Source organism: Streptomyces sp. SAI-127, assembly GCF_029894425.1.
Taxonomy (GTDB): domain Bacteria; phylum Actinomycetota; class Actinomycetes; order Streptomycetales; family Streptomycetaceae; genus Streptomyces.
This window is the reverse complement of the sequence record NZ_JARXYJ010000001.1, coordinates 339250-394760: the sequence shown is the minus strand read 5'-3', so window position 1 is coordinate 394760 and position 55511 is coordinate 339250. Positions and strand designations below refer to the sequence as shown.

54 protein-coding genes and 1 pseudogene (1 of these 55 running past the window's edge) are annotated in these 55511 nt (G+C 69.7%); 41 read left to right on the top strand and 14 right to left on the bottom strand.

What is annotated here, in order from left to right; genetic code table 11:
• Window positions 1–25 precede the first annotated feature (25 nt).
• Window positions 26–1204: an Lrp/AsnC family transcriptional regulator gene (locus M2157_RS01980; protein WP_280860049.1), complete on the bottom strand. Its 1179-nt coding sequence runs from the start codon at window positions 1202–1204 to the stop codon at window positions 26–28.
• 50 nt (window positions 1205–1254) lie between these two features.
• Here M2157_RS01980 and M2157_RS01975 point away from each other — a divergent pair, with 50 nt between their 5' ends.
• From M2157_RS01975 to M2157_RS01965, 3 genes are all read left to right on the top strand, one after another.
• Window positions 1255–2556, top strand: coding sequence for an amidohydrolase family protein (locus M2157_RS01975; RefSeq protein WP_280860048.1), 1302 nt, complete (start codon window positions 1255–1257; stop codon window positions 2554–2556).
• Window positions 2556–4133, top strand: coding sequence for an AbgT family transporter (locus M2157_RS01970; protein ID WP_280864188.1), 1578 nt, complete (start codon window positions 2556–2558; stop codon window positions 4131–4133). Before M2157_RS01975 ends, M2157_RS01970 begins: the two co-directional genes overlap by 1 nt.
• A gap of 573 nt (window positions 4134–4706) precedes the next feature.
• Entirely contained in the window at window positions 4707–5048 is a 342-nt protein-coding gene (locus M2157_RS01965) for a hypothetical protein (protein WP_280864187.1), read from the top strand.
• A gap of 223 nt (window positions 5049–5271) precedes the next feature.
• On the opposite strand, the gene M2157_RS01960 is transcribed toward M2157_RS01965, so the two are convergent.
• A complete protein-coding gene (locus M2157_RS01960) occupies window positions 5272–6495 on the bottom strand; it encodes an acetyl-CoA C-acetyltransferase (RefSeq protein ID WP_280864186.1) in 1224 nt (407 codons plus the stop codon).
• 263 nt (window positions 6496–6758) lie between these two features.
• On the opposite strand from M2157_RS01960, the gene M2157_RS01955 reads away from it, so the two are divergent.
• The 4 genes from M2157_RS01955 (at window position 6759) to M2157_RS01940 (ending at window position 10839) form a co-directional block, all read left to right on the top strand.
• Window positions 6759–7628 (top strand): ABC transporter substrate-binding protein, encoded by an 870-nt coding sequence (locus tag M2157_RS01955; RefSeq protein ID WP_280864185.1) that lies wholly within the window; start codon window positions 6759–6761, stop codon window positions 7626–7628.
• Window positions 7625–8227 (top strand): hotdog fold thioesterase, encoded by a 603-nt coding sequence (locus tag M2157_RS01950; protein WP_280864184.1) that lies wholly within the window; start codon window positions 7625–7627, stop codon window positions 8225–8227. The genes M2157_RS01955 and M2157_RS01950 overlap by 4 nt, the downstream gene beginning before the upstream one ends.
• 95 nt (window positions 8228–8322) lie before the next feature.
• Window positions 8323–9858: a bifunctional 3-(3-hydroxy-phenyl)propionate/3-hydroxycinnamic acid hydroxylase gene (locus tag M2157_RS01945; protein WP_280864183.1), complete on the top strand. Its 1536-nt coding sequence runs from the start codon at window positions 8323–8325 to the stop codon at window positions 9856–9858.
• A 42-nt stretch (window positions 9859–9900) separates the two neighbouring features.
• Window positions 9901–10839 carry a VOC family protein gene (locus M2157_RS01940; RefSeq protein ID WP_280860042.1) on the top strand — a complete coding sequence of 313 codons (939 nt, stop codon included), beginning with the start codon at window positions 9901–9903 and terminating at the stop codon, window positions 10837–10839.
• 45 nt (window positions 10840–10884) lie between these two features.
• Here the strand turns inward: M2157_RS01940 and M2157_RS01935 are convergent, their stop codons facing one another.
• On the bottom strand, window positions 10885–11484 hold the full coding sequence (locus M2157_RS01935; protein ID WP_280860041.1) for a TetR/AcrR family transcriptional regulator: 600 nt from the start codon (window positions 11482–11484) through the stop codon (window positions 10885–10887).
• Window positions 11485–11598: 114 nt separating this feature from the next.
• Between M2157_RS01935 and M2157_RS01930 the strand changes: the two genes are divergently transcribed.
• The 5 genes and pseudogenes from M2157_RS01930 (at window position 11599) to M2157_RS49060 (ending at window position 16116) form a co-directional block, all read left to right on the top strand.
• The gene (locus M2157_RS01930) at window positions 11599–12618 is read left to right on the top strand and encodes a fumarylacetoacetate hydrolase family protein (protein ID WP_280864182.1); all 1020 of its coding nucleotides are present in this window, start codon (window positions 11599–11601) and stop codon (window positions 12616–12618) included.
• Between the two features lie 17 nt (window positions 12619–12635).
• Window positions 12636–13214 carry a cupin domain-containing protein gene (locus M2157_RS01925; protein ID WP_280860038.1) on the top strand — a complete coding sequence of 193 codons (579 nt, stop codon included), beginning with the start codon at window positions 12636–12638 and terminating at the stop codon, window positions 13212–13214.
• Complete coding sequence (locus M2157_RS01920) at window positions 13211–15154, top strand: acetoacetate--CoA ligase (RefSeq protein ID WP_280864181.1); 1944 nt, start codon at window positions 13211–13213, stop codon at window positions 15152–15154. Before M2157_RS01925 ends, M2157_RS01920 begins: the two co-directional genes overlap by 4 nt.
• 7 nt (window positions 15155–15161) lie before the next feature.
• Window positions 15162–15695: pseudogene (locus M2157_RS49065) on the top strand (fumarylacetoacetate hydrolase family protein); the annotation flags it as partial.
• Window positions 15696–15774: 79 nt separating this feature from the next.
• Window positions 15775–16116 carry a fumarylacetoacetate hydrolase family protein gene (locus M2157_RS49060; protein WP_348541772.1) on the top strand — a complete coding sequence of 114 codons (342 nt, stop codon included), beginning with the start codon at window positions 15775–15777 and terminating at the stop codon, window positions 16114–16116.
• Window positions 16117–16122: 6 nt separating this feature from the next.
• Here the strand turns inward: M2157_RS49060 and M2157_RS01910 are convergent, their stop codons facing one another.
• On the bottom strand, window positions 16123–16662 hold the full coding sequence (locus tag M2157_RS01910; RefSeq protein ID WP_280864180.1) for a MarR family transcriptional regulator: 540 nt from the start codon (window positions 16660–16662) through the stop codon (window positions 16123–16125).
• Between the two features lie 122 nt (window positions 16663–16784).
• Here M2157_RS01910 and M2157_RS01905 point away from each other — a divergent pair, with 122 nt between their 5' ends.
• Together M2157_RS01905 and M2157_RS01900 are read left to right on the top strand one after the other, a co-directional pair.
• A complete protein-coding gene (locus tag M2157_RS01905; RefSeq protein ID WP_280864179.1) occupies window positions 16785–18269 on the top strand; it encodes an NAD-dependent succinate-semialdehyde dehydrogenase in 1485 nt (494 codons plus the stop codon).
• A 43-nt stretch (window positions 18270–18312) separates the two neighbouring features.
• Window positions 18313–19332 (top strand): dihydrodipicolinate synthase family protein, encoded by a 1020-nt coding sequence (locus M2157_RS01900; RefSeq protein WP_280864178.1) that lies wholly within the window; start codon window positions 18313–18315, stop codon window positions 19330–19332.
• A gap of 641 nt (window positions 19333–19973) precedes the next feature.
• Here the strand turns inward: M2157_RS01900 and M2157_RS01895 are convergent.
• From M2157_RS01895 to M2157_RS01870, 6 genes are all read right to left on the bottom strand, one after another.
• Window positions 19974–20669, bottom strand: coding sequence for a GntR family transcriptional regulator (locus M2157_RS01895; protein WP_280864177.1), 696 nt, complete (start codon window positions 20667–20669; stop codon window positions 19974–19976).
• A 74-nt stretch (window positions 20670–20743) separates the two neighbouring features.
• Entirely contained in the window at window positions 20744–22231 is a 1488-nt protein-coding gene (locus M2157_RS01890) for an aldehyde dehydrogenase (protein WP_280864176.1), read from the bottom strand.
• An 80-nt stretch (window positions 22232–22311) separates the two neighbouring features.
• The gene (locus M2157_RS01885) at window positions 22312–23097 is read right to left on the bottom strand and encodes an alpha/beta fold hydrolase (protein ID WP_280864175.1); all 786 of its coding nucleotides are present in this window, start codon (window positions 23095–23097) and stop codon (window positions 22312–22314) included.
• Window positions 23094–23645: an amino acid synthesis family protein gene (locus M2157_RS01880; protein WP_280864174.1), complete on the bottom strand. Its 552-nt coding sequence runs from the start codon at window positions 23643–23645 to the stop codon at window positions 23094–23096. Before M2157_RS01880 ends, M2157_RS01885 begins: the two co-directional genes overlap by 4 nt.
• Entirely contained in the window at window positions 23642–24247 is a 606-nt protein-coding gene (locus M2157_RS01875; RefSeq protein WP_280864173.1) for an amino acid synthesis family protein, read from the bottom strand. Before M2157_RS01875 ends, M2157_RS01880 begins: the two co-directional genes overlap by 4 nt.
• The gene (locus M2157_RS01870) at window positions 24244–25368 is read right to left on the bottom strand and encodes an LLM class flavin-dependent oxidoreductase (RefSeq protein WP_280860028.1); all 1125 of its coding nucleotides are present in this window, start codon (window positions 25366–25368) and stop codon (window positions 24244–24246) included. Before M2157_RS01870 ends, M2157_RS01875 begins: the two co-directional genes overlap by 4 nt.
• 211 nt (window positions 25369–25579) lie before the next feature.
• Between M2157_RS01870 and M2157_RS01865 the strand changes: the two genes are divergently transcribed.
• The 11 genes from M2157_RS01865 to M2157_RS01815 all read left to right on the top strand — a co-directional run bounded on the left by M2157_RS01865 (window position 25580) and on the right by M2157_RS01815 (window position 35732).
• Window positions 25580–26515, top strand: a complete 936-nt coding sequence (locus M2157_RS01865; protein ID WP_280864172.1) for a flavin reductase — start codon at window positions 25580–25582, stop codon at window positions 26513–26515.
• A gap of 28 nt (window positions 26516–26543) precedes the next feature.
• Window positions 26544–27971, top strand: coding sequence for a cytosine permease (locus M2157_RS01860; protein WP_280864171.1), 1428 nt, complete (start codon window positions 26544–26546; stop codon window positions 27969–27971).
• 150 nt (window positions 27972–28121) lie between these two features.
• Entirely contained in the window at window positions 28122–29450 is a 1329-nt protein-coding gene (gene glnT, locus M2157_RS01855; RefSeq protein ID WP_280864170.1) for a type III glutamate--ammonia ligase, read from the top strand.
• Between the two features lie 57 nt (window positions 29451–29507).
• On the top strand, window positions 29508–30365 hold the full coding sequence (locus M2157_RS01850) for a glutamine amidotransferase family protein (protein WP_280864169.1): 858 nt from the start codon (window positions 29508–29510) through the stop codon (window positions 30363–30365).
• The gene (locus M2157_RS01845; protein WP_280864168.1) at window positions 30353–31027 is read left to right on the top strand and encodes a glutamate synthase; all 675 of its coding nucleotides are present in this window, start codon (window positions 30353–30355) and stop codon (window positions 31025–31027) included. The genes M2157_RS01850 and M2157_RS01845 overlap by 13 nt, the downstream gene beginning before the upstream one ends.
• A gap of 167 nt (window positions 31028–31194) precedes the next feature.
• On the top strand, window positions 31195–32514 hold the full coding sequence (locus tag M2157_RS01840; protein WP_280864167.1) for an FMN-binding glutamate synthase family protein: 1320 nt from the start codon (window positions 31195–31197) through the stop codon (window positions 32512–32514).
• Window positions 32511–33599, top strand: coding sequence for an FAD-dependent oxidoreductase (locus M2157_RS01835; protein ID WP_280864166.1), 1089 nt, complete (start codon window positions 32511–32513; stop codon window positions 33597–33599). Before M2157_RS01840 ends, M2157_RS01835 begins: the two co-directional genes overlap by 4 nt.
• A 9-nt stretch (window positions 33600–33608) precedes the next feature.
• Window positions 33609–34241, top strand: a complete 633-nt coding sequence (locus tag M2157_RS01830; RefSeq protein WP_280864165.1) for an XRE family transcriptional regulator — start codon at window positions 33609–33611, stop codon at window positions 34239–34241.
• A gap of 209 nt (window positions 34242–34450) precedes the next feature.
• On the top strand, window positions 34451–34645 hold the full coding sequence (locus M2157_RS01825; protein WP_280860019.1) for a hypothetical protein: 195 nt from the start codon (window positions 34451–34453) through the stop codon (window positions 34643–34645).
• Complete coding sequence (locus M2157_RS01820) at window positions 34642–35193, top strand: cysteine hydrolase (protein ID WP_280860018.1); 552 nt, start codon at window positions 34642–34644, stop codon at window positions 35191–35193. Before M2157_RS01825 ends, M2157_RS01820 begins: the two co-directional genes overlap by 4 nt.
• A 299-nt stretch (window positions 35194–35492) precedes the next feature.
• The gene (locus M2157_RS01815) at window positions 35493–35732 is read left to right on the top strand and encodes a hypothetical protein (RefSeq protein ID WP_280864164.1); all 240 of its coding nucleotides are present in this window, start codon (window positions 35493–35495) and stop codon (window positions 35730–35732) included.
• 305 nt (window positions 35733–36037) lie between these two features.
• On the opposite strand, the gene M2157_RS01810 is transcribed toward M2157_RS01815, so the two are convergent.
• A complete protein-coding gene (locus M2157_RS01810; protein WP_280864163.1) occupies window positions 36038–37024 on the bottom strand; it encodes an ornithine cyclodeaminase family protein in 987 nt (328 codons plus the stop codon).
• 275 nt (window positions 37025–37299) lie between these two features.
• A complete protein-coding gene (locus M2157_RS01805) occupies window positions 37300–38229 on the bottom strand; it encodes a LysR family transcriptional regulator (protein WP_280864162.1) in 930 nt (309 codons plus the stop codon).
• A 148-nt stretch (window positions 38230–38377) separates the two neighbouring features.
• Between M2157_RS01805 and M2157_RS01800 the strand changes: the two genes are divergently transcribed.
• The 11 genes from M2157_RS01800 (at window position 38378) to M2157_RS01750 (ending at window position 50214) form a co-directional block, all read left to right on the top strand.
• Window positions 38378–39571: a cytochrome P450 gene (locus M2157_RS01800; protein ID WP_280864161.1), complete on the top strand. Its 1194-nt coding sequence runs from the start codon at window positions 38378–38380 to the stop codon at window positions 39569–39571.
• Window positions 39568–39906, top strand: a complete 339-nt coding sequence (locus M2157_RS01795) for a bifunctional 3-phenylpropionate/cinnamic acid dioxygenase ferredoxin subunit (protein WP_280864160.1) — start codon at window positions 39568–39570, stop codon at window positions 39904–39906. The genes M2157_RS01800 and M2157_RS01795 overlap by 4 nt, the downstream gene beginning before the upstream one ends.
• Complete coding sequence (locus M2157_RS01790; RefSeq protein ID WP_280864159.1) at window positions 39903–41084, top strand: FAD-dependent oxidoreductase; 1182 nt, start codon at window positions 39903–39905, stop codon at window positions 41082–41084. Before M2157_RS01795 ends, M2157_RS01790 begins: the two co-directional genes overlap by 4 nt.
• A gap of 63 nt (window positions 41085–41147) precedes the next feature.
• The gene (locus M2157_RS01785; RefSeq protein WP_280864158.1) at window positions 41148–42230 is read left to right on the top strand and encodes an S-(hydroxymethyl)mycothiol dehydrogenase; all 1083 of its coding nucleotides are present in this window, start codon (window positions 41148–41150) and stop codon (window positions 42228–42230) included.
• A gap of 247 nt (window positions 42231–42477) precedes the next feature.
• Window positions 42478–42981, top strand: coding sequence for a flavin reductase family protein (locus M2157_RS01780; protein WP_280864157.1), 504 nt, complete (start codon window positions 42478–42480; stop codon window positions 42979–42981).
• Window positions 42982–43018: 37 nt separating this feature from the next.
• Window positions 43019–44470 (top strand): 4-hydroxyphenylacetate 3-monooxygenase, oxygenase component, encoded by a 1452-nt coding sequence (hpaB, locus tag M2157_RS01775; protein WP_280864156.1) that lies wholly within the window; start codon window positions 43019–43021, stop codon window positions 44468–44470.
• A gap of 15 nt (window positions 44471–44485) precedes the next feature.
• Entirely contained in the window at window positions 44486–45943 is a 1458-nt protein-coding gene (locus M2157_RS01770) for a fumarylacetoacetate hydrolase family protein (RefSeq protein ID WP_280864155.1), read from the top strand.
• A complete protein-coding gene (gene dapA, locus M2157_RS01765; protein ID WP_280864154.1) occupies window positions 45940–46887 on the top strand; it encodes a 4-hydroxy-tetrahydrodipicolinate synthase in 948 nt (315 codons plus the stop codon). The genes M2157_RS01770 and dapA overlap by 4 nt, the downstream gene beginning before the upstream one ends.
• Entirely contained in the window at window positions 46884–48368 is a 1485-nt protein-coding gene (hpaE, locus tag M2157_RS01760; protein WP_280864152.1) for a 5-carboxymethyl-2-hydroxymuconate semialdehyde dehydrogenase, read from the top strand. The genes dapA and hpaE overlap by 4 nt, the downstream gene beginning before the upstream one ends.
• Window positions 48368–49372: a 3,4-dihydroxyphenylacetate 2,3-dioxygenase gene (gene hpaD / locus M2157_RS01755; protein WP_280860004.1), complete on the top strand. Its 1005-nt coding sequence runs from the start codon at window positions 48368–48370 to the stop codon at window positions 49370–49372. Before hpaE ends, hpaD begins: the two co-directional genes overlap by 1 nt.
• A 233-nt stretch (window positions 49373–49605) precedes the next feature.
• A complete protein-coding gene (locus tag M2157_RS01750) occupies window positions 49606–50214 on the top strand; it encodes a TetR/AcrR family transcriptional regulator (RefSeq protein WP_280860003.1) in 609 nt (202 codons plus the stop codon).
• Between the two features lie 287 nt (window positions 50215–50501).
• Here M2157_RS01750 and M2157_RS01745 read toward each other — a convergent pair whose 3' ends face one another.
• Both M2157_RS01745 and M2157_RS01740 read right to left on the bottom strand, forming a co-directional pair.
• Window positions 50502–50627 carry a hypothetical protein gene (locus tag M2157_RS01745; RefSeq protein ID WP_280860002.1) on the bottom strand — a complete coding sequence of 42 codons (126 nt, stop codon included), beginning with the start codon at window positions 50625–50627 and terminating at the stop codon, window positions 50502–50504.
• A 141-nt stretch (window positions 50628–50768) separates the two neighbouring features.
• Entirely contained in the window at window positions 50769–51407 is a 639-nt protein-coding gene (locus M2157_RS01740) for a helix-turn-helix domain-containing protein (RefSeq protein WP_280860001.1), read from the bottom strand.
• A gap of 193 nt (window positions 51408–51600) precedes the next feature.
• On the opposite strand from M2157_RS01740, the gene M2157_RS01735 reads away from it, so the two are divergent.
• From M2157_RS01735 to M2157_RS01715, 5 genes are all read left to right on the top strand, one after another.
• Window positions 51601–52122, top strand: a complete 522-nt coding sequence (locus tag M2157_RS01735; protein WP_280864151.1) for a flavin reductase family protein — start codon at window positions 51601–51603, stop codon at window positions 52120–52122.
• Window positions 52119–53003 carry an MBL fold metallo-hydrolase gene (locus M2157_RS01730; protein WP_280864150.1) on the top strand — a complete coding sequence of 295 codons (885 nt, stop codon included), beginning with the start codon at window positions 52119–52121 and terminating at the stop codon, window positions 53001–53003. The genes M2157_RS01735 and M2157_RS01730 overlap by 4 nt, the downstream gene beginning before the upstream one ends.
• A gap of 2 nt (window positions 53004–53005) precedes the next feature.
• Window positions 53006–54226 (top strand): amidohydrolase family protein, encoded by a 1221-nt coding sequence (locus M2157_RS01725; protein WP_280864148.1) that lies wholly within the window; start codon window positions 53006–53008, stop codon window positions 54224–54226.
• A gap of 117 nt (window positions 54227–54343) precedes the next feature.
• Window positions 54344–55102: an ABC transporter ATP-binding protein gene (locus tag M2157_RS01720; RefSeq protein ID WP_280864147.1), complete on the top strand. Its 759-nt coding sequence runs from the start codon at window positions 54344–54346 to the stop codon at window positions 55100–55102.
• Window positions 55099–55511: the start of an ABC transporter permease gene (locus M2157_RS01715; protein WP_280859996.1), read on the top strand. The gene runs 469 nt beyond the window's last position; the window shows 413 of its 882 coding nt (coding positions 1–413); its start codon is at window positions 55099–55101; its stop codon lies off the right edge, out of view. Before M2157_RS01720 ends, M2157_RS01715 begins: the two co-directional genes overlap by 4 nt.

Below are 55511 nucleotides of genomic sequence, written 5' to 3'. Positions count from 1 at the left end.
CCGCGGAGCGCCACGACGAGAACACTCACGGAAGCGCCGCGTCGGGCACTCCGGGCGAGGTGGTGCCGACCATGCGCAGTGCCCGGCGGGGCACGTCCTGGTCCTGCGGATGGCCGAGCGGGACGACGCCGACACACCGGCCGTCCCCGTCCAGCAGCCGGCCCATGTGCTTGACCGTGCGCAGCACCACCGACCGGTCGCCGATGGTCAGGCGTGGCAGCCGGCCCGACAGGTGGGCCTCGAAGGTGTGTACGTCGGCCAGGGCGCGCAGCCAGACGTCGATCACGAGGTTGTGCGGTCCCGCCGTGATCGCGCACGACCGGACCTCCCGTACGCCGGACAGCGCCCGGCTCGTCTCCTCCAGGTACTGAGCCGGAACGGACGCGAAGTACACCGCGGACAGGGGCCATCCGGACAGCGGGCGGGCCAGGTCGCAGCGCAGGCTCACCCCGGTGGCGAGCAGCGACCGCAGGCGACGACGCACAGTCGTCAGGCCTGTGTCGGTCTCCGCGGCCAACCGGCGCAGGGGCATGCGCCCGTCGGTGCTCAGCAGTTCCACGAGCCGCTCGTCCAGGTCGTCCCATCTCCCCGTGTCCTTGCTCTCGGGCGGAGCCGGCAGTGCCGCCTCGATCCGGGCGCACTGGACGGCGTCCAGGCTGCGCAACCGCCATCGGCTGCCCTCGGTGGGGACTCCCGTCGACACATGCGTACGGGTCGCCCGTACTCCCGGAGTTCCCTGGAAGAGCAGGGTGGTGAGGCGGGCCAGCTCGGTCAGGTCCCGAGCCTGTACGGAGGCCACCAGGTCCCGGCCGCCCGCCATCAGCTTGACGTTCGCCACCGCCGGGTCCGCGGCGAGGGTCCGTGCCACGTCCTCGGCGGCGCCGGGTTCCGCATCCACCTCCACGATCCCGGTGACCACGATCCTGGAGTTGGTCAGCCGCGGATAGGCCGTCACCCAGGCCAGCCCGGCGTTCTCCATCCGGTGCCACCGTCGGGCGGCGGTCACCGGGTTGACGGCAAGCACCTCTCCTACGAGCGTCCACGGGGCCCGAGGGCGGATCTGCAGCGCGTGCACGACGGCACGGTCGAGCTCGTCCAGTCCCAGCGCGGCGAAATCCTGCGCTCCTCCGGGTGGCGCGTTCCTGCGCGGCTTGGCGGAATCGGGGTCGAAAGCTGCACTGTGACCCGGAGTTTTCTCGTGCATTCCACACTCCATTCGCCTGTTCCACATATCGGAGGAGTGAATCGCCCGCCATGACGGATGCCACGACCGGTACCGCGACAGATGTCACCGCGCGAGAGACCAGCAGGACCCCTCTGCGTATCCACCATGCCCGGCTCATCGACGGCACGGGTGTCGCCCCCGTGAACGACGCCGTCCTCGTGACCGATGCCGAGGGAGCCATCACCTACGCCGGACCCGCCGCGGCAGCCCCGCCCGCTACCGAGGCCGTCCGGACCATCGACGCCGGGGGCCGTACGGTGCTGCCCGGTTTCTTCGACTGCCACGTCCACCTCGCCTACGCGCAGGGCTCGCCCCCCGGCCGCCGCGCCGAACTCGATCCCGTGCTGGTCACTCTGGACACCGCTGCCCGGCTGCGCCAGACCATCGACGCGGGCATCACCACCGCCCGCGACCTGGGCGGCCTGTCCGCGGGCTACCGCACCGCCGTCGAGACCGGCCGGATCGTGGGCCCACGACTGCACACGGCCGTACGGATCATCAGCCACACCGGCGGTCACGCCGACGTGCGCCTGCCCGACGGCACCGACCTGAGCGCCGGGATGTCCGAGATCGCCGACACCTCCGACGAGGCGCGGCTCGCCGTCCGCCGGGTGCTGCGCGAGGGCGCCGACCTGGTGAAGATCTGCGCCACGGGCGGGATGGGCAGCCCGTACGACCAGCCCGACGACGAGGGCCTGCTGGAGGAGGAGATCCGGGCCGTCGTCGACGAGGCCCGCCGGCACGGCGACAAGCCGGTCGCCGCGCACGCCCAGGGCAACGCCGGCATCCTCAACGCCCTGCGCGGCGGCGTCACCAGCATCGAGCACGGCTACGGCCTGGACGAGCGGGCCCTCGATCTGGCCGGCGAGCGCGGCGTCTTCGTCGTGCCGACCCTGTCCACCGTGTATGCCGGCATCAACAAGGACACGATGCCGCCCTACCACTACGAGAAGAAGGTCCGCTGGTCCGGGATCACCAAGGAGAACATCGCCCGGGCCATCGAGTACGGTGCCCGGATCGCGCTGGGCACGGACGCCGCCGTAGGTCCGCACGGCGTGAACCTGATGGAACTCACCTATCTGGTGGACCTGGGTATGGACCCGATGGCCGCCATCGTCGCCGGCACCCGCACCTCCGCCGAACTCCTCGGCATGGCGGACCGGTTGGGCACCCTCACCCCCGGCCGCACCGCCGACCTGCTCCTCTGCGACGGCGACCCGCTCACGGACATCGGCGTCCTCGGCGATCCCGCGAACATCGTCTGTGTCGTCCAGGACGGCGTGGTCCGCAAGGACCTGCTGCCGACCGCGCCGACTGGAAGGCGGCCCTGATGTCCTCCCCCTCGTTGACCGGCCTCCCCACCCCAGAAGGCGGGACCCCGGACAGGGAACGGCGCGGCGTCCTCGACCGCGTCCTCGCGCTCATCGAGCGGGCGGGCAACGCTCTGCCCAACCCGATCGTGCTGTTCGCCGCCCTCTTCCTCCTGCTGGGCGCCGTCTCCACCGCCCTCGCTCTCGCCCATGTCGCCGTGGACGTCCCCGGCACCGACGACACCAAGGCGATCACCGGCCTGTTCACCAGCGAGGGGCTGCGCTGGCTGGTGGAGAACCTGATCCCCAACTTCGCGACGTTCCCGCCGATCGGCGCCGTGCTCGTCCTGATCATGGTGGTCGGACTATGCGAGCGGACCGGTCTGCTGGAGGCCGCGATGCGGGCGACCCTGGCCAGGGTCCCGCGCGCCACGCTGCCGTATGCCGTTGCCCTCATCGCCAGTCAGGCGCACATGATGAGCGATGTCGCCGCCATCGTGCTCCCGCCGCTGGCGGCCCTGGTCTTCAAGAACGCCGGACGTCATCCGGCGGCAGGCCTGATCGGCGGCTTCGCCTGTGTCACCGCGGGCTACGCAGCCGGGTTCACCATCGGTTCCCTCGACGCCCTCTACGTGGGCATCACCCAGCAGGCGGCCGCGGTGCTCCCGGCGGCCGACGGGCTCGACATACATCTGCTCATCAACTACTTCTTCACCGCGTCGAGCAGCATCGCGCTCGCGCTGCTGGGCGGATTCCTCATCAGCCGCGTCCTGGAGCCGCGCCTCGGCCCGTACGAGTCGGCCGACGACGAGCCGGCCGGGCAGGACGTACGCCTCACCCCCGTCCAGCGCCGGGGCCTGCTGCTGACGGGCATCGTCGTCGTGGTCTATCTGGGTGCGGTTCTCGCCCTGTGGCTGCCGCCGGGGGCGCCCCTGCGCGGCGATGGCGGCGCCTATGTGCCTTCGCCGCTGCTCAGCGGCATCGTTCCGGTCCTCTTCGGCGCGTTCCTGCTGGCGGGGCTGACGTACGGGATCACCGTCAAGACGCTCACCAGCACCGAGGACGCGGTCACCGCTGTGACCGACTCGGTGAAGACCATGTCCGGCTACATCGTCATGATGTTCGTCGCCGCGCAGGTCATCGCGCTGTTCACCTGGTCCAATGTCGCGGTGCTGCTGGCCGTGAAGGCCGCCGCGGTGTTCAACTCGCTGGGCGTGACGGGCTTCTGGGCGATCATGGCGTTCGTCCTGCTCGTCGCCTGCCTCAACCTCTTCATCCTCTCCGGTTCCGCCCTGTGGTCGCTGGTGGGTCCGGTCTTCATTCCGGCGTTCATGCTCATGGGCATGAGCCCGGCACTCAGCCAGGCCGCCTTCCGTATCGGCGACTCCGCGACCGGCGTCCTGACACCCATGAACCCGTACGTGTTCCTAGTTCTGGCGATGCTCCGCGAGTACGAACCCGAAGCCAGGCTCGGCACCCTCATCTCCCGGCTGGCCATATTCGCCGGACCGTTTCTGGCGCTGTGGCTGGCGATCCTGGGGATCTTCTACGGGTTCGACCTGCCGCTCGGGCCCGGTGCCCACATCGGGGTCAGGTGACCGGGTTACGCGGCGGACTGCAGTGCGGAGGCCACCCATTCCAGGACTACTTTCGAGAACTCCTCGGGCAGCTGCTCGGGCTCCGGGTCGCCGCTGACCTGTGGCAGTCTCGCTTGCTGACTTCCTGACGGTGTGTCAGTACCTGTCTGAGGTTCGTCCGTGGGATCTGGTGTCGGCGCGCTCGGTGCGTCATCTTCTCGCGCGAGGAGAATGGCGCGTCTCTCCGGGCGTCAGCTGGATGGATCAATCGCTGACGGCGCCACATGTAGATGGGGTTTGCTCGCTGATTCCCAGGAGTTGGGCGACTTCAGCGACCTTGCGGCCGGACTCGACCAGGTCCAGGACCTTGCGGCGGAACTCGGGAGGACAACTACGGGGCATGGCAGGCTCCGGGTGCTGCTGGACGGTCAATTCTCCGGCGACCCGACTCCATCAAACCCGGGGCACATCAGCTGGTCGACGGGGCCCAGGCCGGCTGGATCAAACTCAGTGTCACTCCACTTTCAAGATCCACCGTTAACCGGGCCCTGTCTCACATTCGGTGGTGACGGAGGGTGTCGCTATCCGAGAGGGATGCCGTGGCGTAGAAGGGCGAAGCCTGCTCGTCCGTGCATCGGGCGCTTCTTCGACGCCCCCGGCTTCCCCGAGGAGTTCAAGCCCTACGCCATCGGGCAGATCAGCGCGCTCGACGCCTACCTCGCCCTCGACGGCGGCGTGACCTGGACCTACCTGTCCCCGCCCCCGGTCCACTTCGCCCCCGGTACGCGCGCCGGCCACTACCGCACCGGCCTCGACCACCCCGTCGTCGGCGACGACGGCCAGGCCCGCATCTCCTACGAGGACTACGAGAGCGCCCTCGTCGACGAGATCGAAAACCCCCGCCACCTCAACCAACGCTTCACCGTCGGCTACTGACCCGGCCACAACGGCCTCCGGCGGCAAACCGCAAGGCGCGCTGCCGGAGGCCGGTCCCGTCGTTCTCAGAGGCCAATCAATGGCCGGCGCGGGAAGCAGTTCGACCGGACCGCTGGGCGGCGGCGTCCGCCGGGGTACGGGGCCGAGGAAGGTGACAGCCGTGCGTCAGGCGTCTGCCCGAGGCCTTCCAGCTGGTAGGCGACCCCAGGTCTGCGAGGGGTATTCAGCTGAGGCGTTCGAGCACCATGGCCATGCCCTGTCCGCCTCCGACGCACATGGTCTCCACGCCCCACTGCGCGTCGCGCGTACGCAGACCGTTGATCAACGTGGTCATGATGCGGGCGCCGGTCGCACCGAACGGATGCCCCAGCGCGATGGCCCCACCGTGCACGTTGAGCCTTTCCAGTGGAATGCGGAGTTCGCGCTGAGAGGCGATGACCTGAACGGCGAACGCCTCGTTCATCTCGAACAGGTCGATGTCCCCGATCGACAGGCCGGCGTGCGCGAGGGCCCGCCGTGTGGCCTCGACCGGCCCCAGGCCCATGATCTCCGGGGAGAGGCCGGACACACCGGTGGCCACGATCCTGGCCAGGGGAGTGATGCCGAGCTCTCGCGCCCTGACGTCGCTCATGATGACCACGGCGGCGGCTCCGTCGTTCAGCGGGCAGGAGTTTCCTGCGGTGACCGAGCCGCCTGGCCGGAAGGCCGGCTGGAGGCCTTCCAGCGCCTCGTACGTCGTGCCGGGGCGCGGGCTGTCGTCGGTCGCGATCACCGTGCCGTCGGGCCTTCGGACAGGGGTGATCTCCCGGGCGTGGACCCCGGACTCGGCGGCCTTGGCGTACAGCTGCTGGCTGCGCAGGGCGTAGTGATCCTGCTCCTGGCGGCTGATCTTGGAAAGGCCCGCGACGTTCTCCGCGGTCTGCCCCATGCCGATGTAGACGTCGGGCAGCAGGCCGTCGGAGCGGGGATCGGTCCACAGGCCGTTGGTTCGAGCTTCCTCCGCGGTACGGTCCCTGGCCTGCTCGAATGCCGGGTTCAAGACGTCGTCGGCATCCGCTCCGGTGGGCCCGAAGTGCCGGTAGCGGGAGACGCACTCGACACCCGCGCTGACGAAGACGTGGCCTTCTCCTGCCTTGATGGCGTGGAAGGCCATCCGGGCGGTCTGCAAGGAGGACGAGCAGAAACGGTTGACCGTGGTGCCGGGCACCTCGTCGAGCCCCAGCTGTACGGCCACCCGCCGGGCGATGTTGGCACCGTGCTCGCCGCTCGGCTCGGCGCAGCCGAGATGCAGGTCATCTATCTGTGTCGGGTCCAGTCCGGGTAGCTGGCCGAGGGCCGCGCGGACCGCCGTCACCGCGAGGTCGTCGGGGCGGACATCCTTCAGGGAACCCTTGAAAGCGCGCCCGATGGGCGTGCGGGCGGCAGCGACTACGACGGCTTCAGGCATGTCATGCACCTCTCAGGATGGCGAACGGGTGCGTGGGGGCAGGCCGGCATGAAGGCGGCTCTCCAGTGCAGAAGATACTGTACGGACCGTTTCGAATGTGCGCGTAGGCGGCTTTGTTTCGCCAGGTCATCCAGGCCGGTGCCCGCGATCCCGAGCTCGCTCCCCAGCGTGCCTGCACCAGAAAATATTACCGGTTGCGATCCTAGACGTTCCGTTTCGATTGACCTACTGTGAGGCCACCTCGTGCAGAGAGGAGCACTCCAATGACGGCGTGCTTTCGACAGGCGGTGTTCGTTCCGCCACCCGTGTGTGTCGTTGCCCACGAGCTGGGTTTCTTCGCCCACGTCGGCCTTGAGGTCGAGACCGTGCTGATCGAGTCGTCGACGGACCAGCGTGACCGACTCCTGACCGACGACGTCGATGCGGGCGTCACGGCCATCGACAACCTGATCGTGTGGAACTCCGGCGGAGGCGACCTGCGAGTCGTCGCCCAGATCGAGTCGACGACGCCGCTCCGCCTGGTCGCGCAGCCCTCGGTGAGGGGGCTGGAAGACCTGCGGGGCGCAACACTCGGCGTCGACGCGCCGGACAACGGCTTCGCCGTCCTGCTTCGTCATCTCCTCGGTCACCATGGCCTCCCGCCCGGTGCGTACGAGTTCGAGCCGGTGGGCGGAGTGCGCGAGCGCTTCGAGGCCCTGCGCTCACGGTCGATCGACGCGGCGTGGCTGGGGCCGCCGCTGGACGAGCTGGCGCAACAGGAGGGGTTCGTCTCGCTGCTCGCGGTCGAGGACGAGGTGCCGGACTTCCCTGGGCAGGGCGTTGTGGCCGGTCCCGTGACGGGGCAGGCGGGGCGGGAAAAGCTCTCTCTCTACCTCACGGCCCTCGATGCGGCACGGAAGTGGCTGCACGCCACTGAGGACGAACAGATCCTGGACGTGCTGACGAGAGGCGGCTACGGGCCGGCCTCGGCGCGGGCCGCGCTGCGCACCCGCCCCGTTTCGCTGGCTCCTGCTCGTGCCGGTCTGGAGTGCGTCCTGACGATGCGCGACAAGCTCGGCATGATGCCCGACCGGGCGCCTGGTGCCGATGACCTGTACGACGGCCGCCCGCTCGGTCTGGAGCTGCGTCCATGACGCCCGACCGGTTCGCGTCCGACGGCCGTCGTGATGACGCGGAGCGCGCCACGGACGGGCAGGTGGCGAAGAGCGTGCGTCATCTGCTCAGCGAGGACCGTACCTGCGAACTCCTGGGTATACAGGTCGAGTCGGCGGCCGACGGTCGGGCGCGCGCACGGATGCGGGTCCGGCCGGACATGGTCAACGGGCACGCGATCGTGCATGGCGGGCTCGTGTTCGCTCTGGCCGACACCACCTTCGCCTGCGCCGTCAACAGCTTCGGCCCGCCGGTCGTCACGGCGAGCGCGGACATCACGTTTTGGCGCCCCGGCCACCTCGGCGACGATCTGATCGCCGAAGCGGTGACCCGCTCCTGGCAGGGGCGCTCAGTGATCTGTGAGGTCACGGTGCGGCGCGGTGACGAGGTCATCGGCGAGTTCAGCGGTCGGGGGGCGCAGATCGCCCTGGCGGACGGGGTGCCGTCGGCGGGGAGCAATCCGGTCCCGGGCAGCCTGTCCGGACGAGCCGGCCATGAGGAGCACCGCGCCCGTCCGGCGGGCGCGGAGACCGACGCGGTGGACGGACCCGCCGTGCCAGGGCGCACGCCGGGCCGCTAGAGCCGCGGACGCCGAGCGTCCAGGTCGTCCGGCGGACGCGCGGGTGCAGAGGTCAAACGGTACTTCCAAGTACCCGAGCCGCAAATGGAGTTCAGGTGTCACAGGACTGCGAAGTCATCGTTGTGGGTGGTGGACCCGTCGGGGTGATGGCCCTTGCTTTGCTGGGCCATGCCGGTGTACGGGCCGTGGGGATCGAACGCGAGTCCGAGTTGTGGGAACAGGCGCGGGCCGTGCACTTCGACGGTGAGACCGTGCGTTCCTTCCAGTCCATGGGGCTGGGCGAGGAACTCTCCGCCCGGATCAAGCCGATGTGCGACTACCGCATGGAGAACGAGGCCGGCGAAACTCTGGTGGCCCATGCCACGGGGCAGATGGGACCTCAGGCATGGCACTCGGAGGTCCTGTTCCACCAGCCTGAGATCGACGCGCTGCTGCGCGCCGAAGTCGAGCGGCTCGCCGATGTGGAACTCCGGCTCGGCACCACGCTGCTGGACATCCAGCAAGGTGACGGCTCAGTCCACTGCACCGTCCGTACACCCGACGGAACGACACAGACGCTCACCGCGCGATGGGTCATCGCCTGTGACGGTGCCACCTCGACCGTCAGGCGCACGCTCGGGATATCCGGCGAGAACCTCGGCACCGACGATCCGTGGCTCGTCGTCGACGGACACCTGCGCGGGACGGCAGGCATCAAGGGTGACATGGTCTTCCTCGGCCGGCACACCCGTCCCGCGCTCTGGATCAGGCTCCCCGGTGACCGGGTGCGCATGGAGTTCAAAGTCCTCCCCGAGGACGACCGGGAGGAGATCGCCACACCGGCGGGCATCGCCCGGTTGAGCCGAGGGGTTCTCTCACCGCAGAACTTCGAGCCCGACCGCATCGCCGTTTACACCTTCCGCGCGCGGTTGGCCACGTCGTGGCGGGTCGGCAATGTGTTCCTCGCGGGCGACGCCGCTCACCTGGCGCCTCCGCTGTTCGGCCAGGGGCTGTGCGCCGGCCTGCGTGACGTGGCCAACCTGGTGTGGAAGATCCGGCTCGTCTCGCGTGGCAGAGCCTCCGAGTCCCTGCTCGACACCTACGAGTCCGAACGCAAGGACCACGCCAGGTACTGGGTCCAGCAGGCGGCGACGATGGCCGGCCTCGTCCAGACCACCGACCCTGTGTTGGCCGCCCAGCGGGATGCGCACATCCGTGCCAACCCGGCCGACGGCTACCCGCCGGCACCCGCCCTGGGCCCGGGTGTGCACACGTGCCCGGCCGACCCCCACGCCGGACGTATTTCGATGCAGCCGATGCTGCCCGACGGGACACGGCTCGACGACCTCGTGGGACGCCGGTTCCTGCTCGCGGCCACGCCCGAACTGACGGCCGGGCTGCCCGATCCCGTACGCAAGGCGCTGGAGGAGGAGCCCGAGGTGGCCGTACTGACCTCCCCGCAGCACGTCGGCCAACTGCTCACCTCGGTCGAGGCCTCCGCCGTCCTGGTCCGTCCTGACCGCTATGTGCTCGGGACGGCACACACCCCCGAAGAGCTCGAAGCACTGCTCCGACTCCTGCCTCTCGCAGGCGCCCCGGAACCCCGGCGCGAGATGAGCCCGCCGCAGCAGGAGAACACCCTGCAGGCCTGACCCGCGCGCGTGCAAACACTGTTTCACTCACAGGAGTTCACCATGCACGACCAACCCATCACCCACCTTCGGCACGTCGACATCGCCGTTCAGGACTACGACAAGCAGGTCGCCTTCTACGAGCAGCAATGGGGGCTGACCAAGGCCGGCACCGACGGCGATGTCACGTACTTCGCCGCCGAGGGCTCGCCCGAGCAGTACGTCGTCCGGGTCCGCCGCTCCCAGGACAAGCGCCTCGACCTGGTCTCCTTCGGCGCCGCCGACCGCGCTGCCGTGGACGGCCTCGCCACCCGCCTCGCCACCGACGGCGTGAAGCTGGTCAGCGAGCCGGACACACTCCAGACGCCCGGCGGCGGCTACGGCTTCCGGTTCTTCGACGTGGAGGGGCGCACCGTCGAGATCTCCGCGGAGGTCGCCGCCCGCACCCACCGCAAGGTCGAGGAGCGCGAGGACATCCCGGTGCGGCTGTCCCACGTCGTCCTCAATTCCCCCGAGCCCGAGCGCATGATGGCCTTCTACGAGAAGTACCTGGACTTCCGGCTCACCGACACCAACGTGCACCCGCAGCTCGGCGGGATCATGTGGTTCCTGCGCTGCAACCCGCAGCACCACAGCATCGCGATCGCCCGCTGTCCCCATGTCTCGCTGCACCACGCGTCGTTCGAGATGCGCGGCCTGGAGGAGTACATGCGCGGCAGCGGCCGCCTCATGCGCGACGGAGTCCACAAGGTATGGGGGCCGGGCCGGCACCGTGCCGGCGACAACACCTTCACGTACTTCCATGACCCCAACGGCAACACCATGGAGTACACCACGGAGCTGGAGATCCTCGACGAGGACACCTGGCACCCCCACCTGTACAGCACCGATGACCCGGAGACCTCGGACGTGTGGGGGACTTCCAACCCGATGAACGAGTTCGTGTCCAAGGAGATGTTCAACGACCCGGACCGGGGATTGTTCATCCCACCGCCGGTGTGACCCCGCTGGCGCCTGAGGAGCGCTCGGGACGCGCCGGGGGAGGGCTCAGGATTCGCCGTCCGGCGAGGGATGGGCTTCCAGACCGCGGATCCCCAGTTCCACGAGCTGTTCCGCGAGCGCGTCGTCGAGCGGGCTGACGCCGAACAGGAGATGGAAGTAGATCGGTGCGTAGAACAACTGGGCTGCCGACTTCGGATCGAGGTCGGACCGGAAGACGCCTTCGTCGATTCCTCTGCGCATCAGCTTCTCGACGGCCGCGGCGCGCTCCTGCCAGAAGCGCTCGCGGAAGTTGGCCATCGTCTCGGGGTCGTACTGCCCCTCGGCGATGATCTGGGCGACCAGCTTGCCCTGCGGGCCGGCGTAGCGGGAGATCAGCGACTTGAGGTGCGCCAGGAGGGCGTCGCGCACCGGTACCCCTTCGGGGATGCGGGTGTGCGCCAGGTGGTTCTCCATGAAGGCGTCGATGACGACCGCGGCCTTGTTCGGCCACCACCGGTAGATCGTCGCCTTGCTGACCTTGGCCCGCTTGGCGATCGCCTCCATGGTCAGCTTCTGCACCGTGGTGGCGCGCCGGCCGTCGCGCACAAGGAGGTCCATGGTCGCGTCGAGGATCGCGCGACGACTCAATTCGCTTCGTACAGCCACGGAGTCAAGTTAACCCACGCACGGCCTCATTCCCCAATGTCAGCGCAGGATCGACAAGGGGATAAGCCTGTCATACGATACGAAACGTTTCGAATAGATGAAGGAGTCGCACACATGAAGCTCGGTCGGATCTCAGTACCTTCTCCCGACGGCGACCAGATCAGGATCGTCGCCGTGCTGCCCGACGAGGGCAGGGTCATCGACCTGGCCAGGGCCTACGCCCTGGGCAGGCAGGCGCAATACGCGACGCCGGACGCGGCCCGCCGACTGGCCGCGGCCCACTTCCCGTCGAGCATGGCCGCCGCCATCGCCGCCGGGTCGGCGTTCCTCGACGCCGCCCACTGGGCCGTGGACCAGGCCGCCGACGACGCCTCACTGCCGATCGACGGTCTGTCCTGGGTGGCGGCCGTCGACCCGCCGGTCATCCGCGACGGACTGACCTTCCCGGCACACATGAAGGGATTCCACGACAGGGTGGGCGGCGGACTGCCCAACCCTCAGCTGTTCAAGACGCCCGGCTACTTCAAGGGATCCACCGGAGTGGTCTACGGCCACGACGAGGAGATCCCCTACCCGAGCTACTCCGAATACGTCGACTACGAACTGGAGATGGGCCTCATCGTCGGAGCCGCGGGCAGCAACCTGACCCCCGACGCCGCCCGCGCCCACCTGTTCGGCGTCACGATCTTCAACGACTTCAGCGCGCGCGACATCCAGGGCTACGAGATGGCCATGAGCATGGGCCCGCAGAAGTGCAAGGACTACGCGTACGGCATCGGTCCGTGGATCACGACCGTCGACGAGCTGCCCTCCACCGACGGGCTCAAGGGCGTCGTCCGCGTCAACGGTGAGGTCTGGAGTGAGACCACTGCCGAGGGAATGATCTACACGCCGGAAGAAATGCTCGCCTACGTCTCCATCAACGACAGGCTTCAGCCCGGCGACCTGATCGGCTCCGGCACCCTGCCCAACGGTTCCGGCCTGGAGCTCGACCGGCGGCTGTCGCTCGGAGACGTCATCGAACTCGAACTGGAAGGCGTCGGTGTCCTGCGCAACCGACTGAGCGCCGAGCCGGACAAGGCCCCCTGGTGGCCCGAGCCCCGCCCGTACCCCTTCGGTACGCCGGCGAACTGACGACGGGACCGACAAAGATGACCAACCCGCACGCCATCAAGCCGGTACGGCGCATCGTCACAGGCCACACCGCCGACGGCCGCTCCACCGTCATCAGCGACGGCCCGGCTCCCAACGTCTTCGTGTCCGACTCCGTCAAAGGGTTCGGCGCGATCGTCCCCTGGCAGACCGAACCGGGCGACGTCAGCAACGACGGCAACCAGGACGCGGCCTCCGCCGACGTCCAGGTGCCGATGCACCCCAAGCCCGGAGGAACGGTCTTCCGGATCGCGAGCTTCCCGCCCGACAGCGCCTACACCGACGCCGCCGCCGACTCCCTCTTCGACGACATCGACGGCGAACACGCCCGCGACGCCGCCCAACACACCGTCGGCGGCCGCCACTTCTGGTTCCACCGCACCGACAGCCTGGACTACGCCCTTGTCCTCGAGGGCGAGATATGGCTGCTGACGGACGAGGGAGAGACCCTCGCCAGGGCCGGTGACGTGATCATCCAGCGAGGCACCAGCCACGCCTGGTCCAACCGCAGTGACACGACCTGTCGCGTGGCCTTCGTCCTCATCGGTGCCCTGCCCGTCGACACCGCGGTCTCATGAGCACCGCGCAGGACATCCTGTGGATGCCCAGCAGCGCCCGGCAGGACGGCAGCGAACTGGCTCGCTACCGCCGTGGGCTGAAGGACTACGACGGCGGTGCCGACTACCTTGATCTGTGGCGCTGGTCGACGCGAGACCTGGGCCGGTTCTGGGAGTCCGTCGCCGAGTTCGAGGACGTACGACTCGGTGGTACTCCGACCGGTCCGGTGGCTCCGCGGGAGATGCCCGGAGGTACGTGGTTTCCCGGCCGTACCGTGAACTATGCCGAGCACGTGCTGCGCCGCTGCCCGGGTGAGGCGCTCGTCGTCGTGGAGGACGACGGCACGTCCCACACGCTCTCGCGAGCCGAACTCCGCAGCCAGGTCGCCGCCGTCTCCGCCGCGCTGCGCCGGATGGGTGTGGCCCACGGCGACCGGGTGGCCGCCGTCCTGCCCAACCGCGCGGAGGCCGTCGTAGGGCTCCTCGCCTGCGCGGCGGTGGGGGCCGTCTGGTCGGTCTGCTCCCCGGAGTTCGGGGCGGACGGGGTGACCTCCCGGTTCGCCCAGCTGGAGCCCAAGGTGCTGCTGCTCACGGACGGCTACCACTACGGCGGACGGACGCACGAACGCACGGACGAGATGCGCACCCTGCTCGACCGGCTGCCGTCGGTGGAGCACGTGCTCTGGGTCGATCACCTCCACCCCGGAAGCCTGCCCACGGCGGACCGCCCCGTGTCGCTCTGGGGCACGGTCGCCGCGGGAGGAGGCGAGCCGGAGTTCGACGAGCTGCCCTTCGACCACCCGCTGTGGGTGCTGTTCTCATCCGGTACCACCGGGGCACCCAAGGGCATCGTGCACGGCCACGGAGGTGTCCTCCTGGAACACCTCAAGGTCCTGCGACTGCACGCGGACCTACGGGCCGGCGACCGCTATCTCACCGTCGCCAGCACCAGCTGGGTGGTGTGGAACATGCTGGTCTCCGGGCTCGCGGTCGGAGCCACCATCGTTCTGCTGGACGGGAACCCGGTCCGCCCCGACCTGGGGCGCGTCTTCCGTGTCGCGGACGAACACGACGTCGACACGCTCGGTGTCAGCGCCGGGTACCTGCACGCCTGTCTGAAGGCCGGCCTCGCCCCTGAAACCGGGGCGCTGCGGACGGTGCAGGTGACCGGATCACCGCTGTCCACCGACGGTTTCCGTTGGGTGTACGACCGGCTCGGCGACGTGTGGCTGACGTCCATGAGCGGCGGCACCGACGTGTGCTCGATCTTCGTCGGTGGAGCCCCCACGCTGCCCGTCCGCGTGGGCCGCATCCAGGCGCCCGCCCTGGGCGTTTCCGTGGAAGCGTGGGACGAGGACGGCAAGCCCGTGGTCGGCAAGCGGGGCGAGCTGGTGATCACGCAGCCGATGCCCTCGATGCCGCTCCGCTTCTGGAACGACTCCGACGGCCGGCGCTATCGGCAGAGCTACTTCTCCGTGTATGACGGAGCCTGGCGGCACGGGGACTTCATCGAGTTCGAGCCCGACGGCAGCAGTGTGATCCACGGCCGCTCGGACTCCACCCTGAACCGGCAGGGCGTACGCATGGGTCCCGCGGATATCTACCGGGTCGTCGAGGCGCTGCCCGAAGTGCGCGAAGCCCTCGTCGTGGGCGCCGAACTGGGCGAGGACGCCTACTACATGCCGCTGTTCGTCGCCCTCCAGGAGAACGCCGACGCCGAAGCGGTGACGCAGCGCATCAACCAGGTCATCCGGGAGGAGCTGTCACCGCGGCACGTGCCCGACGAGGTCGTGCCCATGCGCGGGATCCCGCACACCCGCACCGGAAAGAAGCTCGAGGTGCCGGTCAAGCGCCTGCTGCAGGGAGCTTCCCTGAACGACGTCGTGGACCTGGGCGCGGTGGACGACAGCGCACTGCTCCAGGAGTACGCGGAGTTCGCCCACACCCGCCGGAAAGCATGAGGACACCATGAGCCAGACCCCCTTCTCGCTGGGAACGTTCGCCGACGGACAGTCCGGTCCGTTCCCCGGCATCGTCGTGAACGACAGGGTGTACGACACCCGGACCGTCCTGCCCGCGGCCACGACCACATCGCTCCTGCTGGCCGACTGGGACGCGTCGCTGGACGCGCTCCAGTCCCTGGCCGACGCACCCGGGGGCGACGGGCGACCGGTCGGGGAGCTCACGGTGCTCGCCCCGGTCCAGCCACCGGGCCAGATCTTCGGCGCCGGAGCCAACTATCGCGAGCACGTCATCCAGATCACCGTGGCGCACCGCCTGGGAAAGGCGGACGCCACCGAGGAGGAACTGCGCGAGCAGGCCGCCCGGGAGATGGACGAGCGTGCCGCGCACGGCGAGCCGTATGTGTGGGTGGGCGTCCCGTCCGCGATCAGCGGCCCGTACGACGACGTGATCCTGCCCTCCCTCGGTGAGAACCATGACTGGGAACTCGAGCTGGGCGTGGTCATCGGGCGCGAGACACGCGAGGTGAGCCGTGAGGAGGCACTGGACCACGTCGCCGGGTACACCATCTGCAACGACCTGACGACGCGCAGCCTGGTGCCCCCGCCCGGAGATCCCGATGATGGGCACCGACTGGATGCGGGCGAAGAACCAGCCCACGTTCTACCCCACGGGCCCCTACCTCGTGCCGGCGCGCTTCGTGCCCGACCCGCAGGACCTGGACATCACGCTCAGGCTCAACGGCAAGGTCATGCAGAAGGGCAACACCAACGACATGATCTTCGGGATCGCGGCCCTCATCTCGTACATCTCGCATCGGGTGACGCTGCAGCCGGGCGACATGATCATCACTGGTTCTCCGCAGGGCAACGGCTCGCACTACGGCCGGTTCCTGCGGGTGGGCGACGTGATGGAGAGCGAGATCACCGGACTCGGTGCGCAGCGGAACCTCTGCAGGTAGCAGCCGTCACGTCCGTTGCTTGACCTCGGAGTGCAGCGAGTGGGTGGTCAGCTTCTCCAGCAGCGCGATCAGCGTCCGCTGCTCGTCCGCGCTGAGCGAGCCCGCCCACTCCCGTTCACGTTCGTTGTGCGCCTGGAAAGCCGAGGTGATCGCGTGCAGACCGCTCTCCGTGAGGCTGAGATTGACCGCGCGTCCGTCGTGCGGGGCACGCGCTTTGGTGACGAGACCGTCCCGCTCGAGCGTGTTCACCAGCGCCGACACGGCCGCGCGACTCATGCCGGACAGCTCCGCGACCTTCTTCGCCTCGACGGGGCTCGACAGCCAGATCGCGAACAGCACACGGAAGCCGGGCCACGACCATCCGCGGGGCCGGTGGACGGTTGATTCCAGGTCGTAGACCAGCATGTTCGCTGCCCGATGGAGGGTGAGCACCAACCGCATCGCCAGGGGATCGACGCCAGGGAGCTCACGGCTCGCGCGGCTGATCGCATGATCGATGAACGACCAGAAATGCAGGTCCTCGTTGTTCGGGTGCTCGTGGTCCACACCAGGAGTGTAGGCCGGACGGCCGATCATCCTCCGGCCCGCCTCAGCAGCCGGACTCTGCCGCGTGCCGCGCCCCGTTTCCGAAACGTATCGAATGTCCCAGGGACAAGAGGAAAGCCTTTATGAGCACCAAGACCACACCCGCAGAACTCCTCAGCGAGAAGTCGCTCTTCCAGGAGTCGGCCTACGTCGACGGACGCTGGGTCAGTCACGGGGAGTCCGGGCGGTTCTCCGTCGACAACCCTTCCACGGGCGCGACGATCGCGGATCTGCCGTCCATGAGCCGGGCCCAGGTGGCCGATGCCATCACGGCGGCCGGGCGCGCGCTCCCGGACTGGCGCGCCCGGTCCGGCAAGCAGCGGGCCCAGGTCCTGCGCCGTTGGTTCGAGCTCGTGACGGAACACACGGAGGATCTCGCTCGCCTGATCACCCTGGAGGAAGGCAAGCCGCTCGCGGAAGCACGTGGCGAGGTGGCGTACGCGGCGTCGTTCATCGAGTGGTTCGCCGAGGAAGCGAAGCGCGTGCGCGGCGACATCTTCCCGGCCCCCGACCCGTCACGCCGCGTCCTCGTACTCAAGGAGCCGGTCGGCGTGTGCGTCGCCATCACACCCTGGAACTTCCCGGCGGCCATGATCACCCGCAAGGCCGCGCCGGCCCTCGCCGCCGGATGCACCATGGTCGTCAAGCCGGCCGCCCAGACGCCGCTGACGGCGCTCGCGCTCGCTGAGCTCGCCGAACGCGCCGGCGTCCCGGCGGGCGTCCTCAACGTCGTCCTGGGCAAGGCCCGTGAGATCGGTCCGGAGCTGACCGGCAACCCAGCGGTGCGCAAGGTGAGTTTCACCGGCTCGACCGAGGTGGGACGCGTCCTGCTCACCGAGTGCGCGCAGACGGTGAAGAAGGTCTCGATGGAGCTCGGCGGCAACGCGCCGGTTCTGGTCTTCGACGACGCCGACCTGGAGGCGGCCGTCGAGGGCGTCCTCGCCAGCAAGTACCGCAACACCGGCCAGGCCTGCATCAGCGCAAACCGGGTCTACGTCCAGTCCGGCATCTACGACCGCTTCGCCGAGGAACTCGCCAAGCGAGTCAGCGAGTTGACTGTCGGCGACGGTTTCGAACCCGGCGCGGAGCAGGGGCCGCTCATCGATGGCGCCGCCGTCGACAAGGTCCAGGAACACATCACCGATGCCACCGGCCACGGCGCACGCGTCCTGTGCGGCGGATCGGGCCACGAACGTGGCGGGTTCTTCTTCCAGCCGACCGTGCTCGCCGACGTGGCCCCCGGTATGAAGATCACGCGGGAGGAGACGTTCGGACCGGTCACCCCGCTCATCCGGTTCGTCGACGAGGCGGACGCGATCCGCATGGCCAATGACACCGAGTACGGGCTCGCGGCCTACCTCTACAGCCGCGACGCCGAACGGATCTGGCGGGTCTCCGCCGCGATCGAGGCGGGCATGGTCGGCATCAACTCGGGGCTGATCTCCAACGAGGTCGCACCGTTCGGCGGCATCAAGCAGTCGGGCCTCGGGCGTGAGGGCTCGGTCCACGGCATCGACGAGTACCTGGAGATGAAGTACCTCTCCTGGGAAGGCGCGGGTGCCCGGTAGACCGCCACGGACTCAACGCACACGACGAACGAAAGGGACAGGCATGTCCGCATACACCCGTGCCGAGGCACGTGACTGGGCCCGCGAGAAGCTTGTCGGCGCGGTCAACTGCACCATCCCCTCGTTCACCGGCGACCTGCGGGCCGTCAACGAACGAGCCGTCCGCCATGACATCCGCCTCGCCAAGGAACATGGCTTCATCGGCACCCTCGGTGTCTCCGAGATCAGCATCACCCTCGACGAGTACCTGGAGTTCCTCCGCATCTCCAAGGACGAGGCCGGCGACGACTTCTACGTCGTCCACCACGCGAGCTGGAACGACCTCGAGCAGAACCTCGAAGCGGTCCGTGGTGCCGAAGCGGCGGGAGCGGACATGGTGCTGCTGGCCTACCCGCCCAACTTCTACCCGGAGTCCGAGCAGGAGATCTACGACTACACCAAGGCGGTCTGCGAGGCCACGAGCCTTGGGATCATCCTGTTCCCGATGACCATCTGGAACTTCGGCGCTCGCATCCACCCCTCCGATCTCCCGACCCGGCTGATCCGCCGTCTGATCGACGACATCCCCAACATCGCGGTCATCAAGGCCGAAGGCGGATACCCCAACATCCAGAGCGCCGTCGAGTGCAACCGGCTCTTCGGCGACGAGGTGGTCATATCGGTGCCGATCGAGGGCGATCTGATCCCTCTGTCTCAGGTGATGCCCATTCAGTTGTCGGCGACCAGCGACCACGAGTACTTCGGCCCCATGATCCCGCGCGTCATGCAACTGCTGCGCGACGGGAAGCATGACGAGGCGACGGCGATCTACTGGCAGCTGCACCCCGCCCGCAAGACCAAGGCCGCACTGTTCGGGACCCTGCACGGTGGGTCGGTCCTCAACCGCCAGGCCTGGAAGTTCCAGGGCTGGCTGCAGGGGTACAACGGCGGACCGCTCCGCCAGCCGACGATGCGCCTCCAGGACAGCCAGATGGCCGCCCTGCGCAAGGGACTCCTGGACGCCGGCCTGGAGCCGAGCATGGATCCCATCCGTGAGTTCTTCACTGGACGCAACCGGGCCTGAGCTTGATCGTCAACTGCGCCGGGGCACCTGACCTGCTGATCTTGTCGTCCTAGTGAGACAGCAGCACGGCCGTTCTTCACCCTTCGACATATCGAACAACGTCGCGTGGAGGACGGCCGCTCTGCGGAGTCTGGCTTGCGCGGGTCCCGTTGACGCCGCGCTGAGCGGTCGTTGCCGACGACGGAGTGCGCCGCCAGCGCCGCTTCCTCCTCCGGCCGTGGTCACGGCAGCGGACTCGGCCGCGGAGACTGCCAGGGCCTCGACCAGATCCTCCCGCGCGATCACCCGCCGGTCCAGATCGATCTCCGCGGCCTCCAACATTCCCAGCACCGACGCCACCGCGCACCCCTCGACCATGAAGCGGACACTGGACGTCGCGATGCCTCCCTCAACCCGAGCGAAACCATGCCTGCCCGGCAGGAATCAAGGGATCACGTGCGGTTGACATGCGGCTTCTCAGCTCAGCGGAGGCAGGCGTCCTATTCGCCCGCTGTGCGGCTGCGGGTCGGACACCGGCTGACGGTGACTGAAGTTCACGCCTGATCTTGGACAGCGGATGCGTCAGCGGCCGGCTGCTCGACTCCGCGGACCGGCTGCTCGCACCCGCCGCCAGTCCGTGCAGGGTATGCCCCGGCAGATCCTCAACTCCGCTGCTGTCGTTCGTCCATGCCCGCCATGAGGGCCTGGTGGCTGCGGCTGACGTGCTCGCGCATCACGCGTTCCGCGCCGTCGCCGTCCTTGGCGAGGATGAGGTCGAGGACGCGGTGGTGCTCGTGGTCGGACTCGCTCAGTCGGCCGGGCTGGGCGAGCGAGGTGCGGACCAGGCGCTCGTAGGCCAGCTGGTTCATGAGCGTGCGGTAATGCGCCTCCAGTTTCGAGTTGTCCGCGCCAGTGACGATCAGGTCGTGGAACTCGTGGACCAGTTGCGCGTACCGCTCGGCGTCGCCCGCGCGGACGGCCTCGTCGGCCTCCCGCATGTTCTCCTCGATGCGGGCCACTTCGGGGACGTTGCCGCGGAAGGCCAGCAGCCGGGCGGCGGCGCCCTCCAGCAGTTCCTTCATCTGGAACAGCTCGGTGATCTCGCGCCGCGACGGCACGGCGACGAACGTGCCCACCCGCGGGCGGACTTCCACGAGACCCTCGATCTGCAACTGTTTGAGTGCCTCGCGGATGGGGGTGCGGCTGACGCCGAACGTCTCCGACAGTGCCATCTCGGACAGGCTGGAACGTGGCGGCAGCTCCCCGCTGATGATCATCTGGCGCAGCTCTTCGGCGACCCTGGCCTGCATGCTGGTCTGCTGCAGCGGTTTCCGTGCCCGTCCACTGGGTTGTTGCATGGTACGTGAACGTAGTGTGGGGAGGCGCGCGGCGTCAACCTTCCTCGGCCCTGCCTTCTGCCATGCAAGGCGGCTCATGACCGCAGGACGAAGGGATCACCCACAGGTTCCTCGCTCGTGTTGACCCACACGCTCTTCAGCCGGGTGTACTCCCGGATGACCTCCGTGCCGTGTTCGACGCCCGTGCCGCTGCTCCTGAAGCCCGAGCGCGGTGACATCGGCGACATCGACCGGTACGTGTTGGCCCAGACGGTGCCCGCCTCCAGGCGCGCCGCCATGCGGTGGACGCGGTTGACGTCCCGGGTCCACACGCCCGCGGCCAGACCGTAGACCGAGTCGTTCGCTATGGCGAGGGCCTCTTCCTCGGACGCGAACGGCATGACCGTGGCGACCGGACCGAAGATCTCCTCCTGGCAGATGCGCATCGAGTTGTCCGTGCCGGTGAAGACCGTGGGGGAGTAGAACCAGCCGCCGAGACCGGTCACGGGCCGCGCTCCACCGCAGACCACCTTGCCGCCCTCCGACAGACCCAGCTCGACGTACGACTCGACCTTCGCCAGTTGGTCGGCCAGGGCCAGCGGGCCCAGCTCGGTCGTGTCCTCCAGGGGGTCGCCGATGCGGATACTGGCGGCTCGCGCCGTCACCCGCTCCAGGATCTCGTCGTAGACGTCCCGGTGCACGAGCACGCGGCTGCCCGCCACGCACGTCTGGCCGGCGGCGGCGAAGATGCCGGCGACCACACCCATGGCCGCGGAGGGGAGATCGGCGTCCGGGAAGACGATGTTCGGCGACTTGCCGCCGAGTTCGAGAGTGCAGCGTACGAAGCGGTCCGCGCAGGTTCGGGCGATACGGCGGCCGGTCTCGGTGGAGCCGGTGAAGGTCACCTTGGCCACGTCGGGGTGCTCGGTGAGCGGGGCGCCCGCCGTGGCGCCGTATCCGGTGACCACGTTGACGACGCCCGGCGGGAAGCCGGCCTGCTCGAAGAGCGGGGCGAGGGCCAGCAGGGAAGCAGAGGTGTGTTCGGACGGCTTGACGACCACGGTGTTGCCGGCGGCGAGTGCGGGGGCGAGTTTCGTGGCGGTCAGCAGGAGAGGGGAGTTCCAGGGGGTGATCGCGCCGACCACGCCCACCGGTTCGCGCAGGGTGTAGTTGAGCAGGTCGCGGCTCGCGCCCGGGATGACCTCGCCGTGGATCTTGTCGGCGAGTCCGGCGTAGTAGTGGAAGTACTCGGGGAGACCCGCGAGTTGGGCGCGCATCTCGCGCAGCAGCTTGCCGTTGTCGAGGGTCTCGGTGCGGGCCAGCTCCGCCGCGTTTTCGCCGATGAGTTCGGCGAGGTTGCGAAGAAGGCGGCCTCGCCCGGTCTGGCTGAGGTCGCGCCAGCGGGGGTCCTCGAAGGCGGTTCGGGCGGCCTTGACGGCGCGGTCGATGTCCTCGGCGGTTCCGTCGGCCGCCTCGTACCAGGGCCGGCCGGTGGTCGGGTTGACGCTCTCGAAGTACTCGCCGGAGGCGGGGGCTGTCCATTCGCCGGCGATGTAGTGCTGGTGGCGAGGGAGTGGGGTCATGCGGGCTGCTCCTCGGCTGCGGGTTGTGTGTGGTTGCTCGCGGCCACGCGGCGGAGCCGCATGCCGACGCGGCCCCGCCCCTAGTGGGGCGCTGCCATCCCCTCCGTGTGGTGAAGGATCGCCTCGATGAGGTCCTTCGGGCGTTCCAGCGGGAGCAGGTGACGTGTTCCGGGCACGATCATCGCGCGGGCACCGGGGATCCTGTCGGCGAGCAGTCGGGACATCGCCGGGGTCGAGCCGGGGTCGTCCGCGCCTGTCACAGCGAGGGTCGGTGCCGTGATGTCGGGCAGGCGGGGCCACAGCGCCGCGTCCGCGGTGGCGAACACGTCGTAGCAGGCCAGGTACGACGTGTGGTCGTTCTTCAGCAGGGTGGTGAGGACCGACCGGGCCAGCTCGGGCTCCCTGGTCCGCCACGCCGGCGAGAACCAGCGCTCCACCGCCGCGAGCGCCGACGCCTCGAAATCCGTCACGGCCCGTTCCCGGCGCCGTGCCACGGCCGTCCGCTCCTCCCGCGATCGTCCGGCGACGGAGCTGACCAGGGTGACTGAGGCTGTCAACTCGGGCCTCACAGCGGCCAGTTGCTGCGCGATCAGGGCGCCGAGAGAGAAGCCCACGAGGTGCGCGGGGCCGTCCAGCAGTGCCGCCACGTCAGCCGCCAGCTCCGGCAGGGACACCCCGGGAGCCGCCGGCGGAGACGTGCCGTGTCCGCGCAGGTCGATCATCTTCACGCGGTGCCGTTCGGCCAGTGCGGGCAGGCAGCGTTCCCACATCGACCGGTCGAGCCCTACACCGTGCAGCAGCACGAGGTCGGGACCGGTGCCGTGCACCTCGTGGCTCAGCGCCACCGACGGGCCCACCGTGGTCATCGTTCCGTCGACAGCGGCGCCAGCCGGGCCTGCGGCCGCCCCTGCGCCGCGGCCGCCAGGCCGATGACGATCTCGTCCGCGCGCGGGCCGTCCGGCACGCGGACCTCGATCGTCTGGTGATGCGAGCGGATCGTGGCGTCCGTGATGTGCTTCAGCGGGATGTCGAAGACCGTTCCGGCCGCCGCCCGCTTCTCCACGGCCGGCAGCAATGTCGTCGCCTGAGCCGCCTTGCGGAAGTGGTCGCCGAACTTCAGCGTGTGGATCAGCGCCGAGCCGTGCTCGATCTCCCCGTCCAGTCCGACGATCGCCGCCTTCCCGTACGCCTCCACCGGCACCCCGAGCGCCTCCACCACCCGTGGGGCCAGCAACTCGCCGAGTTTCGGGGCGACTTCGTCGATGCCGGGCATGAGGTCGGTGACGAAGCCCTGTCCCGCCCATGGGTTCTCGATCACGGCGAGCACCACCGCGGTACGGGCGGGCGGGTCGACGTTGCGGCCGCCCTCGGTGTGGATGTCCTCGGTGAAGGTGATGATCTTGCGGACGTTCATCGGGCGGTCTCCAGCTTCTCCAGGTCGGCGAGACGGACGGCGGGATCCGTACGACGGTCGCCGATACGGGCATTGGGGCGCGGGCCGGACGCGGCGGCGGCGACCACGACGAGTTCGTCGGGCCGGGGAGCGTCCGGGACGCGGATCTGGACGGTCTGGTAGTGCGAGCGGGTCGCGGCGGCCGTCTTGTGCCACAGCGGGACGGTGAGCGGCTCACCGGCCGGCAGCCTGTCGTCGCTGAAGACGATGATCGACGTGCCCCCGGTCAACTCCCGCAGGACGTTGCCGAAGTACGGCGTGTGGATCAGCGCGCCGCCGTGCTCGATCTCTCCGTCCAGGCCCACGACCGCCGCTTTGCCGAAGGCTTCGACGCGGTCGGCTCCGCCCAGCGCGTCGATCAGCTTCCCGGTCAGCAACTGCGCCAGCTCCGGTGCCACCTCCTCGACCGCGGGCTGCAGGTCGGCCACGAAACCGCGCCCCGCCCAGGGGTTGCGGAGCACCGCGGCCACCGCGACCCGCCGTACCGGAGTCGCCACCGGGCGGCCGAGTTCCAGCAGCACCTCCTCCACGACGGTCACGACCTTCCGGACGCCCGTGCTCATACGGCGAACTCCGGCATGACCTTCTCCGCGAACAGCTCCAGGCTGCGCATCGCCTTGCGGTGCTCGAGCCCCGGGTGCGTGGTCCACAGCAGGAGGTGCTCGAGGCCGACCTCGTCGCGCAGCTCCGCCACCTTCTCGGCGACGTACTCGGGCGTGCCGACCAGCAGGTTTCTGTCCTGGAGGAAGTCGAAGGACAGCTCGTGCGCGTCGGTGAGCTCCTCGCCGGCCTCCATGAGATTGCTCAGCCCGCGCCAGTGCATGATCCAGCGGTAGGTCGTCATCAGCGCCTCCTCGAAGTCGGCGCGTGCCTGCTCCATGGTGTCGGCGACGTAGACGTCCCGTACCAGGCCGATGCCCTCGCCGAGGGCGTACTCCCGGCCCGAGGCCTCGCTCGCCGTGGCGCGGTACAGCTCGAAGCGGTCCTTGAGGGCCGACACCGGTGGGAGCCAGAACATGCCCTGCACGCCGTCGGCAGCCGCTGCCTGGATGGAGCGGGGGCTGTCGATGACCTGCCACAGGGGCGGGTGCGGACGCTGCAGGGGGAAGGGAGTGACCTGCATCTTCGTGATGGCGCCGGCGGTCGTGTAGTCGTCCGTCGCCGGGGAGAGCGGGTGGTTCCACTTCACGCCGGGGGCCGGGAACTCGTAGAAGCGGCCCTTGTGGGAGAAGAACTCGCCGCTCCACGCCTTGCGCAGGATCTCGACCGTCTCGTCGTACAGAGCCCGGTTCTGCTCCTGGTCGCGCGGGTCGGCCAGGGCATTGAGGTTGAGTGCCTCGCGGCCGTACAGACCACGGCCGAGGCCGACCTCGACACGGCCGCCGGAGAGCTGGTCGAGCATCGCGATGTCCTCGGCCAGCCGCAGTGGATGCCAGAAGGTGGCGATGGAGGCCGCCTGGCCGATGCGGATACGTGACGTACGGGCCGCGATGTCGGCGCCCATCAGGACCGGGTTCGGCGTGATCTCGATCGCCTCGTGCCCGAAGTGGTGCTCGGTGTACCAGGTGGACCAGAAACCGGCCTGTTCCGCGGCGACTGCGAACTCCCGGGCCTCGTCCATCACTTGGGCGTACTCGCCGAGCCGCCCGGGGGCTCCGAGGTTGTGGAATATCGAGAATCGCATCCCGTGACCTTCCCTCTCTCGCTGTGCCATGGCAGTGAGGCTAGGAGTCCGGAATCAGTGCCGTCAAGGGTTAACTACTCAGAAACAAGTCTGACCTGTGCGTTTGATCGCCACTGAAGCAATCACCAGGCTTTTCCGGATGAGGTGTTGACACCGAACCATCCCCTCCCTACGGTCCTCTGCCATACAAGAGCTGACTGAGGGACCCACCATGACCCACACTCTTGACCGCCCCGCCGCCGCCGATCGCAGCTCCCGTGTCCGCTCCGCTTGGCGCGCCGCCTGGGACCAGGGACACCTCGACGCCCTGGATGAGCTGCTCAGCCCCTCCTACGTCCGCCGCCGCGGGCCCGCGTCCGTCACACAGGACCGGGACCAGCTCAAGGACTCCATCCGCGCCGTCCGTGAGGCGTTCCCCGACCTGCGGACCGAGATCGAGGACATCGTCGAGGACGGCGACCGGCTGGCGATCCGCTGGCGCAGCGCCGGCCGGCACACCGGGGACTTCCTCGGTGTGCCGCCCACCGGGAAACCGGTCGAGGTGTCCGGCGCGACCTTCGCCCGCTTCGAGGGGCCCTCGGTCGCCGAGGAGTGGGTGACCTTTGACTCCCGGCAGCTCCTGGAGGCGCTCGGGATCATTTCCACCGTCCAGCGGGCCGCCGTCGACGCCGACCTGGTGCGCGGGGTGCACCGCAAGTTCATCACCGGCGTCACCGTGGTGACCACGGACGACGACGGCACGCCCCGCGGCCTCGCGGTCAACGCCTTCTCCAGCATCTCGCTCGACCCGCCAATGGTCCTGGTCTGCGTGCAGCACAGCTCCAGCACCCATCCCGCACTGCACCGGTCGAGCCATCTCGGCATCAGCATCCTGGCCGCCGACCAGCTCGACGTGGCGAAGACCTTCGCCTCCAAGGGCGACGACAAGTTCGCCCGTATCTCCTGGACCCCCGGTGACTTCGGCGCCCCGCTGATCGACGGCTCCTGCGCCCAGCTGGAGGTCGAGATCGGACAGCGGCTCGAGGCCGGCAGCCACACCGTGTTCACCGGCCGGGTGGTCTCCGCCCGGCACGACGACCTCGCCCCGCTGGTCTACAGCGGCGGCGGTTTCTTCGACATCTCGCACACGGCGCCGTTGCCGTGGTGACCCCGACCCACCCGAGCAGGAGCACCACATGACAGACGGAACACCGGCGCCGGTCTACGGCAGCGCGGTCACCAAGATCGAGCCCTTCGGCATCGACCACATCCCCGACAACGAACGGCACGGCAAGCCCAGCTCGCAGTTCTTCGTCTGGTTCGCGGCCGGTCTCAACTTCCCGATCATCCTGCTCGGCTTCAGTGCGGCCTGGTTCGGGCTGAGCTTCGGCGCCGCCGTCACAGCCATCGTCGTCGGGGCGGCGCTCGGCTCGCTGCTGATGGCCGTCATGTCCCGGATGGGTGTACGGCTCGGCGTGGCGCAGCAGGTCCAGGCGCGCGGCCCGCTCGGATTCTTCGGCAACTTCCTGCCCGTGGCATACATCAACGTGTTCGCCGGGATCGGCTGGGCGGCGGTCACCGTCATCCTGGGCGGCAAGGCGTTCGCCGAGCTGACACATCTGCCGTTCTGGCTGTGTGGCGCGGTGCTCACGGCGGTCGAGCTGGTGGTGTCGATCTACGGCTACAACATGATCAACTACCTCCAGAGGGCGCTGACCTTCGTCCTCACCCCGCTCTTCCTCCTCATCACCGTGGTCGCGGTCGTGCGCGGCGGAAGCCTCTTCCACGCCGACCCGAAGGCGTCCGGCTACATCGGTTCCGCCGGCGGCTGGGTCACCTTCGGAGGCTGGTTCCTGTCCTTCCTGGTGGCCTGGGCGCCGTTCGCCTCGGACTATTCCCGCTATCTGCCGGACACCCCCGAGGTCGTCACCCGCACCGCCTGGTACACCGGCCTCGGCAACTTCGTCACCATCTGCTGGCTGGGCATCCTGGGCGTGGTCGTCGGCGGCAGCGCGACCAGCTCGGACTCGATCACCGCCCTGCACGAACTGGCCGGCCCCTTCGCCGTGCCCGCCCTGCTCGCCGTCGGCCTGTCCGCACTCGCGCAGAACTTCCTCAACGTCTACGGCGGCGCGATCTCCGTCCAGACGCTGAAGATCCCGGTCAGCCGCTCCCAGGCGGTCACCGTCATCTGTCTGCTGGCCTACGCGATCAGCCTGTGGGGTGCGGCGGGCACGGAGGACAAGTTCAAGGTGTTCCTCAACCTGACCGCGTACTTCATCGCCCCCTTCGCGGCCGTGCTGCTCCTCGACTTCTATCTGGGCGGCCGCTCCGACCCGGCCCGCATTTCCGAGCTCTACGACCGCCGCCGGGTGCTGGACTGGGGCTTCGTCTCCTGGGCGGGCGGGGTGGCCGCCTCGGTGCCGTTCTGGCAGTCCAGCTTCTACACCGGCCCGTTCTCGGCCGCGTATCCGGGGGCGGGCGACCTGAGCATGTTCGTCGCGGCCGGAGCGGGCGCGGTGCTGTACCTGCTGACGTACCGGCTGAAGCCGCTGTGGGTGCGGGGCTCCTCCCGAGGTTCGTCCGAGCTGGGCTCCAGCGAACCGACGGCTGTTGTGTCCTGACGGAACCTCAGGGCCGGGTCCGCCTCTTCGGAGGCGGACCCGGCCCTTCGGCTTACGGGGACCTTCCACGGCGGAAATCCGGCCGTAACACCGTAGAGGTCTACTCAGATGCAACATTGATTCACCACAGTGGACACCCTGGGAGGGGCCATGACGACCGACCCGGAAGCGGACGCCCCCGATCTCGCCGAGCTGGTCCGCGCTGACGGCATCGAGTTCGTGCTCGCCGTCTTCGTCGACCTCACCGGCAAGCCGTGCGCCAAGCTCGTCCCAGCCCAAGCTGTTGAGGAACTCCGGGACGCGGGCGTCGGTTTCGCCGGGTACGCGGCCGGCGCGCTCGGCCAGCAGCCCAGCGACCCCGATGTCATCGCCCGGCCGGACGCGTCCTCGTACACGCCGGTCCCCTTCGTGAAGCCCGGTCTCGCGCTCGTCCACTGCGACCCTTACGTGGAGGGGAAACCCTGGCCGTACGCCCCGCGTGTCATCCTGCGCAGACTGCTGGAGCGGGCCGCCGAGCAGGGGCTGTCCCTCTCCGTGGGCGCGGAGGTCGAGTACTTCCTCGTCAACCGGGACGAGCACGGAGTGCTCAGGGTCGCCGACGTCAGGGACACCGCTGCCCAACCCTGTTACGACGCACGCGGGTTGACCCGGATGTACGACCACCTCACCGCGGTCTCCAGCGCCATGAACTCCCTCGGCTGGGGCAACTACGCCAACGATCACGAAGACGGCAACGGCCAGTTCGAGCAGAACTTCCAGCACGCCGACGCCCTCACCACCGCCGACCGGGTCATCACCATGCGGTACCTGGTGTCGGTACTGGCCGAACAACGCGGCATGACGGCCACGTTCATGCCGAAGCCCTTCACCGACCGCACCGGCACCGGCATGCATATGCACATGTCGCTGTGGCGGGGCGCCCACCCCACCTTCCCCGACGCCACCGACGGACGCGGACTGGGTCTCTCCCCGCTCGCCTACTCCTTCCTTGCCGGGGTCGTCGAGCACGCGCCGGCCCTGCAGGCCGTGATCGCCCCGACGGTCAACTCGTACAAGCGCACCGGCGCGGTCTCCACCCGCTCGGGCGCGACCTGGTCACCGCGCGTGGCGGGCTACGGCGGCAACGACCGCACCCACTTCGTCCGCGTCCCCGACGGCAACCGCATCGAGCTGCGCGGCGGAGACGGCGCCGCCAACCCCTACCTCGCCGCTGCCGCCGCCCTCGCCGCCGGCCTCGACGGCATCGAGCGCGGCCTCGACCCCGGCGAGCCGGGCGCGGGCGGCAAGGGCCCCGAACTCCCGCCGACCCTGCTGCACGCGGTCGAAGCCCTCCAGACGGACGACGTGATCAGCGGTGCCCTGGACGTGGCCGGGAGCGGCGTGAGCCGGTACTTCGCGGACCTCAAGCGCCAGGAGTTCTTCGACTGGCACGCGACGGTCGGCCCCTGGGAGCTCGACCGCTATCTGACCGCCTTCTGATCGCCTCTCGCCTTTTGATCGCCTTCCGCCTTTGACCGCCTTCCGAAGGGACTTGAGATGTGCGGAATCGTGGGGCTCCATCTGCGTGACCCCTCACTCGAACCACGGCTCGGCGACTTGCTGAGCGCGATGCTCGGCCAGGTCGTCGAGCGGGGCCCGGACTCGGCGGGTGTCGCGGTGTACGGCGACCCGCGGCTGTCCCCGCCGGGACAGGCCGTCGTCTCACTGCTGGGCACCTCGAAGACCGAGGTGGAAGCCGCGCTGCCAGGGGTGGTGGCCTTCGACGCCGACGCCACCACCGTGGTGCACGCCGGTGCCGACCAGCTCGCGGCCGCGCTTCCCGAAGCCACTGTGATCGGCTCCGGCGAGGGGTTCGCCGTACTCAAGGGCACCGGGAATCCCGTCGAGTTGGCGGACGCGTTCGGGCTCGCCGGGGTGAGCGGCTGGCAGGGCGTCGGCCATACCCGCATGGCCACCGAGTCGGCGGTCACCCCCGAGGGCGCCCATCCCTTCTCCGTCGGCCCCGGACAGTGCCTGGTGCACAACGGCTCCTTCGCCAACCACGCCACCATTCGCCGCGAACTGCGCGCCCAAGGCGTCGAGTTCGACAGCGAGAACGACTCCGAGGTCGGCGCCCGCTTCGTCGCCCACCAGCTGGAGCAGGGCGCCGACCTGGAGAAGGCGCTGCGGCTGCTGTGCGAGCGGTTCGACGGTTTCTACACGTTGCTGGTATCGACCGGCGACTCCTTCGCGGTCGTCCGCGACGCCATCGCCTGCAAGCCGGCGCTGGTCGCCGAGACCGACGCGTGGGTGGCGATGGCCTCCGAGTACCGGGCGCTGGACGTCCTGCCGGGTATCGAGAACGCCCGGATCTTCGAACCCGAGCCGGAAGAGGTGTACATATGGCGACGCTGATCGACCTGGCCAGGACACCGGTGCGGGAGCTCAACCAGGCCCTGCACGCCCCCGAAGCCGCGTCCTGGCGAGTTCTCAACCCGCGCGGCGCGCACGCCGTGGCCTGCGGGGTCCGGGAGGATCTCGCCGTCGACATCGAAGGTCACGTCGGCTACTACTGCGCCGGCATGAACCAGCGCGCCACGGTGACCGTCCACGGCAACGCCGGCACCGGAGTCGCCGAGAACATGATGTCCGGCACCGTGCGGGTGCGCGGCAACGCGTCCCAGTCGGCCGGGGCCACCGCGCACGGCGGACTGCTCGTCGTCGACGGGGACGCGTCCGCCCGGTGCGGCATCTCCATGAAAGGCGTGGACATCGTCGTCGGCGGAAACGTCGGCCACATGAGCGCATTCATGGGGCAGGCCGGGCGGTTGGTCGTCTGCGGCGACGCCGGGGAAGCCCTCGGGGACTCCCTCTATGAGGCGCGGATCTACGTCCGGGGCGCGGTGAAGTCCCTCGGCGCGGACTGCGTGGAGAAGGAGATGCGGGCGGAACACTTCGTCGAACTGGCCGAGTTGCTCAAGGCGGCCGAGCGGGACGAGGACGCGGCGGATTTCCGACGGTACGGCTCCGCCAGGACGCTATACCACTTCAACGTCGGCAACTCGGCGGCGTATTAGCGGCGGCGTATCAGCCCCGCTGGGAGTCCGTATTCATCCGCCTTCCGTTTCCATCCGCATTCCGCGGGCCGGATGTCGCCGGTCGCGCCCGCGCGGTGAGCCGCACACCCGTACGGCCCCGCGCCCCTCAGGGGGCGCGACACCTCGCCCCATCAGAGGAGTTGACATTGGAACCCGCAGCCCACGGCCTGCGCGAGTCGGCCACCTTCGACCGTGCCACCATCCACGCCATCCAGCGAGCCGCCGAGACCGGCGTCTACGACATCCGTGGCTGGGGCGCCAAGCGGAAGCTTCCGCACTTCGACGACCTGTTGCTGCTCGGCGCCTCCATGTCGCGCTACCCGCTGGAGGGTTACCGCGAGCGCTGTGACACCGACGTCGTCCTCGGCACCCGGCACGCCAAGCACCCCCTGCGCCTCGCCACCCCCGTCACCATCGCCGGCATGAGCTTCGGCGCCCTGTCTGCCCAGGCCAAGGAGGCCCTCGGCCGCGGTGCCAGCGAAGTCGGCACCTCGACGACCACCGGCGACGGCGGGATGACCCCGGAGGAGCGGGGCCACTCCAAGCACCTCGTCCACCAGTACCTGCCGTCCCGCTACGGCATGAACCCCGACGATCTGCGCAAGGCCGACGCCATCGAGGTCGTCCTCGGCCAGGGCGCCAAGCCCGGCGGTGGAGGCATGCTGCTCGGCCAGAAGATCACCGAACGGGTCGCGGGTATGCGGACGCTGCCCGTCGGCATCGACCAGCGCAGCGCCTGCCGCCACCCCGACTGGACCGGCCCGGACGACCTCGCGATCAAGATCCTCGAACTGCGCGAGATCACCGACTGGGAGAAGCCGATCTATGTGAAGGTCGGCGCGACCCGGACGTACTACGACGTCAAGCTCGCCGTCCACGCGGGCGCCGACGTCGTGGTCGTCGACGGAATGCAGGGCGGCACGGCCGCCACCCAGGACGTCTTCATCGAGCACGTCGGCATCCCCACCTTGGCCGCGCTGCCCCAAGCGGTGCGGGCGCTGCAGGAGCTGGGGGTCCACCGCGAGGTCCAGCTCATCGTCTCCGGCGGCATCCGCGGCGGCGCCGACATGGCCAAGGCCCTCGCTCTGGGCGCGGACGCGGTCGCGATCGGGACGGCGGCGCTCATCGCGCTCGGCGACAACCACCCCAAGTACGATGCCGAGTACCGTCGACTGGGCTCCGCCGCAGGCTACTTCGACGACTACCAGGACGGCCGCGACCCGGCCGGCATCTCCACCCAGGACGAGGAACTCGCCGCCCGCCTCGAACCGGTCGAGGCCGGTCGCCGGCTCGCGAACTACCTGCGTGTGATGACCATGGAGGCCCAGACCCTTGCCCGCGCCTGCGGCAAGGCCCACCTCCTGCATCTGGAGCCCGAGGACCTGGTCGCGCTCACGATCGAGTCCGCCGCCATGGCCCGCGTCCCACTCGCGGGAACGAACTGGATCCCCGGGGAGGGTCTGTGATCGCCGTCGTAGGCGCCGGACTGATGGGCGCGGCCACCGCCTGGCAGCTCGCCCGTCGCGGCCACGAGGTCACGCTCGTCGAGGCGTACGACATCGGCCACAGTCACGGCAGTTCGCACGGCAGCTCGAGGATCTTCCGGCGGGCGTACGCCGACCCCTTCTACGTACGGCTGACCGGGCAGGCGCACGAGCAGTGGCGGGAACTGGAGGACGACAGCTCGACTCCCTTGCTGCGCACGACCGGTGGCCTCGACATGGGCGAGGACCGCGACACGGAGGGACTCTCCGCCCTCCTCGACGCGGCCGCGGTGCCCCACGAACTCCTCGGCCCGGAAGCCGCCTCGGAGCGCTGGCCGTACCTCCGCATCACAGGCCCTGTGCTGTACCACCCGGACGCGGGCGTCGTCGACGCCGACCAGACCGTCGCGGCCTGCGTTCGGCGGGCGATCGAGCACGGCGCGGAAGGGATCATCGGCGTGCGCGTCACGGGCATCGACGTCCAGGGCGGCGAGAAGGTGCTCCTGCACACCGACGACGGCCGCGAGATCGTCGCCGACACCGTGGTGATCGCAGTCGGTGCCTGGCTGCCGGCCCTCGAACTGCCCTTTTCCCTACCGCCGTTGGAGGTGACCCAGCAGCAGGTCTTCCACTTCCGGCAGCGGGATCCGTCCGTGCGGTGGCCGACCCTGATCTGGGACGGGGAACTGCATCTCTACGGGCTGCCGTCCGGAAGCGACGGCGGTCCGCTGCCCGCGGTCAAGGTCGCCGAGCACGATCGCGGCACCCCCACCACCGCCCGCACCCGCAGCGGGGTCGTCGACGCGTCGTCGCGCACGCGGGTGAGCGGCTTCGTACGCGACCGCCTCCCGGGCCTCGAACCCGACCCGGTGGCCGAGGCGACCTGCCTCTACACCACCACCCACGACGAGGACTTCGTCCTCGACCGGCACGGCCCGTTCGTCATCGCCTCCCCGTGCTCCGGCCACGGCGCGAAATTCGCCCCGCTCATCGGCGCGATGGCGGCCGACCTCGCCACCGGCCGGGCCGAGCCCCATCCGCGCTTCCGGCTGGACCGCGCGGGCTAGGATGCGCCGGTGACCGAGCACCCCACCCCCGCAGCGGACTCCGCGGACCCCGACGACTCCGACGACAAGGCGCTGGAGCGCATCATCGCGGTCCGCGCCCGCGAATACCGGCAGGCGGCCGGGCTGTCGGTCGGCGACATGGCGCAGCGGGTCGGCATCTCGAAGGCCATGCTGTCGAAGATCGAGAATGCCCAGACCGCGTGCAGTCTCACCACGCTCTCCCGGCTCGCCCGCGGTCTGGACGTGCCCGTCACGGCCCTGTTCCGCGGCATGGACGACGAACGCGAGGCGGTGTTCGTCCCCGCCGGTCACGGCGCCCGGATCGTCCGGCGGGGCACCAGGGTCGGTCACGAGTACGCCCAGCTCGGCTCGCTCCGGGGCGCCCACAAGCGGATGGACGCCCTGCTGGTCACCCTGACCGAGGAGAGCGAGGTCTTCCCGCTCTTCCAGCATGCGGGCACCGAACTCCTGTACATGCTGGAAGGCGTCATGGTCTACGGCCACGGCAAGTCCAGCTACACGTTGCGCCCCGGCGACGCCCTCCAGTTCGACGGCGAGGCCCCGCACGGCCCGGAGACGCTGGTCGAACTCCCCATCCAGTTCCTCACCGTGACGGCCTTCGGGGACAGCCCCCAGCACTGAAGCTCGGCCTTGATCAGCCGCGGAGCAGTCCTGTGACGTCCCTGTCTACTGTTGTGAAACAATGTTTCTCTCGGTTAAACTCCTCTGAAGGAGTCTGCGCACGGAAGGACGACCCGACGGCGGTCATCCCGCTCTCCGTCGTGGATCGCAGCGTCGGCTACTCTCCCGCCACCCCCGCCCACCCACTCACCAGGACGGACAGGTCGACGATGACGGAACACCGAGCCGACACGACAGCGGACCGACCGCTGTCCCTCCACCACCCCGACGACCGTTACGGCGAGGTGCCCGCCGTCCCGCTGCTGCTCACCCGGCCTGCCACTGCCACTGCCCCCGGCTTCCTCGGCACGCCGGCCCTGGGCCGGGACCGCGTCCGCGCACAGGAGGGGGCGGTGACCGTATGACGACCGGCTGGCTTGCCGTCATCGACATGCAGGACGTCTTCGCCGACCCCGCGAGCCCCTGGGCGGCTCCCCGCTACACCGAGGCGGCAGCAGGCGTACGACGCTTGCTGCCGGCCTTCGCCGAGCGTGTCACCTTCACCCGCTTCATCGCCCCCGCGCAGCCCACCGGCGCCTGGCGCGCCTACTACGACCGATGGCCCTTCGCGCTCCAACCGCCCGACGCCCCGCTCTGGCGGCTGACGGACGAGTTCGCGCCCCTCGCGCACGACGTCCTGGACGCGTCCACTCTCGGCAAGTGGACCCCCGAACTCGCCGCCCGAGCCGCACCAGGAGGCCGCCTGGTCCTGGCAGGCGTCAGCACAGACTGCTGCGTACTGTCCACGGCGCTCGCCGCCGCCGACGCCGGAGTGGAGGTGCTGGTCGTCGCCGACGCCTGCGCGGGCGTGGACGACGACTATCACGCCCAGGCCCTGCACGTCATGGACCTGTACCGGCCGCTCGTCCGCGTCACGACCGTCACGGAACTGCTGGGCGGCCCTCTGGCGTGACCCTCGCCCCTGGCCGCCGCCGTCCACCACGCAGCCACCGCCCCCTGGAGTGCCGCGCGCTCCGCGGGCGGGTGGCAGTCGGTGCTCAGGATGCGGCCGCTACAGCGTGGCGCGGAGATCACCTTCGATGTACTGGGCGCGGCCGAGCCGAGGGCCCAGTCGGCGGGGGCGTTCGCAAAGAGGCGCTGCTTGACCTCGGTCGTGCGCCCGGTCTGCGTGAAGATCTGGCAGAGCCGTCGTCACTGCGCTCGAAGCCCAGGCCGGCGTCCTGCGCGATGATCCGGCTCGCCTCATGTTCGGTGACAATTTGGAAGGACCGGCTGGATCCCGTCAGCATGGGCACCGGCCCCGATCTCGACCCCGACCTGCTCGCCGCGTTCCCCGAGGGCTGCCGGCACCTCGCCTACCTCCAGAGCAGGATCGGTTACCCGGTCAAGCCCGACATGCCCGGACTGACCGGACTGGCCGGACCCGAAGTCGAGGCCCTGTACGCCCGAGGGGCGGCCTGGCTCGACGGCTCGGCGTCCCCGCTTCGGTAGTACCGCCTGTTATCGCGACACCGGTGCCGGACCACGAGCAACCTCGTGGCGGCGGACGCGGTACCCGCGGAGTGGCCGACGCCATCGGTGGTTCGGCTACACCCGTCGGGACTGGGAGGGGCACTTCGATGATGCCTGGGCGGCCTTGCTCGCGGGCCGTGTTCTTACGGACTATCCCCTGAGACGGGTGACATCACGCACAAGGCCGCGTCGGTGTCGGCGAGTTCGGACCGCCCCCCCCGGGGTGGCTGCTCTGCGGGTACCCCGGGGGGCGTAGTGGCCCGGCTAAAGGGGCTGATGACCATTCAGTGTTCTTGAAAGGCACGGCTGATGCGGGCGTCCAGAGACACACCAGCGCCCCGCTCGCCCGCGAGACGCGCGCACAGAGCCGCCACGGTCAGATCCTGCAGAGCGGACCCGACCGACTTGTAGAGCACGATGTCATCGGTTCCAGTCCGGCCCGGTGCGCGACCGGAGACCACGTCGGCGAGAGAAACGAGCTTGTCGCTGAACTCCAGGCCCTCGGCCCGTGCGGCGATGAAGTCGCCGGTCTCATGGGCGACTTCGTCGACAAGGTCGCACACCACGACATCCGCGCGGTCGATGGCGACAGGGTCGAGTTCGCGCTGCTCGGGCAGCGTCGACCCGATGGACACGACTGTCGTACCCGGCTTGAGCCAGGTGCCGCGAACGGTGGGCGTCTCGTCCCGGGACCGCGCGGCGCACAGCACCAGATCCACGCCGTCGACCGCGTCCTCCGGCGCCTCGGCGGGGACCACCTCGGCCGCCAGGTCGGTGAACGACCCGGCGAACCGGGCTCGGCTCGCCGGGCTCGGGCTGTAGACCCGTACGGAGGTGAGCTCCCGCGTCGCGGCCAGGGCACGAAGGTGATTCGTCGCCTCGAACCCCGAGCCGATGACGGCGACCGAGAGCGGCCTTTGCGGTGCCAGGAACCGGACGGCGAGGGCCGAGGTCGCCGCGGTACGGAAGCCCGTGATCGACCGGCCGTCCAGCAGGGCGACCAACTCCGTGGTCTCGAGGTCGAACAGCGCCACGAGGTAGGCACCCCTGCGCCTGCCGTTCGACACGGCGATGAGCTTGGCTCCCATCACGCCGCTGCTCGGCAGTATCCCGCTGAGGGTGCGCATCCACTCCGCCTCGCCCCTGGCCATCGTCCGCGGGGGAAAGTGCGCTTCGGAGACCGGAGCGGCGTAGGCCTCGTGCAGAGCCTTCAGCGCGGACTCCCAGTCGAGCAGGGAACGGACGTCGTCGTCGGTGAGATACACGGCCATGGGGAAGCTCCTTGCGGGTGAGCCGGGCGACCGGAGGAGAGGGGGGCGCGACAGGCCGGAATACGCCATCTCCTCGCGTCCATGGGCTCGTTGACGGCCGGGCCGAGCAGATCGCGGGGGATCCGGTGGGGCACGAGTCGGGCGACCGGCCCACTCCCTCCGATGCGGTACGTATCGTTTCGATTCGTGCTCACATTAAGTGGCGGCCGCACTGTCCGCAATCCTGTGCGCGCCTTTCGGTAAAGGTGGCTACACCGAGATTTCCCTGAAGCGGATCACGTGCGATCCCCGACCGCCGGCCGTACCGGTCCGTCCGCAAGGGCCCGGCGGCAGAAGTCGGCGAACGCCTTGGCTCGTCTGGTGAGGTTGGCGCGGGCGGGCCAGGCGAGCAGTACGGGCATGTCCGGCACCTCCTCCCGGATCTCGCATTCGGTCAGCGGTACGCCCTCGTGGCTGATGCCGGAGGCGGGCCGCTGGATCAGAAGTGAGTAGCCGAGGCCGCGCGCAACCAGGGACCGTACTGTCTCGAAGCTGCTCGTCGTGTGCCGGATCACCGGCCGTATGCCGAGCGAAGCGAGCAGCTCCGTGAAGTAGTGCAGGCTCGGCGGGTTGTCGAGCATGACCATCGGTTCGTCCGCGAGGTCGTGCAGGCTCACCGGCGCCTGTCCGGCCAGGGGGTGCGCGCGGGGCAGGAGCAGATGCGGCCGGGTGATGTACAGCGTCTCCTGCTGGATGCCCGGCTGCAGGTCGAGGTCGTACAGCAGGGCCATCTCGCAGCTGCCGTCGAGAAGTTTCTCCTGCAGTTCCACCTGAGTGCCCTCCGCGAAGCTCAGCCGCACCGTCGGATGCTCGGTGGCGAAACCCTCCAGGACGCCGGGCATCAGGAACGGGGCCAGGGTCGTGTAGCAGCCGACCGCCAGGTTCCCGGAGAGCTCCCCGCCCAGGTTGCGTGCACTGGAGACCAGTTCGTCCGCGTGGGCGAGCAGCGGGCGCGCGTCGGCGAGCACGGCCAGGCCGGCCTGAGTGATCGTCAGCCCTTTGGCCTGGCGGCGCAGGAACAGCTGGACGCCGAGGGTGCGCTCGAGCTCGCTGACGGCCAGGGCGATCGTCGACTGGGAGATGTGCTCGCGTGCCGCGGCGCCCGCGATGGTTCCGGCCTCGGCCGCCGCCACGAAGAACCGGAGCTGGCGCAGTGAGAGCGTCATGGTCCATACCTCAGGATTCCTGTGGTTGTTGTCGGCGCATTGCTGGATTCCAGAGTATTCCGTGCTCAGGCGGCGTACCGCACAGTCGTTGCAGCCCGATGCGGCCGACATCCCCTGTCCGGATGTCGCCGACACGTGAGGAGCCGCCATGTCCATCGCACGCAATCTCACCAGCAAGGACCTCTACGCCGACCCGTATCCCGTCTACCGCGAGCTCAGGGACGACGAGCCCTGGGCCTGGTCGGACGGGCTCGGTCTGTGGCTCGTCAGCCGCTACGAGGACGTCGTCTTCGTCGACGAGCACCCCGAGATCTTCACCGCGCACCAGGTGAACTCCCTCGCCGAACGCACCATGGGTCTGGTCATGATCCGTACCGACGGCGACGCCCACCGCAGGCTGCGCTCGGCGGTGGACGGCCCGCTGAAGCGCCGCAACGTGCGTCAGCAGTGGTCGGCGGGGCTCACCTCGCACGCCACGGAACTCGCCGGGCGGTTGGCCGAGAAGCCGGAGTTCGACCTGGTGACGGAGTTCGCGGCGCCGTTCGCCGCTCAGGCGCTGACTCGGACGGCGGGGCTGCCCGACGTGACCACCGAGCAGGTGGTCGAGTGGTCGCGTGCCTTCATCGCGGGTCTGGCCAACCACGACGACGACCCCGCGGTCTGGGAACGGGCCGGACGCGCCAGGGCCGAGGTGGGGGAGCTGGTCCGCGAGGCCGTCGCCCGCGTGACGGCCGCACCGGACCACACCGTGATCTCGGCGATGGTGCACGCCGAGCTCGCCGAACCGCTCACCACCGAGGAGATCGCCACTCAGGTGCGCCTGATGATCTCCGGCGGCTTCAACGAGCCCTGGCACGCGCTGGCCACCCTGGTCTGGCAGCTGTGTGAACAGCCTCAGCTGCGCGACCGTGTGCTGGCCGACTCCGAGGCCCTCGACGCGGCCATCGAGGAGACGATGCGCTGGCTCACCCCCGTCGGAGCCTTTCCGCGTCAGCTCGCCGTCGACCACACGGTGGGGGACGTGACCTTGCGGGCCGGGGACAAGCTGCTCGCGCTCGCCGCGTCGGCCAACCGGGACGACCGGAAGTTCGCCGCCCCCGCCGCCTTCGACATCGACCGTCCCGAGCTGTCGGACCATCTGGCCTTCTCGCTCGGCGCCCACTACTGCCTCGGCACCTACCTGGCGCGGGAGCAGCTGCGTACCGCGGTGCCCGCACTGTTCGGCTCGCTCACCGGGCTGTGCGTCACCAGCACTCCGAACCTCGTCGGCTGGATGTTCCGCGGACCGGAATCGGTCCTCATGCGTCACGACGCCCAGGGCGTGAAGGGAGCGGCACAGTGATACAGCTCTGTCCGATCGCGGACCTCACCCCCGGTGTGGTCACCCGGGTCGCCAGGCCCGACGTGCCGGTTCCCCTGGCACTCGTCAAGGTCGGCGAACGTGTCTTCTGTATCGACGACACCTGCTCCCACGAGACCGCCTCGCTGTCCGACGGCTGGCTCGACGGCCATGAGATCGAATGCCCGCTGCACGAGTCACGTTTCGACCTGCGCACCGGCAGGCCCGACTGCCCGCCCGCGCGGCGGCCCATCCGTACACATGTCGTGCAGGTCGTCGACGGCATGGTGTGCGTCGACGCAACGTCGTTGGCGCCGACCGCGGAGACCGCGCGATGACCACGATCGCCGTCGTCGGCACCGGGCTGGCCGGTGTCAGAGCCGCCGAAGCCCTCCGCACCGAGGGCTACGACGGGCGTCTCGTGCTGGTCGGCGAGGAGACCGCGCAGCCCTATGACCGGCCCCCGTTGTCCAAGCAGGTCCTGCTGGGCAAGTGCGAGAGCCAGGACATCGCGCTGACGGACGAAGACCTGCGTGCCGTGCTCGACGCCGAATGGCTGCTCGGTACCCGCGCCACCGCTCTCGATCCGGCCTCCCGGGCGCTCACCCTCGCCGACGGGCGAACCCTGCACGCGGACGGTGTGGTCATCGCCACGGGAGCCCGCGCTCGCACACTCCCCGGAATGCCGCGGCTGCCTGGGGTGCACACCCTCCGCACGCTCGATGACGCGCGCCGATTGCGCGAGGACCTGTCCCGTCCCGGCCGGGTCGTCGTGGTGGGAGGCGGGTTCATCGGCGCGGAGGTCGCCTCCACGGCGCGTGCCCTTGGACACGAGGTGACCATCGTCGAGTACGAACAAAAGCCGTTGCTACGTCAGTTGGGGCCCGACGCCGCCGGCATCCTGGGTCGCCTGCACACGGACCACGGGGTCGCTCTGGTGACCGGCGTGGCTGTCACGGGCCTCGTCGGCGAGGACGGGGTACGAGCGGTGGAGTTGTCCGACGGCCGCCTCCTTCCCGCGGACGTGGTGGTCGTCGGCGTGGGAGCCGTGCCCAACACCGAGTGGCTGACGGGTTCCGGTGTCGCCTGCGACAACGGCGTCCTCACGGACGAGCGGTGCCGGACCACCGTGCCCGGGGTCGTCGCGGCGGGCGACGTGGCCGCGTACCGCTGCCGCGGGGGGCGGCTGCGCATCGAGCACTGGACCAACGCGCGGGACATGCCGGTCATCGCGGCCGGATCGCTGCTGGCCACGTTGCGAGGGCAGGACCCCACGGCACAACCGGTCCACGACCCGCTGCCCTATGTGTGGTCGGACCAGTACGGCGTCCACCTCCAGATCGCCGGCCGACCTGGCGTCGACGACGTGCTCGAACTCGTCTCGGGCTCGTTCGACGACAGCTTCGCAGCCGTGTACCGGCGCGACGGCGAGATCACCGGCGTCCTCGCCGTCGACAGCCCAAGGGAGTTCGGACGGCTGCGGCGGGATCTCCGCGGCGCCTGGAGCACCCGGTAGCCAAGTCGACGCGTCGCCGACCCACTCGACTTTCCAGAGGAACCCTTCCAGAGGAACACAGACATGTCTCATGAAGTCCGCGCTGTCGTGGCCCGGAGCAAAGGCGCCCCTGTCTCGGTGGAGACCATCCTGGTGCCCGACCCCGGACCGGGGGAGGCCCTGATGCGGGTGCAGGCCTGCGGGGTGTGCCACACCGACCTGCACTACCGGGAGGGTGCCATCGGGGAAGACTTCCCCTACCTGCTCGGCCACGAGGCCGCGGGAGTCGTCGAAGCGGTCGGTGAAGACGTCACCGACGTCGTCCCCGGTGATTTCGTCATCCTCAACTGGCGGGCGGTGTGCGGGCGGTGCCGTGCCTGTCGGCGCGGGCAGCCCTGGTACTGCTTCGACACGCACAACGCACGGCAGAGGATGACGCTGAAGGACGGCACGGAGCTGGCGCCCGCCCTCGGTATCGGGGCCTTCGCGGAAAAGACCCTCGTGGCCGCCGGCCAGTGCACGAAAGTCCCCCAGGTCCGGCCCGAAGCGGCCGGCCTCCTCGGCTGCGGGCTCATGGCCGGGCTGGGAGCCGCGCTCAACACCGCACCCGTCAGCAGGGGACAGAGCGTCGCGGTGATCGGCTGCGGCGGCGTCGGCGACGCGGCGATCGCCGGTGCCCGCCTCGCCGGAGCGGCCAGGATCATCGCGGTGGACATCGACGACCGGAAGCTGGCCCTGGCACAGACCTTCGGCGCCACCCACACCGTCAACTCCCGCGACACCGACCCCGTGACGGCGATCCGCGAGCTCACCGGCGGGCACGGAGCGGACGTGGTGATCGATGCCGTCGGCCGTCCGGAGACGTACCAGCAGGCCTTCCACGCCCGAGACCTGGCCGGAACCGTCGTGCTGGTGGGGGTCCCGACGCCGGACATGAAGCTGGAGCTGCCGCTGCTGGACGTCTTCGGCCGCGGTGGGGCGCTGAAGTCCTCCTGGTACGGCGACTGCCTGCCATCGAGGGACTTTCCGATGCTGGTCGACCTGTACCGGCAAGGGCGACTGGACCTGGATGCCTTCGTCACCGAGACGATCGCCCTCGACGAGGTGGAGAAGGCATTCGAGAAGATGCACTCAGGTGAGGTGCTGCGGTCCGTGGTGGTGTTCTGAGTGGCCACGACCATCGCGGCCGAGGCCCCGCATCTGGAGGAGTGGATCCTCCGCGGCCACTGAATTCTCCGCTCCGGTCTTCCCAGGAGCGGTCGGCACAGGTACCGTCCAAATAATCAAAGCTTTGATTACATGCTTTGATCAGGATCTTGCCCGCTTCGTCCCCAGCCCTGCTGGGCCGGCGCCGCCCCCTCCCCGGCCCTTTGCCAGAGGGCACAGCCGACGATCGACTCAAGGAGTCCTCCTCATGTCCCGCTCCCTTGCCCCTCCCAGCCCTGGCGCCCTGCGCGCCTGCATGTCCCGGTTCGCCACCGGCATCACCGTCGTGACGTACGCGGGCGAGGGCGGTCCCCGGGGCGCGACCATGAACTCCTTCACGTCCGTCTCCGCCGATCCCGCGCTGGTGCTCGTCAGCGTCGCCCGACGCGCCCGCTGCCACGACCAGCTGATCGACAGCTCCTTCTGCGTCAACATCCTCGGCGCCGAACAGGAGCCGCTGGCCCGGCTGTTCGCCGGGGCGCAGGGTGCCACCGAGCCCCGCTGGGCGACCGCGGCCCGGGTGCCCCGCCTCACGAACCCTCTGGCATGGGTGGAGTGCGAGCCATGGCAGGCGTACGACGGCGGAGACCACACCCTCCTCGTCGGCCGCGTCACCGACCTCGGCCACCGCGACGGCGACGCCCTCACCTACGCCTGGAGCCGCTTCGGCACCGCGGCCGAGTCCACCGACGGCATCGAACACCTCATCTGAACCCGAACCCGCTGATCACCTCCCGAGGAGCACCCACATGGCCGCACGCACCGGCAAGGAATACCTGGAGCGCCTCGCCGCCTCCCGCCCGACCGTCCACATCCAGGGCGAGACCGTCACCGGCGGCATCCAGGACCACCCCGCCTTCCGCAACGTCGTCCAGACCTACGCCGAACTGTTCGACCTCCAGCACTCGGACGAGCACAAGGACACCCTCACCTACACCTCGCCCACGTCCGGCGAGCCGGTCGGCACGTCCTTCCTCACCCCGAAGACCCCGGACGACCTGGTCAAGCGCCGCAATGCGTTCAAGGTGTGGGCCGACCACAGCAACGGCATGCTCGGCCGCACCGGCGACTACATGAACAGCTCCCTGATGGCGCTCGCCTCGGCCGCCGACTGGTTCGCCCAGGCCAACCCCGCCTTCGGCGAGAACATCCGCTGCTACTACGAGAAGGCCCGCGAAGAGGACCTGCTGTGCACGCACACGCTGATCCCGCCGCAGGTCAACCGGGCGGTGGCCGGTACCCAGCAGGCGGGCGGCAAGCTGGCCGCGCGGATCGTGAGGGAGGACGACAACGGCGTCGTCATCAGCGGTGCGCGCATGCTCGCCACGATCGCCCCGTTCGCCGACGAGATGCTGGTGTTCCCCTCGACCGTGCTGCGCGGCACCCCCGAGGACAAGCCGTACTCCTACGCCTTCGCCATCCCGAACGACACCCCCGGCCTGCGCTACATCGCCCGCGAACCGCTGGACTACGACCGCCCCCGGCACGACCACCCCCTCGCCTCCCGCTTCGAGGAGTCCGACTGCGTCGTCGTCTTCGACGACGTGCACGTGCCGTACGAGCGCTGCTTCGCCCTCGGCGACGCGGAACTGTGCAACGGCTTCTACTCGCAGACGTCGTCGGTGGTGCACATGACCCACCAGGTCGTCACCCGCACCACCGCCAAGACCGAGTACGTCCTCGGCCTGGTGTCCCTGCTGACCGAGGCCATCGGCATCGAGCAGTTCCAGCACGTCCAGGACGACATCGCCGAGATCATCACCACCCTGGAGACGCTGCGCGCCTTCCTGCGCGCCGCCGAGGCGGACGCCGAGGTCAACGAGTACGGGGTCCTCACCCCGGCGTTCGCCCCGCTGAACGCCGCCCGCAACCTCTACCCCAAGCTCTACCAGCGCTTCCCGCAGATCCTGCGCAAGCTCGGCGCCTCCGGCCTGATGGCCACCCCTACCGAACTCGACATCCAGGGCCCCGCTGCCGCCGACATCGAGGCGTACCTGCAGTCGGCCACCCTGTCCGGCCCCGAGCGCGTGAAGCTCTTCCGCCTGGTGTGGGACACCTGCATCTCGGCGTTCTCCAGCCGCCAGGCGCTGTACGAGTACTACTTCTTCGGCGACCCGGTGCGGATGGCCGGCGCGTACGTGAAGAGCTACGACCGCGAGCCGTACAAGGCCAGGGTCCAGGCCTTCCTCGACCGCGCCTGATCCCGGACGGACGACATGACGCACCCGCTCGGGAACTCCCCGTCGAAGATCATCGCTCTGCATCTCAACTACCCCAGCCGCGCCAAGGAGCGCGGCCGGATCCCCGCCCATCCGTCCTACTTCCTCAAGCCACCCTCGTCGTTGGCGGGCACCAAGGAAGCCCTCGTCCGCCCCGAGGGATGCGAACTCCTCGGCTTCGAAGGCGAGATAGCCCTCGTCATCGGCTCGCGCGCGCAGCGGGTGCGGCCCGAGGACGGCTGGCAGTGCGTGCGTTGGGTGACCGCCGCCAACGACGCCGGTGTGTACGACCTGCGTTACGCCGATCGCGGCTCCAACCTCCGCTCCAAGGGCGGAGACGGCTTCACGCCGATCGGGCCGCGACTGATGGACGCACGCCAACTCGACCCGGCCGCCCTGCGGTTGCAGACCTGGGTCAACGGCGAACTGGTCCAGGACGACACCACGGCCACCCTGCTGTTCCCGTTCGGCGAGCTGATCGCGGACCTGTCGAGGCAGGTCACCCTGGAGCCGGGGGACGTCATCCTCACCGGCACGCCGGCCGGCGCCTCCGTGGTCGCCCCCGGTGACGTGGTCGAGGTCGAGGTGACCGGAAACGGGCTGTCCACCGGCCGCCTCCGCAATCCCGTCGCCGCCGGGCCCGCGCTGGACCCGTACGGGGCGATGCCCAAGGCCGATCCGGCGGAGCGGGAGGCCGCGTACGGGACGGCGTACACCCCCGCGCCCCTGCTGGACAAGCGGTTGGAGGAGGGGCTGCGCTCGGTGGCCGTCGCCACCCTCAGCGCACAGCTCCGTGCCCGCGGCCTGCCGCACATGTCCATCGACGGCGTCCGCCCCACGCTGCCGGACCGGACCATGGTCGGCGTCGCGCACACCCTGCGCTATCTGCCGCTGCGCGAGGACCTCTTCACCAAGTACGGCAACGGCATGAACGCCCAGAAGCGGGCGATCGAGGAGCTGAGGCCGGGCCACGTGCTCGTCATGGACGCCCGCCGCGACACCTCCGCCGGGACCCTCGGCGACATCCTCGCGCTGCGTGCCCAGACGCGTGGTGCGGCCGGGGTCGTCACCGACGGCGGCCTGCGCGACAGCGCAGCGGTCACCGAACTCGGCCTGCCCGTCTACCACGGCGGGGAGCACCCCTCCGTCCTGGGCCGCCGCCACGTCCCGTGGGACTCGGGCGTGCCCATCGCGTGCGGCGGCGCGCTGGTGCAGCCGGGCGACCTGATCGTCGGTGACGCGGACGGTGTCGTGGTCGTGCCACCCGAGCTGGCCGAGGGGCTGATCGCCGACTGCCAGGAGCAGGAGCTTCGAGAGCGCTTCATCACCGAGCAGGTGCGTGCCGGGCACAGCGTCGACGGGCTGTACCCCCTCGGTCCCGACTGGCGCGAACCGTTCGAGCAGTGGCGCCGCAGCAACGCCCCTTCGCAAGAGTCGCAAGGAGAAACCGCATGAAGTTCCGCAGTGATCCCGCCACCATCCGCGGATCCATCGCCCCGGTCGTCACCCCGTTCACCGACGAGGGCGCCGTCGACCACGACAGCCTGCGTTCCCTGATCCGCTTCCAGCTCGAATCCGGTTCGCACGGCATCTCGCTCGGCGGCTCCACCGGCGAGCCCAGCGCACAGACCGTCGCCGAGCGGATCGCCGCCATGCGTACGGCCGTCGAGGAGACCGGCGACCGGGTGCCCTTCCTGCCCGGCACCGGCTCGCACAAGCTGAACGAGACCCTGGAGCTGACGGCCGCCGCCCAGGACCTGGGCGCGGACGCGGCCCTGGTGATCACCCCCTATTACGCGCGCCCCACCCAGGAGGCGCTGTACCAGTGGTATGCCACGGTGGCCCGGGAGTTCCCGGACCTGCCGATCGTCGCGTACAACGTGCCCTCCCGCACGGCGGTCGACATCGCCCCCGAGACGGTGAGGCGGCTGTTCACCGATTTCGACAACTTCGTCGGGGTCAAGGAGACCACCAAGGACTTCGAGCACTTCTCCCGCGTGCTGCACGCCTGCGGCCGCTCGCTGCTGGTGTGGTCCGGCATCGAGCTTCTCTGCCTGCCGCTGCTCGCCCTGGGGGGCGCCGGCTTCGTCAGCGCCGTGGCCAACCTGGCGCCGACCGCCGTGGCACGGATGTACGAGCTGTGGGAGTCGGGGGACTTCGACGGCGCACGGGACCTGCACTACCGCCTGCACCCGCTGGTGGACCTGCTGTTCGTGGAGACCAACCCAGCCCCGGCGAAGTGGGTCCTCGCCCAGCAGGGACGGATCGCCTCGCCTCACGTACGGCCGCCGCTCATCACGCCCACCGCCCCGGGCCTGGCCCGCATCCGCACCCTCCTCGCCGAGGGCGGGGACCTGACGCAGCAGCTCGGAACGCAAACGAACGGAGCCGACAAGTGAGCACCGCCCCCGAGGGCCTGCCCTCGACCATCCGGCACTGGATCGGTGGCGAACTCGTCGACGCGGCCGACGGCCGCACCTTCGACGTCACCGACCCGGTGTCCAACACCGCCTACACACAGGCCGCACGGGGTGCCCGGGACGACGTCCAGCGTGCCGCCGAGGCAGCGCGGGCCGCCTTCCCCGGCTGGTCGTCGATATCCAACCGCGAACGCGCTCGCGTCCTGTACCGCATCGCCGACGCCGTCGAGGGCCGCCACGACCGCCTCGCCCGGTTCGAGTCGTACGACTCGGGCCTGCCGATCACCCAGGCCAAGGGCCAGGCGCGGCGTGCCGCGGAGAACTTCCGCTACTTCGCCGACGTCATCGTCGCGCTCGGCGAGGAGGCCTTCCGGCAGGGCGGTGAGCAATTCAGCTACGTGGTCCGCACCGCGGTCGGGGTCGCCGGCCTCATCACCCCGTGGAACACCCCGTTCATGCTGGAGAGCTGGAAGCTCGCGCCTGCCCTCGCTTCCGGCTGCACGCTCATCCTCAAGCCCGCCGAGTGGACGCCCCTGTCGGCTTCGCTCTGGCCGGAGATCTTCGCCGAGGCGGGCGTGCCGGCCGGAGTCGTGAACATCGTCCACGGCATCGGCGAGGAGGCCGGGCAGGCCCTCGTCGACCACCCGGACGTGCCGCTGATCTCCTTCACGGGCTCGACCGACACGGGCCGCCACATCATCCGGTCCTCGGCCGAGCACCTCAAGACCACGTCGATGGAGTTGGGCGGCAAGTCCCCGGTCGTCGTCTTCGCCGACGCCGACATCGAGGCGGCCCTGGACTCCGTGGTCTTCGGCGTTTTCTCGCTCAACGGCGAACGCTGCACGGCGGGTTCCCGGGTGCTCGTCGAGCGTTCGCTGTACGAGGAGTTCACCCGTCGCCTCGCCGAGCGAGCCGACCGGGTCAGGGTCGGCCTGCCCTCCGACCCCGCCACCGAGGTGGGCGCGCTGGTCCACACGGAGCACTACGAGCGCGTCCTGAACTACGTCGAGATCGGCAAGAAGGAGGCCCGGCTGGTGGCGGGCGGCAGCCGCCCGGACCACCTCACCGAAGGCAACTACCTCCAGCCGACCGTGTTCGCCGACGTGTCCCGTGACGCCCGGATCTTCCAGGAGGAGATCTTCGGCCCCGTCGTGGCCGTCGCGCCCTTCGACGACGAGACCGAGGCGATCGAGCTGGCCAACGCCACCCAGTTCGGCCTGGCCGCGTACATCTGGACCTCGGACCTCAAGCGCGGCCACCGCATCGCGCACGCCGTCGAGTCCGGCATGGTCTGGATCAACTCGCACAACGTCCGTGACCTGCGCACCCCCTTCGGCGGTGTGAAGGCTTCCGGCGTCGGCCGGGAGGGCGGCGCCCACAGCATCGACTTCTACACCGAGTCCAAGATCGTCCACGTCGCCCTCGGTGACGTCCACACCCCACGATTCGGAGCCGTCTGATGACGGGAACAGCCGCACCGGACGTCGTGCGCTCCGCCTACGCCCAGCTCGCCGTCACCGACCTGGCCAGGGCCCGCTGGTTCTGGGTGGACATGCTCGGATTCCACGTCCAGTACGAGGACGCCGACTCCCTCTACCTGCGCGGGACGGATGAGCTCACCCATCACTCGCTCGTGCTGCGCACGGGTGAGGTCGCCGCACTCGACCACATTTCCTACCGCGTCCGCACCCCTGAGGACGTCGACAAGGCGGAGAAGTTCTTCCGCCAACTCGGCCGCCCCGTCAAGCGGTTGAAGAAGGGCGAGGGCACCGTCGGAGTCGGGGACGCCGTACGCGTCGTCGATCCGCTCGGCTTCCCGGTCGAGTTCTTCCACGAGATCGAGCGTGGTGAGCGCCTCATCCAGCGGTACGACCTCCACCGCGGCGCCCAGATCGCCCGCCTCGACCACTTCAACATCTGCACGCCCGACATCCCCGCCGCGTACGCCCACTACCAGTCCCTCGGCTTCGGCTGCTCGGAGACCATCGAGGGCGACGAACACGAGCTGTACGCCGCCTGGATGTACCGCAAGCAGACCGTCCACGACGTCGCCTTCACCGGCGGGGCCGGCCCCCGCCTGCACCACCTGGGCGTCGCCACCCACGAGTCCCACCAGGTGCTGCGCACCGCCGACATCTTCGGCGCGCTGCACGAGGAGAAGCACATCGAGCGCGGGCCCGGCCGACACGGTGTCTCCAACGCCTTCTACGTCTACCTGCGCGATCCCGACGGCCACCGGGTGGAGATCTACACCTCCGACTACTACACCGGCGACCCCGACCACGAGACGTACCGGTGGAACGTCAACGACGACCGCCGCCGCGACTTCTGGGGCAACGCGGTGATCGAGTCCTGGTACAAGGAGGCGACCCCGGTTCTCGACCTCGACGGACGGCAGCAGCCGGTGAGCAGTTCCCTGCTGGACGAGTCCGCCGTCCAGGTCGGCGCCGACGGACTCGGCTGACCGCGCGTACAGCTCCGGTGCCGGTTGCGGCGCCGGAGTTGCCGCACGGCCGGGGCAGAGCGTGCATCCGGCCTGGTCAGCAGCGGTGACTCGACCTCGGAAGCGTTCGATGGCTGCGTCGGCTGCCGCGTATCCTGTAAAGGATCAAGGAGTCGTCCAAGCGTCGACTTTCTTGAGACCACTGCCCAACTCAACCGTTCGAGATTGTCCACCTTGTAGAGCGAGGGGGTGCCATGTCCGAGCCGGCGGCATCGACCACGGCGGTCGCCCGGCCCGCCAAGAGGCTCTCGGCAGGCCGTGAGCGGACCATCCTGCGAGCCGTCTACGAGATACTCGCCGAGTCCGGTTACCAGGGACTGCACTACGAGGCAGTGGCGACCCGCGCCAGGACGAGCAAGGCCACGCTGTACCGGCACTGGCCCACCAAGGCGGAACTGGTGACCACGGCCATGAGCTTGCGCCCGGCCGAAGACCTGCGGGTGCCGGACACCGGCACGCTGCGCGGTGACCTCCTGGCATACCTCCAGTTGCTCGCCGAGTGGATGGGGGGCGAGCCAGGCGCCGTGATCAGCGGTCTTTTCGTCACCATGCGCAATGATGCTGAGCTCGCGGCGCTGCTGCGCCCCTTGCTGATCCCCGCTGTACCGCCCGTCCGGGCTGTCTGCGAGCGGGCAGAAGGGCGTGGAGAACTCGTCGTGGGCCAGGACGTGCGATTCATCGACGAGCTCTGTGTGCCGGCCCTGTTCATGCGCCACGCTCTGCTCGGCCTGCCTCTGGATGCGGAGTTCGTCGAGTATCTGGTCGACGGTGTTGCCATGCCGCTGCTGACCCGCGCCACGTGACGCGGACTGTCGTCCCGGTCGGCTCGGGTGGCCCTGCGGGACGTCTCGTGTCCCGCCATGAGCTTGAGGCGCGAGGGCGACATATTCGGTCAGCCTGTTCGTAACCGGCCGCGACGAGGGCGGCCCCATGGTGCGGCTGATCGAGCGCGAGCTCCTACGGCCCCGGCCATGCTCGGCTCCCTCATGGTCACGGGCATCGATCGATCTCCAAGGCGGGTGCAACCCGCCGCAGGTGTGACCAGCGAGAGGTTCAGGGCTCCGTCGTTCTCGCGATCGTCCGGGAATGATCACGTGAGTTCGAGGATGTCCAGCGGCCGGGCCATGTCCCCGCCGTGGTGGCGCAGGCTCTCGGCGATGTTGGCCCGCCCCGCCGGGCGGAGCGCGCCGATGGCCAGGTCCCACGGGAAGGCCATGGCCCCGAGGCGGCGGTCGCGGTGGAGCAGAGACGGGTGGCGTGACACGGACCGAGGTGCTTGTCGGAGCCCGCGGCCACGGGCGGCTTCACCTTGCGCAGCAGCTGGACAGGCCTGCGAACAGGCCTGGTCGTGTCCGCGTCAGGAGTGGCGGTCGGCTTCGCCCATCGCGTTCTGGACGGTGAGGAGTCGTACCCGTGAACCGTCACCGACGGCGCGCCAGCGGTGGGGAGTTCCTCCGGGGTAGCAGATGCTGTCGCCCGGGCCGAGCACGTGGAGACGGGGTCCGTCCCCGGTGTGCAGGTCGATCTCGATCTCACCGGCAACGACGTAGACGAACTCGTCGCCGGGATGGTCGTAGTACTCCTCGAACCGCTCCCGGGTCCCGGTGTACTCCACGGGGTGGACGGAGTAGGCAGGGGCGCCGAGCATGCGTGCCGTGCCGCCGGGGTTGTCCACGGGCAGGCCCTCGCCCGAGCGCACCAGGTGGGCCGAGCCCGGTGAGGCGTCAGGTTGCGGCACCACCGCTGCGGCCATGAGTGCCTGCTGTGTGGTGCCGAGAGCGCGGGCGATGCGGTGCAGGGACGGCATGCTCGGCCGGGTCAGTCCCCGCTCCAGCTGGCTGAGGAACGGGTGGGAGAGCGCGGCGCGCTCGGCGAGTTGGACAAGGGTCAGCCCCCGCTCCTTGCGCAACTGGCGGATCGCGCTGCCGAGTTCGGCGCGCAACGGCGCGTCCGCGTCCCCGGCGGGCGATGTGCTGTGGGCGGGTTGGGCCGGCATGGCAGGAATCCTAAAGGGTCGGGGTCGGCGGGCCACCGGGGCCCCGGCGGCCTGGGGAGAGGTTTTACGCCGGTGAAACACCAGGGCCCTACGCTCAATGTTGATGGCACGAACATTCTAGGTGTCGTCGAGTCCATCGCGTCGCAAACGGCGTACGTGCTTTCCCGTCCCGTCCAGCCCATAGGGAGCTCTCATGGCTGCGGCCACCTCCGACCGTCCCGTCGACTCCCCGCCGGACTCCGGCTTCCTCGACGCCATGGCCGCCCTCGCCGGAGGCGTCTGTGTCGTCACCGCCCTGACAGCCGACGGGCGCCCGGTCGGTTTCACCAGTACCGCCGTGATGAGCGTCAGCCGCGAACCGCAGCTGGTGGCCATCGGAGTGGGCCGCCGCGGCCGTACGCTGGCCTCGCTGCTCGACGGCCGCAGGTTCGCGCTGAACATCCTGCACGCCGGCGGCGAGCACGTCTCCCGGCGCTTCGCCGACCGCTCCGCGGATCGGTTCGCGGAGCTGGAGTGGTCGGCCGAGGAGCGCGGCGGACTACCTCTCCTGCTCGCGCACAGTTCGTACGCGGTCCTCTGCCGCGTCGTGCGCGACCTCCCGGCCGGGGACCACCAGCTGATCGTCGCGGCCGTCGAGCACGTCGTGCCCGGCACCGGCGGAACGACCGCACTCGTGCACCACGACCGCCGCTACCACGCGCTCGGTGCGGCGTGAGCGGGTCCGACTGGTTCCAGGTCTCCGAGACCGGCCCGGGAGCGTTCGTGATCGCCGAGCCCGGCCATGTCAACAGCTACCTCGTGCTCGGCGATGAACTGGCCCTGCTCTACGACACCGGCATGGGGGTCGGCGACATCGGCGAGAGGGTACGACGGCTGACCCGGCTGCCGCTGCTCGTCGTCAACTCCCACCACCACTTCGACCACCGCGGCGGCAACGCCTCCGTGGCCGGGTACGCCGCGGACATCGCCGTACACGCCGCCGGCGCCGCACTGCACAGGGATCCGGCTCCGCGCGAGTGGCTGGAGGCGTACACGCACATCGCGCACGGCCTGCGGAAGCGGTACGAGGAGTTCCGTGTCCTGGACGTCGGCGGGTTCTTCCTCACCGACTCACGCGTCGAGGTGCGGCCGGTTCCCGACCTGGCCGACTGGCGGATCGAGGCCGTACGCCCCACCCGGCTGCTGTGCGAAGGAGACGTCCTCGACCTGGGCGGCCGGCGCCTGGAGGCGCTCCACACCCCCGGGCACTCCCCGGACGGCGTCTGCCTGTGGGAGCCGGAGACCGGGCTGCTGCTGGCCGGGGACACGCTGATCAGCGGCACCTTCTTCGCCCATGTGCCGGGCGCCGACGTGACCGCCTTCGCTGCCTCGACGCGCCGCCTGGCCGAGCTGCCCGTCGCCACCGCGCTGCTCGGCCACAACCTGCGGCACCGGGAGTCGGCGGACTTCGTGGGCCGGGTCGCCGAGGCGTTCGCGGCCGTACGGGACGGCCGCACCCGTCCGTACGCCTCCACCGACATGTTCGGCGTCCCTGTACGCCGTCATGACTTCGACGGTTTCGCGGTGCTCACCGCACCGTACGGAACGGAGCACTGAACATGTCACCACTGCTGCTGCGCGGCGCGCGCCTGCCCGACCAGGGCGTCCGCGACGTCCTGGTCAGTACGGACAGCGGCCTTGTCGCGCGGGTCGCCCCGCCCGGTCTGCTTCCTTCCGGCCCCGACGAACTCGACCTGACCGGATACCTGCTCCTGCCTGCCCCGGCGGAACCGCACGCCCATCTGGACAAGGCTTTGACCTGGGACCTGGCGGGCGCACTGCCGGGGGACCTGCTCTCCGCCGTCACCGCCTGGCGTGCGTATGCCGCGCGGGTCACCGAGGAGGATGTGTTCCAGCGTGCCAGGCGGGCGGTCGACGAGCTGTGCGCGAACGGCGTGACGGCAGTCAGGACCCACGTGGATCTCCTGAGGGACGACGGCGGCTACGGCGGCGGTGATCCGCTGCGCGGCCTTCGCGCCCTGCTCCGGCTACGCGGACAGCTCCGCGGGCGGGTACGGCTCCAGATCGCCGTCCTGCACGTCGACGCCCCGGACGAGTTGCTGCACGAGGCGCTCGACCTCGGCGCGGACCTGCTGGGCGACTGCCCCCACCTGTCCGCGGACCCGGCCGCGTCCGTGGAGCGCACCCTGCGCATCGCCGCCGAGCATCAGGTGGGAGTCGACCTGCACGCCGACGAGACCCTCGACCCGGCGGCGGGGGATCTGCGTCTGCTCGCCCGTGCCGTGGGGGAGCGCGGCTTCGTTTCCGGCGTCACCGCGAGTCACTGCGTCAGCCTGGGCGCGGTGGAGCCGGACGAAGCGGCTCGCACGGCCAAGGAAGTCGCGGCTGCGGGCATCGGCGTGGTCACCCTCCCGCTGACGAACCTCTACCTCCAGGGCCGCGACCGTCCGTCGTCCACCCCGCGCGGCCTCACCGCCGTACGCGCCCTGCTCGACGCGGGCGTGACGGTCGCGGCCGGCGGTGACAACTTCCGGGACCCCTTCAACCCCGTGGGCCGGGCGGATCCGCTCGAGACGGCGTCCCTGCTGGTCACGGCCGGTCATCTCACCCCGGACGAGGCGCTGCACGCGGTCACCGGGGGAGCACGGGCGGTCCTCGGGTTGCCTGCGGCGGGACCGTACGAGGGCGCTGTCGCCGATCTCCTGGCGGTGCGCGCGCAGACCGTGTCGGAGGTTCTCGGCGCGTCCTGTCCCGAGCGGCTGGTCTTCGCCGGCGGACGCCTGGTCAGCCGTACGTCGGTGGTCCGCGAAATCTTCTGAACCTCTGAGCCTGCCGCCCGGCAGCTCTCGGCGAACGGATACGGCCACGACATTGGCCGGAAACAACCAATGTTCATACTATCAACATTCCTGACTGTGGCACTGAAGGGAGCTGACGTGCCGACCACCGCCGAAGCGACACTCGAAGCGACGTTGCGATTCGAGGGCGTCGACAAGCACTTCGACAACGGGACCACCGCCCTCACCGGAGTCGAACTCTCCATCGCCCCGGGCGAGTTCGTCGCCGTCGTCGGCCCCTCGGGCTGCGGCAAGTCCACCCTGCTCCGCCTCGCCTCAGGCCTGGACTCCGCAACCGGCGGTACCGTCCACGCCCCCACCGACTCGGTCGGCTACGTCTTCCAGGACCCGACCCTGCTGCCCTGGCGCACGGTCCTCGCCAACGTCGAACTCCCCGCCGAACTCACCGGGATCCCGAAGGCCGAACGGAGGGATCGGGCGCTGGACGCCCTGCGCCTGGTGGGCCTGGAGGGCTTCGAGAAGCAGTTGCCGGGGCAACTGTCCGGCGGCATGCGGATGCGCGTGTCCCTGGCCCGCGCTCTCATGACCCGTCCGTCGCTGTTCCTGTTCGACGAACCGTTCGGTGCCCTCGACGAGATGACCCGCCTGCGCATGCAGGAGGAACTCCAGCGCATCTACGCGGAGACCGGCTTCGCCGCCCTGTTCATCACCCACTCGGTGACCGAGGCCGTCTTCCTGGCCGGCCGGGTCGTCGTGATGTCGGCCCGCCCCGGCCGGATCACCGCCTCCTTCGAGGTGCCCTTCGCCCATCCCCGTCCGGCCGAACTGCGCTACGACCCCGAGTTCGGCCGTATCGCCGGCGAGGTCTCGGCGGCGCTTCGAGGAGGTTTCCAGTGAGCGCCCATGTCACCGTCACCGCTCAGTCCCAGGACGTCCTGCCGGCAACGGACTCGACGCAGGCCACGCCTCCGGCTCCCGTACGCCGACGCCGGGCCCGGACCGTCGCGGTGCTCACGCCGCTCGGGTCGCTCGGCGCGGCCGTCGGTATCTGGTACGCCGTCAGCTATCTGCTGCTCAGCCCTGCCCGGCGCTTCCTCGTCCCGCCCCCGCAGCAGGTTCTCAGCGTGTCGTTCCTCGACTGGACCCATCTGCAGCCGATGCTCCAGGCACTGTGGCTCACCGCCCAGGTAGCGCTCGCCGGCCTGCTCATCGCCTCCGCGCTGGGTGTGACGGCGGCGGTGCTGATGAGCAGGGCCCGCTGGCTGGAACGCTCCCTGTACCCGTACGCGGTGATCCTGCAGACCGT

Excerpts from the sequence above, each read along its gene's own strand:
- M2157_RS01980 (WP_280860049.1), bottom strand. The coding sequence starts at position 1,204 with ATGCACGAGAAAACTCCGGGTCACAGTGCAGCTTTCGACCCCGATTCC.
- M2157_RS01975 (WP_280860048.1), top strand. The coding sequence starts at position 1,255 with ATGACGGATGCCACGACCGGTACCGCGACAGATGTCACCGCGCGAGAG.
- M2157_RS01970 (WP_280864188.1), top strand. The coding sequence starts at position 2,556 with ATGTCCTCCCCCTCGTTGACCGGCCTCCCCACCCCAGAAGGCGGGACC.
- M2157_RS01965 (WP_280864187.1), top strand. The coding sequence starts at position 4,707 with ATGCCGTGGCGTAGAAGGGCGAAGCCTGCTCGTCCGTGCATCGGGCGC.
- M2157_RS01960 (WP_280864186.1), bottom strand. The coding sequence starts at position 6,495 with ATGCCTGAAGCCGTCGTAGTCGCTGCCGCCCGCACGCCCATCGGGCGC.
- M2157_RS01955 (WP_280864185.1), top strand. The coding sequence starts at position 6,759 with ATGACGGCGTGCTTTCGACAGGCGGTGTTCGTTCCGCCACCCGTGTGT.
- M2157_RS01950 (WP_280864184.1), top strand. The coding sequence starts at position 7,625 with ATGACGCCCGACCGGTTCGCGTCCGACGGCCGTCGTGATGACGCGGAG.
- M2157_RS01940 (WP_280860042.1), top strand. The coding sequence starts at position 9,901 with ATGCACGACCAACCCATCACCCACCTTCGGCACGTCGACATCGCCGTT.
- M2157_RS01930 (WP_280864182.1), top strand. The coding sequence starts at position 11,599 with ATGAAGCTCGGTCGGATCTCAGTACCTTCTCCCGACGGCGACCAGATC.
- M2157_RS01925 (WP_280860038.1), top strand. The coding sequence starts at position 12,636 with ATGACCAACCCGCACGCCATCAAGCCGGTACGGCGCATCGTCACAGGC.
- M2157_RS01920 (WP_280864181.1), top strand. The coding sequence starts at position 13,211 with ATGAGCACCGCGCAGGACATCCTGTGGATGCCCAGCAGCGCCCGGCAG.
- M2157_RS49060 (WP_348541772.1), top strand. The coding sequence starts at position 15,775 with ATGATGGGCACCGACTGGATGCGGGCGAAGAACCAGCCCACGTTCTAC.
- M2157_RS01905 (WP_280864179.1), top strand. The coding sequence starts at position 16,785 with ATGAGCACCAAGACCACACCCGCAGAACTCCTCAGCGAGAAGTCGCTC.
- M2157_RS01900 (WP_280864178.1), top strand. The coding sequence starts at position 18,313 with ATGTCCGCATACACCCGTGCCGAGGCACGTGACTGGGCCCGCGAGAAG.
- M2157_RS01895 (WP_280864177.1), bottom strand. The coding sequence starts at position 20,669 with ATGCAACAACCCAGTGGACGGGCACGGAAACCGCTGCAGCAGACCAGC.
- M2157_RS01890 (WP_280864176.1), bottom strand. The coding sequence starts at position 22,231 with ATGACCCCACTCCCTCGCCACCAGCACTACATCGCCGGCGAATGGACA.
- M2157_RS01885 (WP_280864175.1), bottom strand. The coding sequence starts at position 23,097 with ATGACCACGGTGGGCCCGTCGGTGGCGCTGAGCCACGAGGTGCACGGC.
- M2157_RS01880 (WP_280864174.1), bottom strand. The coding sequence starts at position 23,645 with ATGAACGTCCGCAAGATCATCACCTTCACCGAGGACATCCACACCGAG.
- M2157_RS01875 (WP_280864173.1), bottom strand. The coding sequence starts at position 24,247 with ATGAGCACGGGCGTCCGGAAGGTCGTGACCGTCGTGGAGGAGGTGCTG.
- M2157_RS01870 (WP_280860028.1), bottom strand. The coding sequence starts at position 25,368 with ATGCGATTCTCGATATTCCACAACCTCGGAGCCCCCGGGCGGCTCGGC.
- M2157_RS01865 (WP_280864172.1), top strand. The coding sequence starts at position 25,580 with ATGACCCACACTCTTGACCGCCCCGCCGCCGCCGATCGCAGCTCCCGT.
- M2157_RS01860 (WP_280864171.1), top strand. The coding sequence starts at position 26,544 with ATGACAGACGGAACACCGGCGCCGGTCTACGGCAGCGCGGTCACCAAG.
- glnT (WP_280864170.1), top strand. The coding sequence starts at position 28,122 with ATGACGACCGACCCGGAAGCGGACGCCCCCGATCTCGCCGAGCTGGTC.
- M2157_RS01850 (WP_280864169.1), top strand. The coding sequence starts at position 29,508 with ATGTGCGGAATCGTGGGGCTCCATCTGCGTGACCCCTCACTCGAACCA.
- M2157_RS01845 (WP_280864168.1), top strand. The coding sequence starts at position 30,353 with ATGGCGACGCTGATCGACCTGGCCAGGACACCGGTGCGGGAGCTCAAC.
- M2157_RS01825 (WP_280860019.1), top strand. The coding sequence starts at position 34,451 with ATGACGGAACACCGAGCCGACACGACAGCGGACCGACCGCTGTCCCTC.
- M2157_RS01820 (WP_280860018.1), top strand. The coding sequence starts at position 34,642 with ATGACGACCGGCTGGCTTGCCGTCATCGACATGCAGGACGTCTTCGCC.
- M2157_RS01810 (WP_280864163.1), bottom strand. The coding sequence starts at position 37,024 with ATGGCCGTGTATCTCACCGACGACGACGTCCGTTCCCTGCTCGACTGG.
- M2157_RS01805 (WP_280864162.1), bottom strand. The coding sequence starts at position 38,229 with ATGACGCTCTCACTGCGCCAGCTCCGGTTCTTCGTGGCGGCGGCCGAG.
- M2157_RS01800 (WP_280864161.1), top strand. The coding sequence starts at position 38,378 with ATGTCCATCGCACGCAATCTCACCAGCAAGGACCTCTACGCCGACCCG.
- M2157_RS01790 (WP_280864159.1), top strand. The coding sequence starts at position 39,903 with ATGACCACGATCGCCGTCGTCGGCACCGGGCTGGCCGGTGTCAGAGCC.
- M2157_RS01785 (WP_280864158.1), top strand. The coding sequence starts at position 41,148 with ATGTCTCATGAAGTCCGCGCTGTCGTGGCCCGGAGCAAAGGCGCCCCT.
- M2157_RS01780 (WP_280864157.1), top strand. The coding sequence starts at position 42,478 with ATGTCCCGCTCCCTTGCCCCTCCCAGCCCTGGCGCCCTGCGCGCCTGC.
- hpaB (WP_280864156.1), top strand. The coding sequence starts at position 43,019 with ATGGCCGCACGCACCGGCAAGGAATACCTGGAGCGCCTCGCCGCCTCC.
- M2157_RS01770 (WP_280864155.1), top strand. The coding sequence starts at position 44,486 with ATGACGCACCCGCTCGGGAACTCCCCGTCGAAGATCATCGCTCTGCAT.
- dapA (WP_280864154.1), top strand. The coding sequence starts at position 45,940 with ATGAAGTTCCGCAGTGATCCCGCCACCATCCGCGGATCCATCGCCCCG.
- hpaD (WP_280860004.1), top strand. The coding sequence starts at position 48,368 with ATGACGGGAACAGCCGCACCGGACGTCGTGCGCTCCGCCTACGCCCAG.
- M2157_RS01750 (WP_280860003.1), top strand. The coding sequence starts at position 49,606 with ATGTCCGAGCCGGCGGCATCGACCACGGCGGTCGCCCGGCCCGCCAAG.
- M2157_RS01745 (WP_280860002.1), bottom strand. The coding sequence starts at position 50,627 with ATGGCCTTCCCGTGGGACCTGGCCATCGGCGCGCTCCGCCCGGCGGGG.
- M2157_RS01740 (WP_280860001.1), bottom strand. The coding sequence starts at position 51,407 with ATGCCGGCCCAACCCGCCCACAGCACATCGCCCGCCGGGGACGCGGAC.
- M2157_RS01735 (WP_280864151.1), top strand. The coding sequence starts at position 51,601 with ATGGCTGCGGCCACCTCCGACCGTCCCGTCGACTCCCCGCCGGACTCC.
- M2157_RS01725 (WP_280864148.1), top strand. The coding sequence starts at position 53,006 with ATGTCACCACTGCTGCTGCGCGGCGCGCGCCTGCCCGACCAGGGCGTC.